This is a genomic window from Streptomyces sp. NPDC002490 (assembly GCF_040296045.1).
Lineage (GTDB): Bacteria > Actinomycetota > Actinomycetes > Streptomycetales > Streptomycetaceae > Streptomyces.
Genome location: NZ_JBEOWM010000026.1, coordinates 1 through 56,896 on the forward strand (window position 1 = coordinate 1; position 56,896 = coordinate 56,896).

Consider the following 56,896-nt stretch of genomic DNA (forward strand, 5'->3'; position numbering starts at 1 on the left):
GCGGCGCCCCCGGGGGCCCGGCCCGCCCCGCGGCACTTCTTCGGCCCGCCCCGCACCGGGGGCCGGGGCCCGGCACCCCCCGGGGCCCCGCCCCGCTCCCGCGTGTGCGGCCGTTCGGTCCGGGCGCGCCGAACGGCCGACGGCCCCCCAAGAGCCGTCGGCCGTCCGACGCGGTCAGTCCCTCACCGTCAGCCGGTGACCCGGGACTTGAGCTCGACCAGCGACTCCATCAGCGCCTCCTCGTCGACGCCCACCAGGCGCCCCTCCTCCTTGCGGACGACCCCGTTCACCAGGACCGTCTCGACGTCGGCGGAGGTACCGAAGATCACCGCGTAGGCCGCCGGGTCCCCGACCAGCGGGCTGAAGCGACCGCTGTTCATGACGACCAGGTCCGCCAGCTTGCCCGGGGCGAGCGTGCCCAGGCTGTCCCCGAGGCCGAAGGCGTACGCCGGGTTCACCGTCGTGGTGGCCAGCAGCTCGCCCGGCTTGAGGGTCGCCAGGTTCTCCCGCGGGTTCAGCGGCAGCCGGCCGCCGTCCCGCGCCTGGAGGGCGTCCTGGGCCTGCATCAGGGTGTTGCTGATCCGCAGCTGCGAGAACAGGTCCAGCGGCACCCGGGCGGGGGTGTCGGTGCCGATGCAGAGCTTGACGCCCTGCTTGATCGCCCGGTTGAGGACGGTCAGCGAGCGCCCCACCGACACCTCGACCTCGGGCGTCACCGAGATCGCGATGTCCGCCTCGGCGACCATGGCGAGTTCCTCGTCCGAGGCGGCGTTCACGTGCACCGGGATGAGGTCGCTGCCCAGCAGCCCCTCGTCCCGCATGTCGCGCAGCTGGTGCGGGGCGTTCTGGTGCAGCGTGGAGCGCAGCCCCAGCGAACGGGCGAACTCGACCTCGCGCTTGAAGCGCTCCATGCCGACGGCCTCGATCTCCGAGAGGCCGACCCCGAGCTGGACCAGGGCGTCCTCGCCGGTCACCACGGTCTTGCTCAACTCCGCGATGTGCTCGAACTTCTCGTCGAGGTCGCGCTCGGGGTAGCGCTGGCCGTCCAGCGCGTAGCCGAGGGTGAGTCCGTACCCCATGAGCACCCGCTGCCCGGTGCGGTGGTGCGCGGCGAACACCGACTCGGCGTGCTCCCGGGTGAGCAGCCCGTGCGCGAAGTCGACCGCACCGGTGATGCCCCGGTCGATCATCTCGACGCCGCAGGCGTACACCGCGGTCTCGTAGTCCTTCGGGCTGAAGTCCTCCCGGGCGCGCGAGACCACGTTCTTGTAGATGTCGTGGGTCCACAGCTCCGAGGCGATGCCGCGCAGCGGCTGCTGCCACATGTGGATGTGGGTGTCCACCATGCCCGGGATGACGATCTTCCCGGTGGCGTCGATGGTCTTGTCCGCCGGGCCCGCCAGCCCGGTGCCGATGGCCTCGATCCGGTTGTCGCGGACCAGCACGTCCGCGTTCTCCAGGGTGCCGATCTGCGGGTCCATCGTGACGACGGTCGCGTTCTTGATGAGGATGCTCGACGGCATCGTGTCAACTCCTGTGGGTGAAGAGCGGGGTGGGACGGAACGGGCGGGGACTACCGCTTGGATTCGAGCTCCCAGTACCGGATCACGGAGGGGAGCGTCGGGGTGCCCTGCACGTTGTCCACGGTCTTGCCGTTGTAGGCCCAGAACGACTGCGCCTCGTGGAAACCGCAGTCGAGCGCCTGGTCGTTGATGGTCTTCGTCATGTCCTGCCACGCCTTGTCCGCGGCCTTCGCGTCCGGCGCCGCGAGGGCGCGCTCCACGGCGCTGTCCAGCTCGGGGTACGCGTTCTTCTTGGGGTTGCCCGCGCCGCTGGGACCGAACTTGTACAGGTAGTAGTCGTAGACGCTGGCGTCACCGAAGTCCGCCATGATGGCGGCCGGGTACTTGCCGTTGTTGTAGACCGTGTAGTACTGGCCCCACGTCATCATGTCGAGCTTGACGTCCACGCCGATCTGCTTCATCTGGTCGCGGAACAGCTCGGCCACGGTGCGCTGGATGTCGTAGGTCGGCAGGGTGAAGCTGACCTTGGGGTTGCCCGCCTCGGCCATCAGCTTCTTCGCCGCCTCGACGTCGTGCGGGTAGCCCTTGACCGAGGGGTTGTAGCCCTGCTGCCCCTCGCCCATGCGCTGCTGGTGGACCTTGGACATGCCGTTGAACTGGGCGTCCACGATCTCCTGCGGGTCCATCGCGGTGCAGATGGCCTGCCGCACCTTCGGCTCGGCGAACACGCCCTCCGTGTCGTACATCAGCAGGTGGAAGATGGACTGCTTGTACGTCAGCAGGGACAGGTCGTTCTGCTTGGCCCGCTCGACGTAGGGCGCCGTGGTGTAGGCGATGTCCAGCTGACCGCTGCGCAGTCCGTTCATCAGCGAGTCGGGGTCGTTGATGAAGTGCACCTCGACCCCGCCCACCTTGAGGTCCTTGGCGTCGCGGTACTTGTCGAACGCCTTCGCCACCACCTTGGAACCCGCGACGGAGGCCCCCGCGTCGTACACGAACGGCCCGGTGCCGGAGGGCTTCTTCGCCCAGTCGCCGGCGTCCAGCGCCTTCGGCGAGATCATGTAGCCCTGGCTCCGGGCCAGGTTGGGCACCAGGTTGGGCGCCGGGGACTTGAGGCTGATCTTGACCTGGTCGGTGCCCACCGCCTCGATGGCGGTGACCGGGGCCATCACCGAGGTCCACTGGCCCTTGCTGGCCTTCATGCGTTCGAGGTTCTTCACCGCCGCGGCGGCGTCGAAGGGGGTGCCGTCCTGGAACACGACGCCCTTCTCCAACTGGAAGGTGATCTCCTTCGCCGTCTCCTTCCAGGACTTGGCGAGCTTCGGCTCGATGGTGACGCCGTCCTTCGCGAGCCCCACCAGTCCCTCGTAGACGAGGGCGGTGTAGGTGCTGTTCGCGCGGTCGATGGTCTCCCAGTCGTTGAGCGGGACGGCCACGCCGAAGCGGGCCATGCCCTTGCCGCCGGTGCCCTTCGCGCCGCCACCGCTGCTGCTGCTGTCGCCCGAACCGCAGGCGGAGACGACGGCGATGGCGAGGGCGACCCCGACGGCGGGGTAGACCTGACGGCTCCTGCGGCGTGATGACCGCCCCGTGAAGGAGACGGGCGTGGTCTTGCTCATGGTGCTCTCCGATTTTCGAGGGTCCGAGGGCCCTAGGTGGGTGAGCTGCGCGGCGGGGAGCGGCCCGCCGCGCAGGAGGTGCGGGGGGAGAGGGGGTCAGGCAGCGGTCCGCGATCCGCGGACCTCTTCGGCGTGGTGGCAGGCCACCAGTCGCTCCCCGGAGCCGGCGGCGGGAACCTGCGGCAGGGGGAGGGAGACCGGCCGTGGGGTCTCGGTGCGGCAGAGGTCCGTGGCCCAGCGGCACCGGTTCTGGTAGGGGCAGCCCGGCTTGTCATCCAGGGGGCTCGGCGGTTCCGCCTTGCCGCCGGTCAACTCGCGGCGCAGCCGCGACCGCTCGGCCTGCTCGTCCGGGTCGGTGACCAGCGAGGAGGCCATCAACATGTGGGTGTAGGGGTGCCCGGGATCGCCGTGCACCGCCTCCGCCGGACCGCTCTCCGCCATCCGCCCCAGGTACAGGACTGCGATGTCGTGGCTGACGTGACGGACCACGTCGAGGTCGTGGGCGATGAAGAGGTAGCTGATGCCGTACTCGCGCTGGAGCTCCATCAGCAGGTTGATGACCTGGCTCTGGGTGCTCACGTCCAGCGCGCTGACCGGCTCGTCGCACACGATGAGCTTCGGCCGCACGGACAGGGCCCGGGCGATCGCCACCCGCTGGCGCTGTCCGCCGGACAACTCGCTCGCCATCCGGTCGCCGTGGAACGCGGAGAGTCCCACGTCGTCCAGCGCCCGGGCGACCTCCTTGTCCAGGGCGGCCCGGGAGAGGGGGCGGTGCCGGGCGATGGTCTGACCGATGATGGTCGCGACCGTCTGCCGGGGGTTCAGGGACGACAGCGGGTCCTGGAAGACGACCTGCACGTCCTTGCGGTACGACAGCGGGGTCTGTCGGCCGAACCCCGAGATGTCCTGGCCGTCGAAGACGACCGTGCCCTCGGAGACGGGCGCCAGCCGCAGGATCGCCCGGCCGATGGTGCTCTTGCCCGAGCCGGACTCGCCCACCAGTCCCAGCGTGCGTCCGCTGCCGATGGTGAAGCTGACGTCGCGCACCGCGGTGAACGAGCGCCGTCGGCCCGTCATGCCCCGCCCCAGGCCGTACCGGACGCTGAGGTTGTCCACGGACAACAGTGGTTCGTTGGCGCTCATTTCGTTCCCACCAGACGCAGTTCCCCGGCCCGCACGCAACGGACCCCGTCAGTGATCGGCACCGGCCCCGAAGTGCAGGCGGCGGTCGCGTACTCGCAGCGCGGGTTGAAGCGACAGCCCTGCGGCCACTCCCAGGCCGCCGGAACCCGGCCCGGGATCGTCGCCAGCTCGGCGCCCCCCACGCTGCCCTGCGGCATCGCGCTCAGCAGGGCTTCCGTGTAGGGGTGCTTGGGCTTGCCCAGCGCCCCGCGCACGTCGCGGACCTCCACCACCTGGCCGGCGTACATCACGCCCACCCGGTCGCAGACGTCGGCGACCACGCCCAGGTCGTGGGTGATGATCAGCAGCGACATGTTCAGCCGCTCCCGCAGGTCGGACAGGAGCTCCAGCACCTGCGCCTGGATGGTGACGTCCAGCGCGGTCGTCGGCTCGTCCGCCACCAGCAGTTCGGGCTCGCTGGCCAGCGCCGCGGCGATCACCACGCGCTGGGCCATGCCGCCGGAGAACTGGTGCGGGTAGTCGGCCAGCCGGCGCTGCGGGTCGGGCACGCCGACCAGCGAGAGCAGTTCGGCCGCCCGTTCCCTGGCCTGGCCGCGCGACATGTCGCTGTGTGCGCGGATGCCGTCCACGAGCTGGTCCCCGATGGTGTGCACGGGGGAGAGCGCGGACATGGGGTCCTGGAACACCATGCCGATCCGCTTGCCGCGGATCGCCCCCCACTCCCGCTCGCTCAGCCCGACCAGTTCGGTGCCGTCCAGGGTCACCGAGCCGGCGGAGACCTCCACCCCCCGCGGCAGCAGGCCGAGGAGCGTGGACGCGGTGATCGACTTGCCCGAGCCGGACTCGCCGACCAGGCCGAACGCCTCGCCGCGGGCGATGTCGAAGCTGACCTCGGAGACCAGGTCCGCGGGGCCGCCGGGGGTCTGGATGGCGGTGACGGTCAGTCCCTCGATCCGCAGCAGCGGAGCTTCCGCGCCGACCGCCTTCACCGCGGTGAGCGGAGCGGTCGCCTTCGCCTCGGCGGCCTGGGCCGCCCGGGTCGCCTTGAGCGCGGCGAACGCCTTGCGGTGCTTGCGGGTGAAGGGCGTGCGCCGGGCCGTGGCGTCCCGCAGGCAGTCGCCCAGCAGGTTGTACATCAGCACGCTCAGGGTGATCGCCACACCCGGGTACACCGCGAGCATGGGCTCGTCGGCGAAGTGGGCGCGGGAGGCGTCCAGCATGCCGCCCCAGCTCACCTGGGTGGTGTCGATGCCGACGCCGAGGAAGCTCAGCATCGCCTCGATCAACAGGGCGGTGCCCAGGGCGATCGACGCCTGGACGATCACCGGGGCGGCGATGTTGGGCAGGATCTGCCGCAGCATGATCGCCGGCGTGCGCAGCCCCGAGACCCGGGCGGCGTCCACGTAGAGCCGCTCGCGTTCGGCGAGCACCACGGCCCGGGTGATCCGCATGAAGCTCACCGCGAACACCAGGCCCACCGCGAACATGGCCTTGACCAGGCCGTTGCCGATGATCGCGACCAGCGCCAGGGCCATCAGCAGCGCCGGGATGGCCTGCATGACGTCCGCGATGCGCATCCCGATCCGGTCCCACCAGCCGCCGAGGTAGCCGACGAGCAGGCCGAGGCCGACGCCGAGGACCACACCGATGCCGACGCTCTGGAAGGCGGCGATCAGGGCCGTGCGGGTGCCGTAGATCAGCCGGGAGAGGATGTCGCGTCCCAGGTCGTCGGTGCCGAGGAGGTGCTCGGCGCTCGGGCCCTGGAAGCGGTTGGAGACATCGGGCTGGATGGGGTCGTGCGGGGCGACGAAGCCAGCGGTCAGGGCCACCAGCACCTGGATCAGCAACAGCGCGAGACAGATGACGGCGATCGGCTGTCGGACGGTCCGGCTGAGGACGCCGGCCTGCTTGCGGCGCGCCCGACCCGGTGCGGCACCCTCGGTGCCCGGGGGCTTCTCGCCGATGGTTGCGGCGGTCACTGCGGCCTCACCTTCGGGTTGACGATGCCGTAGAGGATGTCCACGGCGAGGTTGACGCCCAGCACGATCAGGGCGACGACGACGATCGAGCCCTGAAGGACCGGGTAGTCGGCGCGGACCACGCTGTCGATGAGCAGGGTCCCCAGGCCGGGGATGGCGAAGATGCGCTCGATCACGAAGCTCGCCGCGACCAGGACGGACATCTGCACCGCGAGCACCGCGAGCACCGGGACCATGGCGTTCTTGGTGGCGTACTTGAGGACGATGCGCCGCCGGCTCACCCCGCGGGCGCGCAGCGACTGGACGTAGGGCGACTCCAGCGCCTCGATGGTGGCGCTACGGGTCTGCCGGGCCACCACGGAGGCGGTGCTCAGTCCGAGCGCCAGCGCCGGTAGCACCAGGCTCTGCACCCACATCCCGGGATCCTCGCCGAGCGGGGTGTATCCGACCGCGGGCAGCCACTCCAACTCGACCGCGAAGGTCAGCGCCAGCAGCAGCGCCACCCAGAAGCTCGGCAGGGCCAGGCCCAGGGCGACGAGCACGGTCAGCAGCCGGTCGGGGACCGAACCGGGACGCAGGGCGCCCAGCAGCCCGAGCGGGATGCCGGCGAGCAGGGCCACCGCCATGCCGGCCAGGGAGAGCGAGAGGGTGATGCCGAGGCGCTGCGAGATGGACTCGGCCACCGGGACCCCGGTGTACAGCGAGGCTCCCAGGTCGCCCTGGAGGGCGGCGGCGAGCCAGTCGGTGAACTGCTGCCAGAGGGGCTCCTGGAGACCCAGCTGGCGCGAGAGCTCGTCCCGTTGGTCCTGTCCGGCTCCCTCGCCCAGGATCTGGGCGACGGGGTCGGTGCCCGTCAGCCGGACCAGCATGAACACCAGGAGCGACACCAGGAACAGCGTGGGCAGCGCAGAAACGATTCTTCCGAGAACGAACTTGGTCATCGTTCCGCCCCGCCCCGCCCCGCCGTCCACGGCCGTGCGCCACCGCGCACGATCCGTCCCGGGCTCCTGCGCGCATCGACTGCGTCGCCGCGCTCGCATGCCACTTCCACGATGGCCACTCCTTTGTGTCAGTCCGCGAGGAGCTCGGCTCTTTTGCGGAATGACCACATGTGTAACCGTTTCACATTCGAGGAGTCAACGATGTTTCGAAACTTTGAGACCTCTTCGTATCCAACGCGAGGTCTCGACCGCCCTCGCGGAGGCTCCGGCCGAGGTGGTGGCGTGCGCCCCGGAGGCCCTTCCGGACGCCGGGGTCCTGGGCTAGCCTCGTGTGACGGGGACGTCGCGACGGCACCCCCGGACGGAGGGAGGCGGGCGATGGGTACGCGGACGGCCCGCCGGACCTTACTGGTCGGTAGCGCCAGGGGAGTTGCCCGCCGCACCCGGGCGTGAGCACCGAACCGCTCCTGCGCACCCGCAGCGGGTGCGTGCGCACCGGGCCTGGGCGCCCGCTCAGGGACGCCGGGCCCGGACGACCACCAACTCCTCGTGCACCGCGGCGGGCTCCAGCAGACCGCGGGCGCACAGCCACTCCCGTCGACGGCGCAACACCGGGCCGAAGGGCACCCGGGCCCGTTCGCTGACGCCCGCGTGCAGACCGGCGGCCCGCAACCGGCACAGCGTCTCGTCCGTTCCGCAGAGCCCGGAGTGCACCACCAGCAACAGCCCGCCCGGGGACAGGAGGCGCGGCGCGTCGGCACAGATCCGGTCCAGCAGGCTCCGCCCGTGCGTCCCCGCGTCCCAGGCCCGGGCCGCCCCGTGGGACGCGGTCACCTCGCACGGGGCGGGAACGTACGGCGGGTTGCTGATGACCAGCCCGAACCGCTCGGCCCCGAGCCCGGTGCCCAGGTCGCCGCGCACCACCCGGATGCGCCGCCCGGCCACCAGGGCGTTGAACCGGGCGTTCCACACCGCTCGGCGGGAGAGGTCGACCGCCGTCACCCGGGCACCTCGGCGAGCCGCCGCCACGGCCAGCGCACCACTGCCGGTGCACAGGTCCAGGGCCCGGACGCCCGGGGGAACGTCCTCCCGGGCCATGGCGGCGGCCAACAACCTGGTGTCGTGCTGCGGGGCGTAGACGCCGGGCAGGACGACGACGGAGGGCAGCGCCCCGGTCGTGCCGCTCGTGGAGGGGGCCGTCATGCGGGTCCTCCCGACTCGATGCGTCGCCCCGGACCCCGCGCGCCTGGCCGCCGGCCCGGTGCCGGGCGGCTCAGACCGTGCCCGCCCGTGCGAACTCCTCGGTGAAGGCGCGGGTGAACTCCGGGAGGTCGTCGGGCTTGCGGCTGGTGACCAGGGTGTTCGGGCCGGCGCGGCTCACGTGGACGGGCTCGTCGACCCAGGTGCCGCCGGCGTTGCGGACGTCGGTGCGCAGGCTGGGCCAGGAGGTCAGGGTGCGTCTGGTGACCACGCCGGCCTCGATGAGGGTCCACGGCGCGTGGCAGATGGCCGCCACCGGCTTGCCCGAATCGAAGAACGAGCGCACGAACGCGACCGCGGTGTCGTCCGTGCGCAAGACGTCCGGGTTGGCCACCCCGCCGGGCAGGACCAGCGCCCCGAACTCCCTCGGGTCGGCCCCGTCCACCACCTGGTCGACGGGGAAGGTGTCGCCCCGGTCGAGGTGGTGGAACGCCTGGACCCGGCCCGGTGCGGTCGAGATCAGCGACGGGACGTCCCCCGCGTCGATCACGGCCTGCCAGGGCTCCGTCAACTCGACCTGCTCGATGCCCTCGGGGGCGACCAGGAAGGCGATCCTCACGTCTCCTCACTCCTCTCCGCGACGGGGCCGCCGGACGGGTGCTGCCGCCTACCCGGTCCGGGGGGAGGCGGGGCGGCCCCGACCGGACGGGTACCCGGGCCGGGGCGGGCCAGTGCCGCGGAACGGGGCGTCGCCGTCCGTGGACCGTCGAGTACCGGGGGTGCCCGTCCCCGCCCCGGTGCGGATGCCGGGAAGGGGCCTTTCGTCCGGACGATGCGGGGTACTCGGGCGGCATGAACGGCATGAACGATGCGAACGGCAGGAATCCCGGCGAGCCCGTCCCGGGTGCGCGCCCCGATCCCCGAGGAGGAGTGCCGCCGGGGGAGACCCCCCCCGCCGAGTCCGGCACCGGCCCGGCCACCGGGCCCCGGGAGGACACCGAACGGGGATGGGCGGCTCTCCCCCTGACGCTGATCCTGATCGTGGCGCTGGTCTTCGCCGCGTTCTTCCTCGTCTACGCCCTTACCCTCGCGCTCTGACGCCCGCGGAGCGCGGTGCGGGGGCGGCACGTCGTGGGGCCGCCCCCGGCGCCCGTCGCTCACCCCGGTGGCTCCGGGTCGAGCAGCGGCATCAGCCCGTGCGGGAGCCGACTGCGGAAGACCGCCCGCTCGGCGGGGGAGAGGACCCCGGCGACCGTGGACAGGACGGCGTGGATGTCCCACTGGGGGGTGCGCGGCCGGACCCCGGTGTGCCCGGCCACCCGACCGCAGAACTCCTCCGCCCCCAGCCCTTCGGCCTTCGCCGCGCCGGACGCGCTCACCGTCTTGGCCAGCCGGTCGGGGAGCCACGAGACGATCCGTCCGGCCCCTTCGCGTCCGAGGTGCTGCGCGAGCACGGCGAGCACCGCGTGGCTGACCACCGCAGCCTCCTCGCGGCTGGTGTACTCACCCCGCTCCCGCACACGGGTGAGAAATGCGTCGTCGGACATGGCGAACGCGCCTCCTCTGGGACGGGCCCCGGGCCCTACTGCGTTGCGGACGGGAACAACGTCGCAGAAACGCAGGCGTCCCGCATGCCGTGGTCCGGGTCCGGAGGCGAACGCGCGGGCCGGCAGTTGCTCGGGTGACGTGTGTGAGCAGGGAGGCTGAAAACACTTCGATGAACACCCTTCCGGGTGATCTGATCGATGAAGGGACGCCACTAGGATCCTTGCATCTGAAGAATTCCATCGCTTGCAGATGGGATTCGCCATCACGTGCTCGTGCACATTCCGCGCCGTGGAAGAGGGCCGGAGGAGGGCGGGCACCTTCCGGGAGGGGACCGCATGGAGTTCGTCAACGGTGTCGACGCGACCGAGATCGAGGGCGTCACCTGGGTCAAGAGCAGCGACAGCCAGGGCATCGGCAACTGCGTGGAGGTCGCGTCCCTACCGGGCGGCGGGATCGCGGTGCGCAACTCCCGTGACGCCTCGGGCCCGGCGCTGATCTACACCGCCGCCGAGGCCCGTGCCTTCCTCGCCGGGGTGAAGCGGGGCGAGTTCGACGGATTGGTGTCCTGAACTGCATCCGAGAGAAGGTTAGTTCGGCGGACGTGTGGACTCGGGCGCTGGAATACTGTGTGTCGATGGCTCGTGACGTCGAGGAGTCCCATGCCCGCCGAACCGTACGATCGTTCGCCTTCGACAGCTCGTGTCCTCCCGCTGCACCGGGACCGGCGGGACGATCCGCCGGCCCTGCTGCTGGGCGCCCAGTTGCGGCGGATGCGGGAGGAACGGCGTCTCACGCTGGAGGCGGCCGCCGCCTTCATCCGGGGCTCCGCGTCGAAGGTCAGCAGGATGGAGCGGGCCGAGAGCGCCGTCTCCGAACGCGATGTGTGGGACCTGGTCGAGGGGTACGGGTCCCCGGCCGACGAGCGCGCCGAGATCAACGAACTGCTTCGACGGGTGCGCAGGGACCAGGGCAAGAAGGAGTACAGCGACGTCACCCCGGGCTTCCTGCGCCGGCTGGTGAGGTTGGAACAGCGGGCCGTGCGCGTGTTCTCCTACGAGCCCTACGCCGTCCCCGGGCTGTTGCAGACCCCTGAGTACGCCCGGGCCATGATCCTGTCGGAACTGGCCGACGAGGACGGGCGGGCGGACGAGGCGCTCGTGGAGCGACACGTGTTCGCACGCCGGAACCGGTGGGCCGACTTCCGCGACGCGGGAGGGGCCGAACTCCTGGTGATCATGGACGAGAGGGCGCTGCACTGGTCCGTGGCCGACGACGCCGTGATGGCCGGGCAACTGCGCCGTCTCCTCGACCTCGCGGAGACCGACGGGATCTCCATCCGGGTCATCCCCCGCGACGGGGGCTTGCGGGCGCCGGCTCCCCTCGCGTTCACCCACCTGGTCCTGCCCGACCGGCCGCAGCAGGTCCAGGTGGTCTACGTGGAGAAGATCGACGGCGCCGACTACTGCACCGACGAGACCAGGCTGGAGAAGTACCGGGCCCGCATGGAGCGGGCCATGGGCCTGGCGCTGTCCTGGGAGGACAGCGCGCACCTGATGCGGCGACTCGTACGGGAGAAGGAGGCGGGGGAGCGCTGAACTCCCCCGCCCGGTTCAGGGCAGCAGGGCGATGCCGCCCCACTCCTCCCAGTCGTCGGTGCGCTGCCGGGGGACGACCTCGGTGTCCGCACGCCAGGTGGTGACGTTGACCAGTCCGGGCTCCCGCACCGTCACGCCGAGGTCGTCGAAGTAGGCCGCCACCTCGGCCTTGGCGCGCACCCGGCCCCAGGAGCCGTGGGTGGCGTCCGCCATCAGCCCGGTGACCCGGTCGCGGATGTCGGCCCGCTCGCTGACGAGCTGACAGATGACGAAGATGCTGCCGGGCGCCAGTTCGCGCTTCACCCGGTGGAGCATGGGGAGCACCTGCTCGTCCTTCAGGCAGTGCAGGACCGAGACGAAGAGCGCGGCGGTGGGCTCGTCGGGGCGGATGAGCCGGCGCACCTCGTCGTGGGCGAAGATCGCCGCCGTGTCGGTCATGTCGGCCTGGACCACGGCCGTTTGTCGGTTCTGCTCCAGTCGGGTCCGGCCGTGGGCGGACACGATCGGGTCGTTGTCGATGTAGACGACCCGGGAGGCGGGATCCACCCGCTGGGCGATCTCGTGGACGTTGTCCAGGGTAGGCAGCCCGGAGCCGTGGTCGAGGAACTGTCGGATGCCGGTCTCCTCGGCGAGGAACCGCACCACCCGGCGCAGGAAGGCGCGGTTGTTCAGCGCCAGGGCCTGCGAGTCCGGCACGATCTCCAGCAACTCCGCGCAGGCGTCGCGATCGGACCGGTAGTTGTCGACACCCCCCAACAGCCAGTCGTACATGCGGGCGACACTCGGCGTGTGCGTGTCCACCCGAGGAGCACCGGACTGCTCTCCCTGACCCATGCGACCCCCAGAACTCCTCGTGCAACAGGGCGTGAGATGTGAAGTGCCCATGCTAGTAGGAGGGTTGGGGCCTGTCAGCGAGGTCGGAGGGGCGCGCCGGGCGCACGCAGTGGCGGTACCGGAGCGCCGGGCGTCCCGGGGCGCCCCTGGATGGGCTCCCGCCCCGGGGGCACTGCCTGGTGCGACGGGACGGGGGCCGTCACCTGTCGTCGTCCTTCTTGTCGTGGTGCGCTTCGGCGAAGCCGAAGACGGTCAGGAAGAAGGCCGAGATGCCCAGCAGGCCGGCGAGGGGATTCACGTAGCCGGGCACGGCCGCGTCGTAGGTCCTGCCGTTGTCGGCCACGCATCCGAACGCGAGGGGAACGTAGGTCGGTTCGTAGCCGACGAGTGCCCTGCCCAGTGCCTCGTGGCAGGCGTCGGCCTGGGCGCTCTCGTCGAGCATGGCCAGATGCAGCATGCCCCATGTGTACGCGCCCACCGCGCCGGTGAAGGCCAGGCTGCCGGCCGTCCGTAACCTCGCCGCCAGCCCGCGGTGTTCGCCGCGCACGGTGCGCACGAGGCCCAAGACGCCCAGACTCGCGGGGGTGACCAGCCCGACGAAGGCCAGGAGGAGGACCGCGACCGGGTCGTGCCCGACGAAGGGGGCGTCCGTTGCCGTGGCTCCTGCTCTGCTCGCGTGTTCCGGGAGGCGGATGGGGATGCCTCCCCGCACCTCAGTGAAACCGATGGACCGGGGCACGCCGGTGGGGCGAACTCCTTGTCACGTCGTGGGCCTTCTTCCGGATGCCGGACTCACGAGGGGATCAGTAGGGCGGTCGTGAGCGCTCCGCATGGGCGATCAGCGCGCGGACGGCCGAGGGGGACGTGCCCGTGATCTGCGCGATCTTCGAGGGCGTCATCCGCAGGTCGCGGGAGAGGAGCACCGCATCGGCGTGGGCCGGCGGGAGCAGCCGGTAGAGCGGGGAGTCCTTGCACTGACGGCGGGCGGCCTCACCGGTGACCGTGTGGCGCAGCATCTGCCAGGCGGAGGCGAAGGTGTTGGGGCTGCTGAGCAGAGCGGTCCAGCGCACGGCGATCGAGGTGAGCGCCTCCTCCGCGACCGCGACGGCCTCCTGGCCCAGCCGGGCCTGGGCGTAGCGGAGGTAGACGGGGCGGGCCAGCGTGCGGAACGCCTGGTAGTCGTGTCGACGGGTGGAGGGCGGCGGGCGGTCCCCGGGGTCCGGGGACGGCAGGGCGTCGGGCACGGTGCGCGGGCTACGCGGGCCAGCCGTCAGCTCTGCCTCGACCGGGGCCGGCGGCAGCCGTTCGGTTCGGGTCGGCCGGGTAGCGGCCCGGTGTCGTCCCGGCGTCCTCCGCGCACCGCGCGGACCGTGGGGACGGAAGGCGCGGCTGCTTCGCGGAACGAATGGCGCACGGTGGTGGATCTCCTCGTGGATCGGGCGGCGGGGCGCCGTACCGGGCCTTCCGGTACCGGGCGGGCCGCGGGCTGATGTGCCGATGACCGTACCGCCCTTCGTAGGGCTGCCCTTCGCTTTGCTGACCTCGGAGCAAACGTCGAAGAGGAAACGGAAATATCGATGCATGGAAAGCGTTTGTTTGTCAAGTTCGAATGTCTGGCTCCTCTTGATGGGTCATGATGAGAGTTGATTGAATGTAAGCGCTTGTTCATTTGGATTCGCATGGAATCTGGGCGGTTATCGACTCTCTTGCATATGCACCTCGGGTGTCCCGCAATATGGCAAGCGCTCGACGGGCCGCGTTGAGGAAAAAGAAGGTAGTTAAATTAATCCTTAAGAGTGAACTTGGCCTGGACGGAGGGAGGGTGTGGTATGTCGTCAGTGGACATGCGCCATTCGGGCATTTTGCGAGATGTGCGGATGCGAACGGTTCGGCGGGGTGGTATGGAGGGGTGCGTGCCGGGATCCGCGGCCACTGCCCCGCTCGCGGCGGCCGCGGATCCCGGCCCGCGGAGCGCTGACGGACGCCGTCTTGACCGTGCCTCCGACCGGTCAGCCGGCCCGCAGCGCGGTGCGCCCCCGTTGCCAGGAGTCGAGCAGCCGGGCGCCGAGCCGGTCCTCCAAGAAGGTCGTGGCGTGCACGCCGAAGACCAGGTCCGCTTCCCGTTCGGGTTCGTCGGCCAAGAGCCCCTGGACGACCTCGCGGCGCACCAACTGCTCGTGCACCGCGTCGGCTTCCACGTGCTCGTCGTAGAAGCGCTGGGCCGCGGGCCCCGCCCCGCACCGGCGCAGGGCGTCGGCCATCCGGGCCGCGCCGGGGGAGGAGGTGACCTCCACCGCGGCGAAGTGCCCGACGAGGGCGCCGCGCCGGGCCCGGTGCAGACCGAACAGGGACATCATGGTCACCACCGCCAGCACGTCGGCCGGTGCCGCGTCCAGATAGGTGCCGTAGGCGGGGTCCAGACCGAGGTCGACCATGAGGTCCGCGAACAATCGGGCGTGGACGTCCTCGGCCCGTCCCGCACCGAACTCGTCGTACTCGATGGCGACCATGCCCGCCTTCGCCCGGCCGTGCAGTCGCGGCACCACCCAGAGGTGGGGGTCGGCCTCCTTCAAGTGGTACAGCGAACGCAGGGCGACGTACTCCTTCACCTGCCAGGGCTCACCCGCGCGCAGCAGGAAGTGGCTGACGCTGCCCCGTCCGCCGGGCGGCTCGACCAGCAGGTCCGCCAGGGCCTCCGCCGCGGTTCCGCCGGACGGGGCGTCGGCGGTCAGCGCGGCGAGGAACCCGTCCTCGACGTCGGCGCGCAGACGCAGCAGCTCCGGATCCCACTCCAAACGGTCGTCCACCCCCTCGAACCCCCGGTAGTGCAGTTCGTACAGCGCGTAGAGCGCGAGCTGGAGGTCCTCCCCGTACGGATCGCCGCCCGTCAGCGCGGTCCGGCCCGGGAGCGGGACCGGCTTCCCCGCGAGCCGGTCGAGGACCGCCGCCGACACCTCGCCGCGGGCCCGGGGGAGTCGAGGGCCCCTCATCGACGGTCCCGCCGCGCGGGGCGGCGCCGGTGGCTGGTGTCGCACCAGGGAAGGATCCCGCTGCGTCCGCAGGTGCAGACGGCCACCACGGGGCGGTGCGAGACGACCCTGCGGCCGTCGTCCGTGCACACCTCCACCGGCCCTTCCACCAGCAGCGGCCCCTCGGGGTCCAGCTGGACGCGGCGGGGAGCGGGCTCACCTCGACGGGACACGGGGATCGTCGTCTCCTCACCGTTGCTCGGGTCCGGTGGACACCGGGTGCCCACCGGACCGGCGCCCACACCTCTTCGTCCGGGTCATCCGGGCCGCTCGCGGCGGCGGGGCCCGAGGACCGTCCGGACCAGGAGCCCGGCGAGACCGCTCGTCAGCGAACTGGTGACGAGGTCCCGGACCACCAGCAGCAGCACCGAGAGCAGGAGACCCGCCGCCAGCAAGGCCGCGACCCCGAGGGCGACGCGAGCACCGCGACCCCAGCCCCCGCGCGCGGTGGGCAACGCCGGTTGCGGGGCTTGCGCCCGGTCCGCCGCGAGGTCGAGGGTCCGTCCGTGGGCGTCCCTGACCAGGTGCGACCCGGCGGTCATGGCCCACCCTTCCGTCGCCCGTCCCGTTCGGGCCCGCTACCAGTAGTGGCGTCGGCCGCCCACCGCATGGCCCACCGCCCCGAGGAGCCAGAGGACGACACCGATCACCACGAGGGCGACGCCGATGCTCCAGAGGACGCTCACCTGGGTGAGCAGCCCCACGACCAGCAGGGCGACACCGAGAACGATCATGATTACTCCAGGTACGAGTAGACGAATCGATTCACCTCGTCGTGTTCCCGGTGCGCGCCCCGGGCCCGCGCGGACCGAGCGCCGGGGTCCCTCGGGACACCGGCGCGGCCACGTGCCCCGGGCGCGCCCGCACCCGTCCGGTACGTGACCCGGGCGGGTGCGGAGGGGATCGGACGGCCGTCAGGGCTTGAAGGCGTCCTTGGTCTTCTCCTTGGCGGCCCGGACGTCGCCTTCGGCCTCCTTCGCCCGCCCTTCGGCGGCGGTGCGTTCACTGCCCACCGCACGCCCTGCCGCCTTCTGCACCTTTCCCTTGACCTGCTGCGCTTTCGCGCGGGCCTTCTCGCTCTTCGCCATCGCCGGCACCTTTCGCCTTCTCGCTCGATCGCCGTGCACCACACGGGGCACAACGGCGCGTCCCGTCCCGGGTACCCCCGGGACGCCGTCCATACGGAACGCACGCGCACGACCCGGGCGGCGCGCCGCGAGCCCGTCCGTGGCGGGAGGCCCGTCGCCGGGGCGGGCGAGCAGGTGCGAACCGGTGTTCAGGGTCCGGCGGTGAGGGCCACCGCCCGCGCGTGGAGTCCTTCCAGGGCGTCCAACACGACCGTGCGGTGGTGCCACGTCAACCACGCCCCCGTCCCGCGACCGAGTGCGCACAGCCCCCGGGCGGCCGGGGCCGCGAGCACCCCGTGGGGCCCGGGACGGAACACCGAGACGTCTCCCAGGAACCGTCCGCCCCCGTCCACCAGGGCCACCCCGTGCCGGGTGCGTCCCCAGGGCGCCTCGGCCCCCGGAAGGGCGGTGTCCAGCACGGTCACGGGCACCCCCGGCCGAGCGGCCCGCACCCCGTCCTCCCCCGGCGGTCGGCGGATCTCCAGGGCTGCGGACTCGTCACCCAGGTGCGCCTCCACCACGAGGCCGCCGGTGAGCGGGTCGACCAGCCGGACCAGGCCGGTGGGGGCGTCGGTGAGCTCCGCCGCCCGGCGCAGCGAGGCGCTGAGGACCTCGGTGTGGTTGGTGAGGGCCACCGCCCTCCGTTCCCCGAGCGGGACCGGGGGCGTCGGCCGTCGGCCCCGCCCGGGGAACCACGGACCGTGCGGGGGCGGGGCCTTGACGACGACGACCGCCGATGCCAGGTGGCGCAGCTTCAGGTTGTGCCGCTGCGCCACGGTCTTGAGCAGTTCCAGGGCGTCCGCCGCCCCGATCGCGTAACGGCCCTGGAGGACGCCCTGCGCCTGGGCGACCGCGGTGCGCGCCCGCATCTTCCGCACCAGGTGGTGGAGCGGCCCGTCGACCGCACCGGACTCCAGGGGCGCCGGTGCGCCCGGAGACCCGGGCGGGGGGCGGTGGGTGCACCTCGGCCGTCGGCAACGGTCGACCGCGTCCGCCACCGACGCCGCGGTCGACACCGTGCCGGCGGGCCGCCATCCGTCCGGCCGCGCCCCGATGACGATGAGGCGCCCGGGGAAGCGGTCCAGGGCCGTCGCCACGACGGGCGGCACCCCGGCTGCACCGGGTCCCGCCGCCGTGCCGCCCAGGTCGAGGACCACCGCGACGCAGTCCCCGGGCCGGCTCGCGGCCACGGCTTCCCACTCGGGCGCGGACACCGGGCCGGCGAGGTGCAGGACCCAGAGCGCACCGGCCCCTTCGGGCAGGAGCACCACCTGGGCGCAGGGAAGGGGGATGCGGTGGGGGGACATGACGAGCGGCCTCCGGACGAACGGGGGGCCAGGGGCCCCGGGGACGGCTCCCACCCTCTCCGGCGCCCGGCGGGCCCACGAGTACCGAGCGCGAAGACCTTTCGCCACTCGGGTCGAAAAACGAAGGCCCGCACGTGGCGGGTGGTGCTCCGGTCGCGCAGCCACCTCCCGGGCACCGCGCTCCCACCGGCCGGGAGACGCGTCGGGTCCGGGAAGTGACACGCGTAGCGTGAGCCTCGGCACGCGCCCTCCCGGCGCACACGAGCGTGAGGGTGGGGAGCCGGTCAGCATGGGCGCGCTGATGTTCGAAAGTGATGACCTGGAGCGAACGGAGGAGTTCCTGAGCCGGGCGTACGCCGCGATGAGGATCGGCAGCAGCACGCCCGCCGAGAGCCACGCACGGATCTCGCGCCACGCCTCGGCGTCGGTCAGCGTGGACCTGGTGCAGATGAACTTCGAGATGAGCTACGAGGTGGGGCCGCTGGGCCGGATCGGTCTGTGCAGCATGCACACCGGCTTCATCCGGGACCACGCCGCCTCGGCCCCCGCCGACACCTACGGCCCCGGAGACGTCTTCTCCCTGGCCCCACCGGACGAGCCCTACCGCGGTCGGGTGGACCGGGCCCGCTACCACGTCACGCTCATCGCCCCCGAACTGCTGGCCCAGGTCGCCTCGGCGGCCTCGGACCGGGAGCCCGACGCGGTGCGGTTGACCGGTCACCGTCCCCGCTGCGAGGAGGCCGCCCGCAGGCTCCAGGGGATCATCACCCACCTCCGGGACCACGTCCTGGACGCACCCGATCTCCACGACCAGCCGTTGGTCCTGTCCACGGCGGCCCAGTACCTGGCCGCGAGCGTGCTGAGCGCCTTCCCCCACACCGCCCCCACCGAGGAGACGGCCCGGGACCGCCGGGACGCGCACCCCCTGACGGTGCGTCGTGCCGTCGCCCACATCGAGGCGCACGCCGACCGCGAACTGACCGTCGCGGACATCGCCGCCGCGGCGCACGTGACCACCCGCGCCCTCCAGTACGCCTTCCGCCGGCACCTGGGCACCACGCCGATGAGGTACCTGCGCCGGGTGCGGCTGGCCGCCGCGCACGAGGAGTTACTGCGGGCCGGCCCGGGTCGGGGCGTCACGGTCACCACCGTGGCCGCGCGGTGGGGCTTCGCCCACCCGGGTCGGTTCGCCCGGGAGTACCGGGCCGCCTACGGTCGTCGTCCGTCCCACACCCTACGGGCCTGAACCGGACGGTACGGATGAGGCGGATGGTTTGAAGCATTGCTTCCGGGGCACACGTGAGCCGTGCTTGGGAACGCAGGCACACTCCTGGAACCGGTTCCGGCCGCCCGGTGTGTGCGGCGCGACCGGGACCGCTCTCCCCCCGAGGCGAAGAACCCCGTGCAAGGAGCGAGATCCCATGAGCACCCCCCTGTCCGCCCCCCGGGGCGGCCGTTCCCCCGGGCCCGCCCCGGTCACCGCGACGGCGGCCTGCCGCGTCCGTCGAGCACCCGGCGGTGCTCCGTGACGGTGGCGTTCGGCTACTCCGCCGTCTTCACGGGAAGCCCCGCCGACGGCGACGAGCACGTGGTCCTCCGACTCTCCGGCGACCTGGACGTCAGCTGCCGGGAGGACCTGGAAGCGGCGTTCGCCCTCTGCCGCTGGTGCCGACCCGAGGCGATCGCCGTCGACCTCACCGCCGTCACCTTCCTGGACAGCGCGGGGTTCGGCCTGTTGGAGGCCGCCCGGGCCGCCGGGGCGCGCCAGGGCGTGCCGGTGGAGTTCACCGGTGTCCTGCGGCCACCGGTCGCGCGGTTCCTGTCCCTGACCGGAACGCCCGTCGCCCGGACCGTCCCCCGTGCCGCCGGGGCGCCGTCCGGCCGCCGCCCGGGGTCGCGGGCGGTCCGGCCGGCTCCCCGGGGCGACGGCCGGGGCCGTCACCGGGCGGTGTCCTGGCGGGCGGTGGTCACCGCCGCGGGCTTCGCGGGGCTGGCGTCCCTGCTCTGCGCGGCGGTGCAGCGCACGGTCCCGTGAACGGGCCGGGGCCGTCCGCCGCGACCGGGGCCCGGAGCGGTGCCATGGCCGGCGGGTTCACGGGTACCCGCTCCCCATGACCCCGTCGAACGTTCCTGTCCTGCCGCTCGCCGCCACGGACGGCGTCGCGGGCACCCTCGGGCTCCTGTTGGCGGGCGCGGCGGTCGTGACCCTGCTGATCGTGATGGTGCAGCGCGGCATCCGTCGGCGCCGCCGCGAGGGTCCGCCGCCCCGTCCCGAGGAACAGCCCCGACCGCCGAGCCACCGGCGGGCGGACCCGGGCCGGGAGGAGCCGCCGCCCCCGCCGCGCGCCTGAGGTCCCGCCTGTGTCCCCCGGCAACCAATCCCGGTGCGGGCCCGGAGCTTCGGCTCCGGGCCCGCACCGGGGCCAGCGGCGGCCCGCGCCCGCCCGTCTCCGACTACGCCGGTGCGTCCGTCAGGGACGATCGCACCCATGTCACCAGGTCGGGGTCGTCGAGGCCATCCACCCACCAGTCCGCGGTGGTGCCCCGGTGCGCCGGCGCCGGTTCCCCGACCCCGATGACCTTGAGTCCCGCCCGGTGCGCGGCCTCGATGCCGGTGAGGGAGTCCTCCACGGCGAGGGCGGCCGGGCCCTCGGCGCCGCAGAGCTCGGCGGCCTTGGCGTAGAGGTCCGGTTCGGGCTTGGGGCGGAGGTCCTCGTCGGGCACCACCAGGTGGTCGAAGTGCTTCAGCAGCCCGGTCCGTCCCAGGCTGGCCTCCACCACGGCCGCCGGGCAGTTGCTCGCGACGGCGAGCGGGACCCGCCCCGAGAGCAGCCGGACCAGCTCGGCCGCACCCGGCAGGACGACCGGCACCGCGTCGGCCAGCGCGGTGAAGTGCGACAGCAGGGCCTGCGTCAACTCCTCGGCGAGTTCCGGCTTCCCGACCTCCTCGGCCATGAGGAGTCCGCATTCCACGTAGTGCACCCCGGCGGCCTTGGCGGCGAAGTCGGGGGGAGCCTTCAGCCCGAAGTCGGCGAACGCGTGGACGCGCGCCAACTGCCAGTGGGACTCGTTGTCCACCAGGGTTCCGTCACAGTCGAACACCACGGCCGCGGGGGCTGTGGAAAGGACAGCAGAAACGGTCATGCGGGGTTCCCTTTCATGAGGATCGCATGCGCGAACAGCCGTGACGGGCATGCGAAGACAGGGGTATTCCCTGTTCAGGAGGGGTGGGGGTGGGATGATTCGCCGCTCCGGAAGGATGTTCCTCTCGGGCGTCCCGCTTGACGGTACGGAGACAAAAACGAGGGGGCAATGTGGCATTGAATGTGGATCTTCCATGAAAAATCAAGGAGAAATGATTCTTCAAGTCGGGCGGGGTGTGAGGTTCCCGTGTGATGCCACGTCAGAACTGTTGCTCCTCAGGGGAATTGTGAAGCCAGTTACGGAAGGTGAAGGTGGGTAGTAGTGGTTGGGGTGTGCCTACTGATCCGCCGGTGTGATTCACTCCCACGTGGGCGTGTTGCGGAATGACGGTCGGTCCATCCGATGAAGTGCGCGGGAGGGGCGCCCCGGGGGTGGGGGGCGAATCGTGCATCCCGGCGCGAGTCGCCGCCTCGGATCGGCCCGCATTCCCGCCGGTCCCTCCAATGGCCGTCTGTTTTGTCGCCTTCTAGGGGATTCGGCTTAGGATCTTCCCTGTGGAGGTGCCGCGCGGCAGCCGTCCTCGTGGCCGCGGCAGCCGGTGCGGCACGGACGCGGATCCGACCCCGTCGCCTCACCCGTACGGAGGCACGATGAGCTACTTCCTGCCCGACGACGAGGCGGTCCTGGCTGCCTGCCAGGGACTCGCGCTCGCCCACCCCGGCATCGGCCTGTGCGTCGAACCGCTGTACCTCCTGGCGTCGAGACCGGCTCCACAGCGCCGCATCGCCCTGGTGGCCGGCGGCGGAGCCGGTCACGAACCCCTGCACACCGGCCTCCTCGGGCGCGGCGGACTCGACGCGGTGGTCCCCGGACCGGTCTTCACCTCACCGGGCAACGCGCAGATCGTGGCGGCCTCGCACGCCGCGGCCTCGCTGGGGCAACGCGACGGCGTCGTGCACATCGTGAAGAACTACACCGGCGACCGCATCAACTTCGCGCTCGCCGCCGACCAGATCCGGGCCGCGGGCATCCCGGTCGCCGAGGTCGTCGTCGACGACGACCTCGCCACCGAGCACACCGCGGTCGGGCGGCGCGGCACCGGTGCCACCGTGGTGGTGGAGAAGCTCCTCGGGGCCCTGGCCGACCAAGGGGCCGACCTGGACGGCCTCGCCGAACTCGGCACCCGGGTGGCCGGTGCCTCCCGCAGCCTCGCCGTCTGCGCACGGGCCCACACCTCGCCCGGGGACCGCTCGCCCTCCTTCCGCCTCGACCCCCGTCACTTCGACTTCGGGATCGGCATCCACGGCGAACGAGCGGCCCGCACCATCGCCGAGGTCGGCACCGACGAACTCGTCGCCCGCATGCTCGACGAGTTGCTGGAGCACGTGCGTCCCGGTACCCACGGGGTCGTCGTCGTGGTGTCCGGACTCGGCGGCACCAGCGAGCTGGAACTCCGGGCCGTCGGCGCCCTGGCCCACCGCCACCTGGTGAACCGGGGCGCCCGGGTGCACGCCCTGGCCGTGGGGACGTACATCTCGGCCCTCGACATGGCCGGCTTCACCCTCACCCTGACCGCCCTGGCACCCGGCTGGGCCGGACTGTGGGACCTGCCCACCGACACGCCCCTGCGCCTCCCCGGCGCGGCCGCCTTCCGCACCACCGCGCTCCCCCCGGCCCACGGCACCTCCGTCACCTCCCGGTGGGACGCGCCCGCCCCGCCCCGCGCGGAGCGGGGGGCGCGCGCCTTCCTGGACGAACTCCACCGCATCAGCCGGCTCTCCCACGCCGAACTCACCGAACTCGACCGGGCGACCGGGGACGGCGACTTCGGCGACAACTTCTGCGGCGGTGTCACGGCGGCGGTGGGCCTCGCCGACCGCAGCGGCGCGGCGGGCACCGAGGCCCTCGCCGACACCTTCCGCAACCACGTCGGCGGCACCAGCGGCCCCCTGTTCGGCGTGCTCTTCACCGCGCTGGCCCCCGTCGCCGATCGCACCCCGCCCGACGTGCCGGCACTGGCCACCGCCCTGCGCCGGTCGCTGTCCCGGATCACCACGATCGGCGGCGCCGCGCCGGGGGACTGCACGCTGGTCGACGCCCTCGCCCCGGCGGCCGACGCCCTGGCCGCGACACCGCTCGCCGGCCCGGAGCGGGCCCTGACCGCAGCCGCCCGCGCCGCCATCGCCGGGGCACACGCCACCGCGGCCCTGACCGCACGCCGGGGCAGGGCCAGCTACGCGGACGGGTACAGCGAGGGCCGTCCGGACCCCGGCGCGGTCGCCGTCGCCCTCGTCCTCACCGCTCTGGCCCGCGTCCACGAGCCCCTCCCCGCCGGCGACCTGCCGTCCCTGCCCCGCATCGCCCGGGGCGGTGCGGAGGACGTCAGCTGACCTCCCTCAGGGCGTCCCGGCGCAGCTTCGCGCAGGTGGTGGAGAGGATGCGGGAGACGTGCACCTGCGAGAGGCCGAACTCGGCGGCGATCCGGTCCTGGGTCTGATCGCGGAAGTACCGCAGGTAGAGCATCCGCCGCTCGCGCTCCGGCAGCCGGGACAGCAGCGGCCGGACCGCCTCCCGGTCCACCACCGTGTCCAGCCCGGGGTCGGGCTCCCCGTAGGTGTCCGCCAGCACCGATCCGCCGGCGGGGGCGTCGCCGCTCCCGTTCACCGGTGCGTCCAGGGACAGCGTGCTGTGCGCGTGCAGGGCGAGGAGCCCCTCGCGGACCTCGTCCTCGGCCAGCCCGGTGCGTTCCGCGAGGGCGGCGACGGCGGGTTCGTCGCCGTCCCCGCCGAGTTCCTGACGGGCGGTGCGCACCCGGTTGCGGAGTTCCTGGACCCGGCGCGGAACCCGCAGGGTCCAGGAGTGGTCGCGGAAGTGGCGGCGGACCTCGCCGGTGATGGTGGGCACGGCGAAGCTCTCGAAGGCGCACCCCCGGTCCGGGTCGTACCGGTCCACGGCCTTGACCAGGGCGAGCGCGGCCACCTGACGCAGATCGTCGAGGGGCTCGCCCTTGCTGCGGTACTTGGCGGCGATCCGGTGCGCCATCGGCAGCCAGGCCCGGGTCACCTCCTCGCGCACCCGGGAGCGTTCGGTGCCGGTGGGGAGGGACGCGAGCAGGCGGAAGGCCGCGGCGGTGTCCGGGGCGTCGTCATGGGGATGGGCACGGCGAACCGTCGGGGAAAGGGGCGTGCTCATGGGACCTACTCCTTGACAGGGCGTGTCACGCTCGGTCCGGGGGCGCACCAGCAGGTGGTGCCGGCGGGAGCGGATGCGGTGCGCACCCGCCGCTGCCCGGCCCCGGCTCGGTGCCTGGGTGTCGAAGCACGTGCTTGCGCGCTTGCCCTCCTTCCACCCTGGCAAACTCCCGTCACCCCCGCATCCGCGCACGCACGGGGTGACCGTCCGTGGCCGAGTCGTCGCCGGCGGAGCGGACCGGCCGCCCGCGGCAGGCGCCACCGGATGCCCGTCCGGGTGGCGGTACCCCCCACCCGGAGTCCCCGCGGTTGCGGCCGGCGGGACGCCCGCCCTCCATGGGGATGACGGCGGGAACGAGGAGGAGGCACCGTGCCGCGAGGACCGAGCCCGGACCGGGAGCAGCGGCGCCAGCCGGCGGGGAGCCGGCGGGGCGGCACGGTCCGGGGCCCCGGACCGCTCCCGCACGGACGGACCGCTGCTCCGGCGGGTCCGCCGCCGTGAGCGGCAACGGCCCGGGGAACCCGGGGACCGTCACCACCCGGGTGCCCGCCCGGCTCGACCGGCTGCCCTGGTCGCGCTGGCACTGGATGATCGTCATCGGGCTGGGCACGGTCTGGATCCTCGACGGTCTCGAAGTGACCGTGGTCGGCGCCATCGCCAGCCGCATCTCCGAGGACGGCAGCGGGCTGTCCATCACCGACGCGCAGGTCACCGGGGTCGCCGCGGCCCTCTACGTGGCCGGGGCCTGTTCCGGCGCCCTGTTCTTCGGCCGGCTCACCGACCGGTACGGCCGCAAGCGCCTCTTCCTCGTCACCCTGTCCGTCTACCTGGCCGCCACCGCCCTGACGGCCGTCTCCTTCTCCGCCTGGTGGTTCTTCCTCTTCCGCTTCCTCACCGGCTTCGGGATCGGCGGGGAGTACGCGGCCATCAACTCCGCCATCGACGAGTTGATCCCCCGCACGTACCGCGGCCGGGTCGACCTGATCATCAACGGCAGCTACTGGCTGGGCGCCGTGGGCGGGGCGCTGCTGTCCGTGCTGGCCCTCGACACGAACCTGTTCCCCAAGGACCTGGGCTGGCGGCTCACCTTCGCCCTCGGGGTGGTGCTCGGACTGGTGATCCTGCTGGTCCGCCGGCACGTTCCGGAGAGCCCGCGGTGGATGCTCGTCCACGGCCACGCCGACGGCGCCGAACGCCTGGTCGACGAGGTGGAACGGGAGGTCGAGCGGGAGACCGGACGACCGCTGCCCGAGGCCGAGGGCGAGCTGACCGTCCACCAACGCGGCGTCATCGGCTTCGGGGAGATCGCCCGCACCGTCTTCGGGGTCTACCCCCGCCGGGCCACCCTCGGCTTCGCCCTCTTCGTCGGACAGGCGTTCCTCTACAACGCCATCACCTTCGGCTTCGGCTCCATCCTGGTCACTTTCTTCGACGTCCCCACCGGGGCCACCGGCTCCTACTTCGCGGTCATCGCGCTCGGCAACTTCCTGGGCCCGTTGCTGCTCGGGCGGCTCTTCGACACCTGGGGGCGACGGCCGATGATCGCCGGCACCTATCTGCTGTCGGGGGTGCTGCTCTTCGCCACCGCCGCGCTCTTCGGCGCCGGGGTCCTCACCGCCACCACGATGACCGCGTGCTGGTGCGTGGTCCTCTTCTTCGCCTCCGCAGGGGCCAGCTCCGCCTACCTGACCGTCAGCGAGGTCTTCCCGATGGAGACCCGGGCGATGTCCATCGCCTTCTTCTACGCCATCGGCACCGCGGCGGGCGGAATCTCCGGTCCCCTGGTGTTCGCCGGGCTCACCGAGAGCGGCGTGGTCGCGGAGGCGGCGCTCGCCTTCTGCATCGGCGCGGCCCTGATGGTCGCCGCCGGCCTGGTCGCCCTCTTCTTCGCCGTCGCGGCCGAGGGGCGTTCGCTGGAGGACATCGCCACCCCCCTCTCCGTCCGGAGCCCCGACGGGCCGGACGGACCGGCGGTCACCGGATCGGCGCGGCGGCCGGACGGAGGGGGCCGCCGAGCCGGACCGGGACGCCGGGGGAGTACAGGACGCTGACCGGTGCGGCCCGGGGCGCCGGCACCCCGGCGGCCGTGAGCAGGTCCTCCTCGCACGCCACCAACTCGGCGCGGTGCAGCGGCCAGCGCGGGTGGTGGTTGGCCAAGTAGGACGCCCTGCCGAAGAACGCGTTGTGCAGGCCCCAACGCGCGGTGAGGAAGTGCTCCAACTCGGTGGGTTCCGGGATGCGCGCGCCGGTGCGCACCACCAGGCGGCTGGACGCGTGCCGGGGCCCGGGCCAGCGGCGGGTGCTGGTGTAGGTGACGGTGTCCCCGCTGGTGCGCACGCCCATCCGGGACCACAGGTACGGCAGCCGGAAGCCGATGCGCCCGAGCAGTACGGGGACCAGCCGCGCCGCGTCCATGGACCGGAAGACCACCCCGCGCCGTCCCCGGGCGTCGACCGAGTACAGCCGGACGTTGGTCTCCGGGAAGGAGCCGAAGTACGGCACCGCGGGGAGTCCCAGCCAGCCGACCCGGTGCATCCGGAAGGCGATCAGCCCGACGTACGTCAGCCCCTCGTGCGTGTCGGGAACGGTGCCCGCGGGCAGCAGGTGCGCCACCTCCTCGGGGGGCACGGCCCAGTGGACGAAACACAGGTCGAGCCACTGCTGGGTGAGCAGCGGCCGCGGTATCGGCACCGGGGCGTCGGGGGTGACGGGGGTTGGCTCCTGCACGGCGTCAGCATGGCAGAGGCGCGGTGCGGGCGGGAGGGGCGCCCACCGCGATCGCGGTGGGCGCGGGCCGGTCAGCCGGGCAGCACGGGGAAGTTGGCGCCGAAGACGTTGTCGGGGTCGTAGGCGGCCTTGACCCGACGCAGCCGGTCGAGGGTGGCGGGCGGGTACACCCGGGGCAGGGCGGCGTCGTGGTCGTGCGTCTCGAAGCTCAGGTACAGCCCGGTGGCGCCCAACGCGTCCCAGGCGGTGTCCCCGGGGCCGCCGGGTGCCCCCCGCAGCATCGCGGAGAGGGCGAAGTTCTGGGTGCGGTGGGCGTAGGCGGTGGCGTCCGCCGGGACGTCGTTGACGGCGCCGCCGACCGACCGGATCTGGAAGTAACCGGTGTCCCCGCTCTCGAACATGCCGGCCACCGTGGTGGTGACCCGCTCGTCGAGGTGGCCGACGAGGGCCGAGCGCATCCGGTAGCCGCCCTCGCCGCGGTGCACGTTGCGGCCCTCGGTCACCACCCCCGAGTACGGCACCAGGTGCGCCTGCTGCTGGAGCAGCGGCGCGACCGCGAGGAGGGGTTCGAGCGCCGCGACCGCCGCGTTCGGTTCGTCGTCCGCCCACATCGCGTACGTCTGGCCGATCATGCGCCCGCCTTGCCGGACCACCGTGAGGAACGGGGTCAGCTCGCGCGGGCTGGCCTCGACCACCTGCCCCCAGGCGCTCAGGAACCCGGCCAGGTCGGAGGCGTCGTGGGTGAGGACCGCGAGGACGACGTCACCGAGTTCGGTCGCCTCGACGTCCAAGGAGGTGATCACGCCCATGTTGGCTCCGGCCCCGCGCACCGCCCAGAACAGGTCGGGCTCGTGCTCGGCGTCGGCGACCACCGTCCGCCCGTCCGCGAGGACCACCTCGGCGGCCCGGACGTGGTCGATGGTGAGCCCGTAGGAACGGGCGAGGAAACCGATCCCGCCGGCCGCCGCGAGGCCGCCCACCCCGACGCCGCCGGAGTCCCCGGAGCTGATGGCCAGTCCGTGCGGGGCGAGCTGCCCCGCGACCCGGCCCCAGCGGGCGCCCGCCCCGACCCGGACCAGACGCCGCTCCCGGTCCAGCAGGGTGACCCCGTCGAGGGAACCGAGGCCGATGACGATCCCGCCGTCGTTGGTGGCGCGGGAGCTGATGCCGTGGCCGCCGCTGCGCACGGAGAGCGGCACGGACTGGGCGCGGGCGTAGCGCACCGCCTCGGCCACCTGCACGGTGGTGGAGGGGCGCAGGACCAGGCCCGGGGCACCGGGCCACAGGTAGGTGGAGCGCACGGAGCCGTAGGCCCGGTCGCCGGGCTCGACGGCCCGGTCCGCCAGGGAGTCGGGCACCGCCTCGTAGTCGATGCCCGGGCGGCGGGCGGCGAGGGCCGCGGCGGGGCGGACCCGGTGGCCGGTGGCGGTGCCGGCGGTCCTCCGCTCGGCCTCGACCGCCTCGCGCAGGGCCGGGGCCACCTCGCGGCCGAACACGGAGAGGGCGCGGGGGTCGTCCGAGCCGAGGATGAAGGTGCTGAAGCCCTCGTCGAGGACGAACGGCAGCAGTTCCTCCACCCACTGGTCCGGCGGGCCCTGGAGCTGGCCGGTGGAGGGGCCGAAGCTGCCCGAGACGTTCAACAGGCGCCGGATCTCGCGGGGGTCGCGGCCGACGCGCTCCGCCTCCCGGTCGATGAGGGCGTTGCTCTCGGTCACCGTGGGGGAGCCCAGGTAGCTCAGGCTCGGCAGCCAGCCGTCGCCCTTGGCCCCGACCAGGCGCAGCATGCGCGGCTTGTACGCGCCCAGCCACAGGGGGATGTCGTGGGCGGGTGCCGGTCCCCGCTTGGCGCCGCTCACCGAGTGGAACTCTCCCGCGATGCGCAGCGGGCCGCGCTCGTCGGCGTCCCAGATGCCGCGGATGATGTCGATGGCCTCGCTGAGCGCGGTGATGCGCTGGCCGGGGGTGAGCGGGGGCACGCCCATGGCGCTGATGGCGTCCCAGAAGGCGCCGGCGCCCACGCCGAGGCTGAGCCGGCCGCCGGAGAGCAGGTCCAGGCTGGTGGCGGCGCGGGCGAGGACGGCGGGGTTGCGCAGCGGCACGCTGGTGACGTTGCTGGCGATCCGGATGCCGTCGGTCCGGGCGGCCACCCAGGTCATCAGGGTCCAGTTGTCCAGCAGACCCGGGTTGTAGGGGTGGTCCTGGAAGGTGACCAGGTCGAGGCCGACCTCTTCGGAGAGCACGGCGAGGTCGACGACCCCCTCGGGATCGCCGCTGCCGGGCGTGAGGAAGGAGCCGAATTCCAGTTCGTGCCCGTAGTCGGCCATGGTGCTGTCTCCCCTGGAGGTCTCTGCGCGTCAACCAACAATCTAGTTGATTGATAAACCAAGCAGGGGGGCGGCTTATGCCCGACCGTCCGCGGGGCGCGGCCCGCCGTCGCCGCCGCGTCGGGTTCAGCCCGCCGCCACGGCCGCCCGGACCGCCGGCACGACCTCCGCCGCGAACCTCCGGACGACATCGGCCCCGTCGTCGCCGGAGGCGTCCACGACATGGGTGTTGAACCCGCCCGCGCCGTGTTCCAGGACCGCGCCGGTCAGCTCCTCGACCCACTGCCGCACCGAACCGCCCGTCCACCGGCCCTCCGGATCGCGGGGCGAGAGGACGTCCCGGTCGGTGAGGACCCCGCCGAAGTTGAAGTACGAGATCACCTCGGCCGGGTCCCGGCCGGCCTCGCGGGCCGCGCGGTCGATGCGCGGCCGGGCGGCCCGGTAGCTCTCCGCCAACCAGTCCGCACCGAAGCTGGGGATCCAGCCGTCGGCGAGCCGCCCGGTGATCGCGAGGGCCCGGGGGCCGTTGGAGCCCGTCCAGATCGGCGGGGTGGGGACCGGGGCCGGCAACACCCCGCTCACCCGGTAGAAGCGTCCGTCGAAGTCCACGGGGCCCGCGCCGCCACCGGTGAGCAGCCTGATCAGCACGATGGCCTCCTCGAAGGCGCTGACCGCGTCCTTGGGGGCCAGCGTCTGCGCGCCGAAGGCCGCGATGCGCTTCCAGATGCCGCCCGAGCCGAGCCCCAGCACGAACCGTCCTCCCGAGAGGGCGGAGAGGGTGGCGACCGTCCGCGCGAGCACCGGCGCCGGCCGCAGCGGCAGATTGGTCACGCCCACGTAGCCCGAGATCCGTCGGGTGCGGCCGAGGGCGAAGCCGAGGGCGGCGTACGCCTCGTGGTGGTCACCCGCATAGGGGTGGTCCATCAGGGAGAAGAGGTCGAACCCGGCCTCCTCCGCGACCAGGACGCGCTCGGAGAGCGCGGCCGATTGCGGGAACGGGACGTTGGCGTCCAGTCCGAAGTACGGGGGGCGTTCGAGGGGCATTGGTTCCGCTCCTTCTCCGTGCGCGGGACGGCTCTCCGACAGCTTCCCCCACCTCGCCGCGGTGCGCCCGGTGTGCGGATCCCGCCGGGTGGGCCGGGTCGGGGAGAATGACCGCCATGTCCGCACGCCCCGCCCGCACCCGTCGCACGCCCCGACTCACCGCCGCGACCGTGGTCGACACGGCCCTGCGGGTGGCGCGGGCCGAGGGGCTGCCGGCGGTGAGCATGCGCCGGCTGGCCGAGGAGTGCGGCGTCTCCGCCATGGCCCTGTACCGGCACGTGGCGGACCGGGAGGACCTGCTGATCCGGATGTTGGACGTGGTCGCGGACGGGGTGGCGCCGCCCCCCGCCACCGGGACCCCCCGGGAACGGCTGACCGCGGTGCTGCACGGCATGTACGACGCCTTCCGGCGTGATCCGTGGGTGGTGCAGGTGCTGGCGACCGAGGGGCTGGCGAGCACCCGCGTCCTGCCGGTGCTGGAGGCCGTGTTCGCGGCGTTCGCCGATGCCGGCCTCCCGCCGCAGCGGGCGCGCGACTCGTACGCGATGCTCTTCAGCTTCCTCTTCGGCGAGACCCTGGTGACGCACAGCGACCACGAGGGCACCCGGGCACGGCGGATGATGCGGGAGCTCGACCCGGAGCGCTATCCCCGGCTGGCCGCCGCGATCGCCACGAGCGCCCCGCCCGGCAGCCGTGACCGCGAGCGCTTCGCCCTCAACCTGGAACGCCTCCTGGACGGGGTGCTCGGGGCGTAGCACCGCCCGGCCGGAAGTCCGTCGCCCCGTCGGGGAAACCTTGACACCGTCAAGCCACTTAGGGCAGCCTCACTTTTGTATACGCCGTATACTTGCGGAGGCGGGATGCCCACGACCCACGACGAGCCACGTCGACCGAACGACGGCCCGGTGACCCCCGCGGGGGCCCGGCCGCCGGCCCCGCCCCCCGAACCGGAACCCGCCCCCGAACCGGGCCGGGGGGCCGGGCTCGGTGACCTGCTCGCCCCCGTACGCGGACGCCTCGTCCTCGCCGTGTCCCTCCAGGCCCTCGCCGCCGTCGCCTCGGTGGTGCCCTTCGCGGCGGCCGCGGAACTGGGCCGGGTGCTCCTCGACACCGCACCGGACGGCGCCGTCGACCGGGAGCGCGCCTGGTGGGTCGCCGGCACCGGCGCCGCCGCCATGCTGCTGGGCCTGATGTGCACCCTCGCCGCCTCGGCCCTGGCCCACCTCGCCGACAACGACCTCAGCCTGGCGCTGCGCCGCCGCCTCGCCGCCCACCTGGGCCGGGTGCCGCTCGGCTGGTTCACCGAACGCAACTCCGGCCTCGTCCGCAAGTCCGTGCACGACGACGTCTCGGCCATGCACCACCTGGTCGGACACACCCTCACCGACCTCACCCGCGCGATCGTCGTCCCGCTCGCCTCCCTGGCGTACCTCTTCGCCGTCGACTGGCGCCTGACCCTGACCGTCCTCGTGCCCGTGGTGGTGGGGCTGGCGCTCTACGGCCGGATGACCGGCAGCGCCTCCGCCCGTGCCGCCTACACCCGCTACGACGAGGCCCTCGCCCGGGTCGGCTCGGCCTCGGTGGAGTTCGCGCACGGGATCGCCGTCGTCAAGACCTTCGGGCGCAGCCGCCGCGCGCACCACCGCTTCACCGAGGCCACCGACGACCTCGCCGCCTTCTTCCTCGGCTGGGTGCGGAACACGTTCCGCACCAGCGCCACCGTCGAACTGGTGCTCTCGCCGGTGTTCCTGCTGCTCTGGATCCTCGGCGCCGGCTGCCTCTTCGTCGGTCGGGGGTGGGCGCCCGCCGTCGACCTGCTGCCCTTCGCCCTCCTCGGCCTGGGACTGACGGCGCCCCTGCTCGGCCTCGGCTACTCGGTGGAGGACGTCCGCAAGGCCCGCCAAGCAGCCGGCCGGGTGGGCGCCGTCCTCGCGACCCCGCCCCTGCCCGACCCCGCCCCCCACGAACGCGCCGAACCCCGTGACACCACGGTGGAGTTCGACCGGGTCACCTTCGGCTACGACCGGCGCTCCCGCGCCGTCGAGGAGGTCTCCCTCACCCTGCGGCCCGGCACCGTGACCGCGCTGGTCGGCCCCTCCGGCTCCGGCAAGACCACCCTCGCCCGGTTGCTCCCCCGGTTCTTCGACGTCACCGGGGGAGCCGTCCGGATCGGCGGCGTCGACCTGCGCCACCTCCCCGCCGAACGCCTCTACCGACTGGTCTCCTTCGTCTTCCAGGACGTCCAACTCCTGCGCGCCACCGTCCGGGAGAACATCGCCCTCGCCCGCCCCGGCGCGAGCGACGCCGAGGTGGAGGCCGCGGCCCGCGCGGCCCGCATCCACGACCGCGTCCTACGGCTGCCCGCGGGCTACGACACCGTCGTCGGGACGGACGCCCACTTCTCCGGGGGCGAGGCCCAACGGATCTCCATCGCCCGGGCCCTGCTCGCCGACGCCCCCGTCCTCGTCCTGGACGAGGCGACGGCCTTCGCCGACCCGGAGTCCGAGGCCGCCATCCAGGAAGGACTCTCCGCACTCGTGGCCGGACGCACCCTGTTGGTCATCGCCCACCGGCTCTCCACCGTCGCCGGCGCCGACCGGATCGTCGTCCTCGACCGCGGACGGATCGCGGAACAGGGCACCCATGACGAACTGTTGGCCCTGAACGGTCGCTACGCCCGCTCCTGGGCGTTCGACGAGCACGCCGCGGCCCCGTCCGAGCGGCGCGGCCCGCTCGCCCCGGAGGTCACCCGATGATCCGCCGGTTGCTCGCCGTGCTCGACCCCGAGGGCGCCGCCCGGCTCCGCCGGATGCTGGTCGGGCTGGTGCTCTGCGCCGTCCTCCAGGGGGTCGCCTTCGCCCTGCTCGTCCCCCTGCTGCGGGAACTCCTCGACGGCGGCGGCGCCGGGAACGCCCTGCCGTGGTGGGGAGCCCTCGCGGTGGTGGGCGCCGGCTACGCGGTGGCCCACTGGGACAGCACGCTGTGCGGCTACCACGTCGGGGCCGGTCTGGCCCGTACCCTCCACCACCGGATCGGCGACCATGTGGCGAGCCTCCCGCTGGGGTGGTTCACCGCCGAACGCAGCGGCCGGCTCACCCAGTTGACTGCCAAGGGCGTCATCGACGTGATGGGCGTCCCGGCCCATCTGCTGCGGCCGATCGTCACCGCGTTCGTCACCCCGCTGGTGACCGTCGCGCTGATGTTCTTCTTCGATTGGCGGCTGGCCCTGGCCGCGCTCGTCGGACTGCCGCTGGCCGCGCTCGCCCATCGGATCACCGGGCGGGTGGTGGCCCGCAACGACCACGCCCACGACGCCGCGTCGGCCGAGGCCGGCGGCCGGGTGATCGAGTTCGCCCGTGCCCAGCCGGTGCTGAGGGCCTTCTCCCGCTCCGGCGAGGGGCACCGGGCGCTCGATGCCGCCCTGGTCGCCCACCGGGCCACCGGGCGCCGGCTGCTGCTGACCGCGGTTCCCGGGTTCGCCGCCTTCGTGATGTCCCTCCAACTCGCCTTCACCGTGGTGCTCCTGGCGGGCACCGTGCTGGCCCTCGACGGATCGGTGGGAGCCCCGGAACTGATCGCCCTGCTGGTGCTGGCAGCCCGGTTCGTGGAACCGCTCGTGGTCGCGGCCGACCTCGCGGCCTCGGTGCGGATCGCCGGGAACTCGCTGGACCGGGTCGAGGCGCTGCTCGCCACCGAGACGCTCCCGGAGCCCGGGGCGCCCGCCGTGCCGGCCGACCCGCAGGACACCTCCGTCGAACTGGACGGAGTGGTCTTCGGCTACGACCCGAAGACGCCGGTCCTCGACGGCTTCTCGCTCCGGGTGCCCCCGCGCACCCTGACGGCGCTGGTCGGCCCGTCCGGTTCCGGGAAGACCACCGTCACCCGGCTGCTGGCCCGGTTCTTCGACGCGACGCAGGGCAGGGTGCTGGTCTGCGGCACCGATGTGCGGGAGTGGACCACCGAGCAGTTGATGTCCCGGATCTCCCTGGTGTTCCAGGACGTCTACCTCTTCGACGCGACGATCGCCGAGAACATCCGGATGGCCCGCCCCGACGCGGACGAGGAGGAGTTCCACCGGGCGGCGCGACTGGCCGGAGCGGACGAGATCGCGGCCCGGTTGCCCGACGGGTGGGACAGTCGGGTCGGCGAGGGCGGGGCGGCCCTCTCGGGCGGGGAGCGCCAGCGGGTGTCGATCGCCCGGGCCCTGCTCAAGGACGCCCCCGTCGTCCTGCTGGACGAGGCCACCGCGGCGCTCGACCCGGAGAACGAGCACGTGGTCCACAGCGCGCTCACCGCGCTGGCCGAGGACCGCACCCTCCTGGTGATCGCCCACCGCCTCCAGACGATCGCGGCGGCCGACCGGATCGCGTTCCTGGACGAGGGACGGGTCGTCGAGTGCGGCACCCACGAGGAACTGCTGGCCCTCGGTGGTCGGTACGCCCGCTTCTGGGAGGAGCGCTCCCGGGCCCGCGGCTGGAGCCTGGCATCGCGGTCCGGGTGACCGGAGGGGAATGCGCGCAGGGGTGGACGCGGCGGTCGGCCGGGCACGTCGGTGCCCGGCCGACCGCCGTCGTGGCTCGGACGGCCGGGTGAAACGTGACATCGAACACCCCTTGTCAGCAGGGGTGTTGGGGTGATTTGCGGGCATCCGCCCGCAGTCCCGTTTCGAACAGTCGTAAACCTGAAGTGGATCAAGTTCACCGTATTGAAGGATCAAATACGGCTTCCCGTGGTTCAACGGGCACGGCACGACCTACGGTTCTCGCGGATCGGGGACGGACCTCGCGGACACCTCCTCCTCGGCACATCCGCCCCCCTTCCGTCCCTTCTCCCCATCCCTGACTTCCCGGACCTTCCGGCCTCCGCGGATCGTCCCGAAGTGCACCCGCCCGAAACCAAGTTCACCCGACGTGCGCGCACGCGCCGGACGTCGACCAGCAAGGAGAGCCCAGCCCGATGACCGTGGACTCCAGCCCGGAGCTGCACCAGGAACCGCGCCAGCAGAGCAGCCTCAGCACGGCGGCTGCCCGCAACCTCGCCACCACCACCAAGTCCGCTCCGCAGATGCAGGAGATCACCTCCCGCTGGCTGCTCAAGATGCTGCCCTGGGTAGAGGTGTCCGGCGGTGCCTACCGGGTGAACCGCCGACTGTCCTACACCGTGGGCGACGGCTCTATCGAGTTCGTGCAGGACGGTGCCGCGGTCCGGGTCATCCCCCGCGAACTCGGCGAACTCTCCCTGCTGCGCGGCTTCGACGAGGTGGACGTGCTGACCGCGCTCGCCGACCGCTGCGTGCAGCGCGACTTCCGGGCCGGCGAGACCCTGGTCGAGCGGGGCGCTCCGGCCGAGCAGATCCACCTGATCGCCCACGGCCGCGTCGAGCAGGTCTCCACCGGTCCGTACGGGGACGAGACCGTGACCGCGGTGCTCGCCGACGGCGACCGCTTCGGCCAGCAGGCGCTGTTGGACGCCGAGGCCAGCTGGGAGTACACCGCGGTCGCCCGGACCGCCGGCACCCTGCTCACCCTGTCCCGGGCCGACTTCGAGTCCGTGACGGCGGGTTCGCCCGCCCTCCAGGCGCACATCCGGGAGTTCACCGCCCTTCCCGAGAAGCGGCAGAACCGGCTCGGCGAGGCGGAGATCGCCATGTCCGCCGGGCACGAGGGGGAGTTCGCGCTCCCCGGCGCCTTCGTCGACTACGAGTTGAACCCGCGCGAGTACGAACTCTCCCTGGCGCAGACGGTGCTGCGGGTCCACACCCGCGTCGCCGACCTCTACAACAAGCCGATGAACCAGACCGAGCAGCAGCTCAGGCTCACCATCGAGGCGTTGCGCGAGCGCCAGGAGTACGAGCTGGTGAACAACCGGGAGTTCGGCCTGCTCCACAACGCGGCCTTCAACCAGCGCATCCAGCCCCGCTCCGGCCCGCCCACCCCGGACGACCTCGACGAGCTGCTGTGCCGCCGCCGCGGGTCCAAGTTCTTCTTCGCCCACCCGCGGACCATCGCCGCCATCGGTCGGGAGTTCAACGCCCGCGGTCTGTACCCGGACCACGTGGACGTGGGCGGTCAGCAGGTGCCGGCCTGGCGCGGGGTGCCGATCCTGCCCTGCAACAAGATCCCGATCACCAAGGAGAACACCAGCTCCATCCTGGTGATGCGCACCGGCGAGGACAACCAGGGCGTCATCGGCCTCAACCAGACCGGGCTGCCCGACGAGTACGAGCCGGGCGTGTCGGTGCGGTTCATGGGCATCGACGAGACGGCGATCATCTCCTACCTGGTCACCACGTACTACTCCGCCGCGGTCCTGGTGCCCGATGCGCTGGGCGTGCTGGAGAACGTGCAGATCGCGCGCACCAGCGGCTGAGCGCGCGGGCGCCCGGTCTGCCGGGCGCCCGCCCCACGCGTGCCGCCGGTCGGCCCCCGTGTCCCGACCGTTCGTCCCCGGTCGCCCCGACCCGACCGAGTGAACGATTCGGCGGTCGGCACGGTCCGGTTCCGGCGCCCCGGGGGCGCCGGAACCGGTGCGCCCGGAACAAGACCACCCCAGTCAAGGAGAAGTGGTGCGCCCATGAGCACCGAAGCACTGCAACGCGTCCTGCGCGGCCCGACCGGCCTGGGCACGGCGAGCCTCTACCCCGGGCGACGGGAGACCGCGCCCGTGTCCCCGGGCACCCCGATCCCGGGGCTCTACCACCATCCGGTGACGGAGTGCGACCCCACGCGGGTGGCGGAGGTGGACCGCCGGATCAAGACGTGGGCGATGGACGAGATCGAGCTGTACCCGCCGGAGTGGGAGGAGGAGTTCGACGGGTTCCGGGTGGGGGAGTACATGACGGTCTGCCACCCCGACGCCCCCACCGTCGACCACCTCATGATCGCCGCCCGGCTGATGGTCGCCGAGAACGCGGTCGACGACTGCTACTGCGAGGACCACGGCGGTTCGCCCGTCGGCCTCGGCGGACGGCTGCTGCTCGCGCACACGGCCCTCGACCCGCTGCACACCGTCGGCGAGTACCAACCGCCGTGGGCCGCCTCCCTGCACGCGGACGCCCCGCGGCGGGCCTACCACTCGGCGATGGAGCACTTCCTGGAGGCGGCGACTGCCTCCCAGGCGGATCGCTTCCGGCACGACATGGCCCGGTTGCACCTGGGGTACCTGGCGGAAGGCGCCTGGGACCACATGGACCACGTGCCCGAGGTCTGGGAGTACCTGGCCATGCGCCAGTTCAACAACTTCCGCCCGTGCCCCACCATCACCGACAGCGTCGGGGGCTACGAGCTCCCCGCGGACCTGCACGCCCAACCGGCCGTCCAGCGGGTGATCGCCCTCGCCTCCAACGCGACCACCGTCGTCAACGACCTGTACTCGTACACCAAGGAACTCGACAGCCCCGGCACCCACCTCAACCTGCCGGTGGTGATCGCCGAGCGGGAGGGGCGCACCGCCCGCGAGGCGTACCTCAAGGCGGTCGAGGTCCACAACGAACTCATGCACGCCTTCGAGGCCGAGTCCGCCGCGTTGGCCGCGGCCTGTCCCGTCCCCGTGCTGGCGCGCTTCCTGCGCGGGGTCGCCGCCTGGGTGGACGGCAACCACCACTGGCACCAGAGCAACACCTACCGCTACAGCCTGCCCGATTTCTGGTAGAGGAAAGAGAACGCCCGTGACCTCCGTGTCCATCCCTGAGACCACCGTCCGCGACGTCGTCAGCGGGCCGGCCCCGGCCACCCCGTACCAAGGGGACATCGCCCGCTACTGGGACCACGAGGCCCGTCCCGTGAACCTGGCACTCGGTGACGTGGACGGCCTGTACCACCACCACTACGGCATCGGGGACGTCGACCACGCAGCCCTGGAGGGCACCGACGACGCCGACCGCGCCCAGCGCCTGGTCGCCGAACTGCACCGGTTGGAGTCCGCGCAGACCGACGTGCTGCTGGACCACCTCGGCCCCATCCGACGGGACGACCTGCTGGTCGACGCCGGCTGCGGTCGGGGCGGTTCCCTGGTGATGGCGCACCAGCGCTTCGGCTGCCAGGTGGAGGGCGTCACCCTCTCGGCCAAGCAGGCCGACTTCGCCAACGGCCGCGCCCGTGAACTCGGCATCGACGACGCGGTCCAGGCCCGGGTGTGCAACATGCTCGACATGCCCTTCGGCACCGGTCGGGCGGCGGCCTCGTGGAACAACGAGTCCAGCATGTACGTCGACCTGCACGACCTGTTCGCCGAGCACTCCCGCATCCTGGCTCCCGGCGGTCGGTACGTGACCATCACCGGCTGCTGGAACCCGGTCTACGGCCAGCCCTCGAAGTGGGTCTCGCAGATCAACGCGCACTTCGAGTGCAACATCCACTCCCGCCGCGAGTACATGCGGGCCCTCGCCGACAACCGACTGGTGCCGCAGGCCGTGATCGACCTCACGCCCCGGACCCTGCCCTACTGGGAGCTGCGGGCGACCTCGTCCCTGGTCACGGGCATCGAGGAGGCGTTCCTCAACTCCTACAAGGACGGTTCCTTCCAGTACCTGCTGATCGCGGCCGACCGCGTCTGACGGTTCCGGCCCGCCCGCCCCCGTCCGCCCCGGAGCCTCCCGGGGCGGACGGGGGCGCCGTCGCGTGCCGGGATTCACCCGGGCGTGTGGACGGGTACCGGCCCGGCGTCCGGGTCCGCAGGGCCCGGACGTGGCGCGGAGCGCGGATCCGGTCACCTGATGGAGGCATGACGATCTGGTCATCGACCACCAGATGCGAACATTTCCCCGATCCTGAATGTCGTATGTGATGTTCAGTCAAGTTGGCGGGAAACTACGTAAGTTGACGGTCCTATGGGCGGACCGGGGCGGTATGGTGACCGACCGTGCGAGACAAACCGCGGGTCGTTAGCTTAGGCTCCCCTAAGTTCAGTCCGCGGTCGGGGATTCCTCGTGCGCCGTCATAGGAGAGTCGTGTCTCAATCGGACAGCACCGACACCGGGTCGGCGCCCGTGCCCACCCGGGCGCCGCGGCCGTCACCCGCCCCCTGCGGGTCCACCTTCCCCTGACACCGACGCGCCGCCACGCTGGACCTCCCACGGCGTCCTCGGGCGTCAGCTCCGCCGTGCCCCCTCTCGACCCAAGGCAGACTCGTGTCCATTCAGTTGCCACCCTCCTCCGCCCCCCTCTCCGCCCACCCGGTGGAGGTCCTCCCGCCGGGGGTCCGCACCCGCCTGACAGAGCTGGCGCGCCGGGAGGCCCCCGTCTCGACCTACCTCTACGACCCCGCGGTGGCGATCGGCCGGGCCCGACAACTGCGCGAAGCGCTCCCGGAATGGGCCGCCGTCTACTACGCGGTCAAGGCCAATGCGTTCCCTGCCCTGGTCGAAGCCCTCGCCCCGCACGTGGACGGCTTCGAGGTCGCCTCCCGCTCCGAAGTCGAGCTGGCCCTCGCCGCGACCGGGACGCCCGCGGGCGCGCCCGCCCCCCTGGTCGCCGCCGGCCCCGCGAAGTCGGTGCCCGTCCTCACCGCCCTGGTCCGGGCCGGCGTCGAGGCCGTCAACGCCGAGAGCCCCCTCGAACTGCACCGGATCAGCCGCATAGCCCGGGCCGAAGGGGTCACCGCCCGGGTGGCCCTGCGGGTCAACCCGGCCGAGATCCCCGTCTCCGGGTCGCTGCACATGGGCGGCGCCCCGTCCCAGTTCGGCGTGGCGGAGCCCGAGGTGCCCGCCGTGCTGCGCGAGGCCCGCACCCTCCCCGGGATCGACCTGGTCGGCTTCCACATCCACGCCGCCTCCAACAACCTCGACGCCGAAACCCACGCCGCCTACCTGCGCTGGTGCGTGGAGTGGAGCGTGCGCACCGCGCGGGAGAACGGCATCGACCTGCGGCACGTCGACATCGGCGGCGGCATCGGCGTCGCCTTCGAGGGCGAGCCGCCCTTCGACGTCGCCCGGTTCGGTGAACTGGCCGCCGCCGTGGAGGTCCCGCCCGGCGTCAAGGTCGTCCTGGAACCCGGCCGCTTCCTGGTCGCGGACTGCGGCTGGTACGCGGCCGAGGTGACCGACCTGAAGACCTCCTACGGCGAGACCTTCGTCATCCTGCGCGGCGGCATCAACCACTTCCAACTCCCCACCTCCTGGGAGATCGTGCACAACATCGCCGTGCTCCCGGTGAACGACTGGGCCGAGTCGTGTCCCCGCCCCGTCGCCGAGGACACCCGGGTGACCGTGGTCGGCGAACTCTGCACCCCCGAGGACACCCTGCTGCGCGACGTCCGGGTGGACCGGGTGCGCGCCGGTGACCTCGTCGTCTTCCCCTACGCGGGCTCCTACGGCTGGGAGTTCGCCATGCACCGGTTCCTCGGCCACCCGGTGGCGGAACGCCACCTGATCTGAGCCCACCCGCTCGACGCACGGACCTCCGACCGGGGCCGACGACGCGCCCGGTCGCGTCCCGTGCTGCCCGCTCCCTCCCCGAACCCCACACAGGAGCAGTGACCATGACCGTCCACCCCGCCGAGCGCACCACCACGGGCGCCGCCGAGATCCTGGAGCGCCAGCGCTCCCGGGAATCCTCGGCCCGCACCTACGCCCGCTCGTTCCCCATCGTCCCCGCCCGCGCCGAAGGCATGTGGGTGGAGGGCACCGACGGTCGCCGCTACCTCGACTGCCTCTCCGGCGCCGGCACCCTCGCCCTCGGGCACAACCACCCCGTGGTGCGCGAGGCCATCCAGCGCACCCTCGACTCCGGGGCCCCGCTGCACGTCCTGGACCTGGCGACCCCGGAGAAGGACCGCTTCACCGACGCCCTGTTCGCCACCCTGCCCCGCGGCTTCGCCGACAAGGCCCGCGTCCACTTCTGCGGGCCCGCCGGGACCGACGCGGTCGAGGCGGCCTTCAAACTGATGCAGACCGCCACCGGACGCCGGGGCCTGCTCTCCTTCGGCGGCGCCTACCACGGCATGACCGCCGGCGCCCTCGCCGCCTCCGGCGGGGTCGCCACCCGCACCCCCGTCCCCGGCATCGCCGCCGACGTGACCCGCTTCCCCTACCCGTACCCCTACCGCTGCCCGTTCGGCGTGGGCGGGGAACAGGGCGCACGCCTCTCCAGCACCTACATCCAGCGTCAACTGGACGACCCCAACGGCGGGATCGTCCAGCCGGCGGCGATGATCCTCGAAGCCGTCCAGGGCGAGGGCGGCGTGGTGCCCGCCCCCGACGACTGGCTGCGCGAGGTGCGCCGCATCACCGCGCAGCGGGACATCCCGCTCATCGTCGACGAGGTCCAGACCGGGGTCGGGCGCACCGGTGCCTTCTGGGCCGTCGAACACAGCGGCATCGTTCCGGACGCCATGGTGATGTCCAAGGCGATCGGCGGCAGCCTCCCGCTCGCCGTGCTCGTCTACCACCAGGACTACGACGGCTGGCTCCCCGGCGCGCACACCGGCACCTTCCGCGGCAACACCCTCGCCATGGCGGCCGGCGCCGCGACCCTGGAGTACGTGGCAGGGCAGGGGCTCGTCGAACGGGCGGCCACCGTGGGAGCCCTGATGACCGCTCGGCTGGAGGCCCTGCGCACGGCGCTGCCCGCCATCGGCGACGTCCGGGGCCGTGGCCTGATGCTCGGGGTCGAACTCGTCGACCCCGAGGCCGAGCCCGACGCCTGCGGCGCCCGCCCCGCCGACCCGCAGACCGCGGTGCAGGTGCGGGCCGCCTGCCTGGAACGCGGGCTGATCGTGGAACTGGGCGGACGCTACGACGCCACGGTCCGACTGCTGCCGCCGCTGATCATCTCCGACGAGGAGGTCGAAGCGGTGCTGGACCGGCTCACCGACGCCATCGCCACGGTCACCGCACTGCGCAGCCCGGGGGCCTCGGCATGACGCACGACCTCGCCGTCCCCCCGGGCAGCGGCTCCGCCACGGTGGACGCCCCGCCCGTCGACCCCCTCCTCGCCGCGCCGGTGACCCCTGCCGGCCCCACCGTCCGGGCCGCCGCCCTGTCCGGGAGCACCGCCGGGCCGGCCGCCCTGGAGCCCCTGGTCCGCACCGTGCTGGACGCCCTCGCCGCCGGGGCGGCCCGCCGCCGGGGCCCCCTGCCCGCCGGCGCCCCCGAGGAGGGGGCCGCCGAGGTCGTGGCGGCGCTCGCCGCCGCGCACGGGGACGGGGCCCTCGGCCTGCTCACCGAAGCGCTGGCGCACGGCAGCGCCGACCCGGCGGACCCGCGGTGCGCCGCGCACCTGCACTGCCCGCCGCTGGCCGTCGCGGTCGCCGCCGACCTCGCGGTGTCCGCGCTCAACCCCTCCCAGGACTCCTGGGACCAGGCCCCCGCCGCGACCGCCCTGGAAACCCAACTCCTCCAGGAGCTGGCCGCCCTGGTCGGCTACGACCCGACCACCGCGGCCGGGGTCCTCACCTCCGGCGGTACCGAGTCCAACCTGATGGGCCTCATGCTGGCCCGGGACCGGGTCATGGGCCGGGCGACCGACCGGCAGATCGAGCTGACCGGCGTGACGGGCAGCACGCTCCGCCCCCGGATCTTCGCCTCCGCCGCCGCCCACTTCTCGGTGGCCCGCTCGGCGGCCCTGCTCGGCCTCGGGGAGGACGCGGTCGTCGCCGTCCCGGTCGACCACGAGCTGCGGATGCGCCCCGAGGCGCTCGCCGCGGCCCTGCGCGAGAGCACCGCGCGCGGCGAGGTGCCCCTGGCCGTGGTGGCCACCGCCGGAACCACCGACACCGGCGCCGTCGACCCCCTCCACACCTGTGCCGACCTGGCCGCCGAACACGGGGCCTGGCTGCACGTCGACGCCGCCTACGGCGGCGGTGCGCTGCTGTCCGACGCCCTCGCCCCGCTGCTGGACGGCATCCACCGGGCCGACTCCGTCTCCCTGGACTGGCACAAGCTCGGTTGGCAACCGGTCGCGGCCGGCGTCTTCCTCGCCCGCGAGGCCCACACCTACGCCTCCCTCGCCCGCCGGGCCGTCTACCTCAACCCGCAGGACGACGAGGAAGCCGGCTACCCCAGCCTGCTCGGACTCTCCCTGCGCACCACCCGCCGCGCGGACGCCTTCGGCATCGCCGTCACCCTGCGCACCCTGGGGCGCAGCGGACTGGGCGCCCTGGTCGACACCTGCCACGCCCTGGCCCGGCACGGCGCCGCGGCCGTCCGGGCCGAACCCCGGCTGGAACTGCACGCCGACCCGGTGCTGACCGCCTTCCTCTTCCGCTACCTGCCCGAGGACCCCGACCCCGTGCACGCCGACCGGGTGAACGCGGCCCTGCGCCGCCGACTGCTGCGCGAAGGCCGGGCCGTCGTCGGCCGCACCGAGCTGCCCGGCGAAGGCCCCGGACGCGTCCGGCTCAAGCTGACCCTGCTCAACCCGCACACCACCCCCGAGGACCTGGAACACCTGCTGCGGACCGTGGTGGCCGCCGGCCGGACCGAGGAGGAGGACCGGTGAGCACCCGGCACCCCGTCACCCCCGACCCGCTCGACGACCCCGACCCGCTCCGGGCCGGCGACGCCGCGGCCACCGAAACCCTGGTCCGCGCCTACGTCCGCGAGACCGGCACCGAAGTCCCGCCGACCGGAGGGACGTTGACGCTCGACCTGCCGGCGAGCGGACTGACCCTGTCGGTCCCGGTGCGCCACCGCTCGACCACCGGCTGGCACCGCTTCGGCATTCCGCGGCCCAGCGGCGGCGGCCCCGAGGCCGACGCCGCCCTGGTCGCCGCCGCCCTGATCCGGGAGACCACCGCGGACCGCGGCGTCGGTCCGCACCTGGGCACCGACGCCGCCGCCCGGGTGCTGAACTCCGCCCGCCGCACCGCCACCCACCTCGCCCACCGGCGGGCCGAGGGCGAGGCGGGCCACGGCCCCACCCCGTTCCTCGACGCCGAACAGGCCCTGCTCCTGGGGCATCCCTTCCACCCCGCCCCCAAGAGCCGTGAGGAGGCGTCGGACGCCGAACTGCACGCCTACTCGCCCGAGTTGCGCGGATCCTTCCCCCTGCACTGGTTCGCCGCCCACCCCGATGCCGTGGTCGGCGACAGTGCGGACGCCCGCACCCCGCAGCAGCTGCTGGCCCCCTCGGCCGCCGGCCTCCCGGTGCCCGAGGGCTGGTCCGCCGTCCCCGCCCACCCCTGGCAGGCCCGGGACGTGCTGGCCCGGCCCGAGGTCGCCGCCCTGGTGGACGCCGGCCTGCTGCGCCCGCTCGGCCCCGGCGGCCCCGCCTGGTACCCGACCTCCTCGGTGCGCACCGTCCACCGGCCGGACGCCGAGGTGATGCTCAAGCTCTCCCTCGGCATGCGGATCACCAACTCCCGCCGCAACAACCTGCGTTCCGAAATGCACCTGGGGGTGCGGGCCAGCCGGCTGCTGGCCGCGGGGCCGAACGACTGGCTGCGCGCCGAACACCCCGAGTTCGGCGTCCTGCGCGAGTTCGCGTGGATCTCGGTCGGCCCCGACGGCCCGGAAACCGGACTGGAGACGGCCTTCCGCGACAACCCGTTCCGCGGCACCGGCGCCCCCGAGGGCCAGTGCGTCGCCGGACTCCTGGCCGAGCGCACCGGCCCCGGCGACGGCCGCCCGCCCCGCCACCGCGCCCTGCTCTGCGAGGCCGTCGAACGGGCCGCACGGGCCGCCGGCACCACCCCCGCCGAGGCGTCCCGGCACTGGCTGGAGCGGTACCTGCGGGTCCTGGTGGTCCCGCTGATCCGACTCCAGGCCCGCTACGGCATCGCCCTGGAACCCCACCACCAGAACGTCCTGGTCACCCTGGACGCCGACGGAGTGCCGTGCGCCGGCTGGTACCGGGACAGCCAGGGCTACTACCTCGCCGCCTCCCGGGCCGAGGACGCCGAACGCCTGCTGCCCGGCGCCACCGAGGGGGTGGAACTCGTCTTCGACGACGCCTTCGTCGACGAACGCGTCGCCTACTACCTCGGCGTCAACAACGTCCTCGGACTGGTCGGTGCCTTCGGCGCCCTCGGACTGGCCGACGAACGGGACCTGCTGGGCGTGGTGCGCGAGGTGCTGGAACGGCTGCGCGCCGCCGAACCCGCCGCCAAGGGCCTGCTGGACCTGCTGCTCGACGCCCCGGTGCTGCGCTGCAAGGGCAACTACCTGACCTGCGTCGACGGACTCGACGAACTCGTCGGGGACGTCCACACCCAGTCCGTCTACATCGATCTCCCCAACCCGCTCACGGAGGCCCCGCGGTGACCGCCCCCACCCCCGCCGACCAGCACGCCCCGTACGACCTCCTGGGCGTGGGCATCGGCCCCTTCAACCTGTCCCTGGCGGCGCTGGCCGACTCGGCCACCGACCTGAACGCCCTCTTCCTCGACTCCCGGCCCGGCTTCTCCTGGCACCCCGGCATGCTGATGACGGGCACCACGCTCCAGGTGCCCTTCCTCGCCGACCTGGTCACCATGGCCGATCCCACCAGCCGCTGGTCCTACCTCAACTACCTGCGCCACCACGACCGGATGTTCCGGTTCTTCTTCTCCGAACGCTTCCACATACCGCGCCGCGAGTACGACGCCTACCTCCGCTGGGTCGCCGAGGGCCTCGACTCCTGCCGCTTCGACTCCGAGGTCACCGCCCTGGAGTGGGACGAGCGGGCGGACGCCTTCGCCGTGACCTACCGCACCGGGGGCGCCGAACACCGGGTGCTGGCCCGCCAGGTCGTCCTGGGCGTGGGCACCGACCCGGTGCTGCCGAGCGCCCTCGCCGACCTGTCGACGGGCCCGCGCGCCGCCCGCGTCCTGCACAGCGCCGACTACCGCACCCACCGCGCGGCGCTGGCCACCGCCACCGACGTCACGGTGGTCGGCTCCGGCCAGTCCGGCGCCGAGGTCGTCCTCGACCTGCTGCGCCACCAGGACGGCGAGGGCCTCGGCGGCCCGTACGTCCGCTGGCTCGCCCGCACCCCGGCGTTCGCCCCCATGGAGTACTCCAAGCTCGGCCTGGAGCACTTCACCCCCGACTACGTCCGACACTTCCGGGCCCTGCCCGAGGCCACCCGGGAGCGCCTGGTGGGCGACCAGTGGCAGCTCTACAAGGGCGTCAGCGGGGACACCCTGGGCGAGATCTACGACGAACTCTACGAACGCACCATCGGCGGCGGACAGCCCCGGGCGTCCCTGCACCCCGACACCGCGGTCGTGGCCGCCGCCCCGGAGGACCGCGGCTACCGCCTCACCTGCCGGTCCGGCCAGCAGGGCGAGGAGTTCGAGGTGCACACCTCCGCCGTGGTCTGCGCCACCGGCTACCGGGCCTCCCGCCCCGCCTTCCTCAAGCCCCTCGCCGACCTCGTCCACTGGGACGCGCAGGGCCGCTACCGGGTCGACGGCGACTACCGGGTCGCCCTCGACGACCGGATCACCGGAACGCTGTACGTGCAGAACGCGGAGATGCACACCCACGGGGTCGGCGCCCCGGACCTCACCCTCGGCGCCTGGCGCTCCGCCACCATCCTGAACGCCGTCACCGGCCGCCCGGTCCTGCCCATGGCCGAGCGGCAGGCGTTCACCACCTTCGGCGTGCCCGCCCCGGAGTCCGAGGGCGGTCCACGGTGACCGTCGCCGGGCGCCCGCGACGCGACGGACGGCAGGCCCGCACGGTCCTGCTGTCCGTCATCGGCCTGCACCTCGTCGCCGAGACCGCCCTCACCCCCTTCCTGCCGCAACTCTTCGACCGGCTCTACGGCATCGAGGACCCGCAGGCGACGGGGGTCTACATCTGGATCTGCCGCATCGTCGGCCTGGCCGCCCTGCCCCTGTGGGGCCTGGCGGCCCGCCGCTGGGCGCTGCACCGCCTGGTGCTCGCCGGCCTCTGCGGCTCCGCGGTCTTCGACCTGCTGCTCGGCATGGCGCCCAGCTACACCGCCTACACCGTGCTGTCGACCCTCGTCGTCGCCACCAACAGCGCCCTGCTGCTGGCCTATCCGGCGTTCATCGCCGAACACGGCGACGAGTCCGCGGACGGCGAACGGGGCAGGCTCGCCGGGGTGTGCACCCTCGTCGTCGTCTTCCACCTCTCCGTGGTGGTGTCCACCCTGGTGGGCGCCGGGGTGCTGGCCCTGCCCGACCCCCGGTTCGGCATCTCCGCCTTCGCCGTGGTCGACCTGGTCCTGGCGGCCTGGACCTACCGCATCCTGGGCCGACGCCCCACCGCCCCGCTCCACCCGCCCGTGGCCGTGCCGGTGGGGGACGGAGCCGCTCCCCGCACCGCCCCGGTCCCGAAGCGGCGGACGAACCGCCGGGCCTGGTGCACCGCGCTCGCCTTCGTCGCCCTGATCGGCGTCGCCTTCGACTTCTCCGTCAACGTGTCGCGCCCCTTCCTCACCGCCTTCTCCGAGGACCTCGGCAGCGGTTCCGTCGGCTCCGCCGTGCTGTTCTTCCTGCCGAGCCTGTCGGCGCTCGCGGTGTTGCCGCTGGTGCGCCGCTGCCACGCCCGGTTCGGCGACCGCCTGCTGCCGGCGGCCCTCGCGGTGGGTGCCCTCGGGCTCGTCTGGTCGTTCCTCGCCGACTCGCTCCCCGCCCTGACCGCCGGCCGCCTCCTGTACGGGGTCGGCCTCGGCCTCGGCCAGGTCGCCGTCGAACTGTGGGTGTTCCGCGCCACCGGCACCGAAGGCCCCGCCTACACGGCGGTGGAGACCGTGCGCAACGCCGGTCTGCTGCTGGCCCCGCTGGCCGCCGCGGCGGCCGTCACCCACGACCTGGCCCTGCCCCTCGCGATCGCCGCGGCCGTGCAGTTCGGTGCCGTGCTGCTGGCCCTGCGGCCCCGCCGGCGCGCCGCCGCACCGCCGGCGGCCGAGGCCCGGCCGCACCCCCGACCCCCGGCGACCGCGAGCCCCGTGCCCGCCGTCGCAGAACCCGCCGCCTTCGCGGCCCTGGCCCGAACCGAGGAGAACCCCCTATGAACAGCGCAGTCCGCGAAGCCTGGGACGAGGCGGGCCGACGCCTGCTCGGCAAGGCGGTGGCGGAGTTCGCCTACGAGGAACTCCTCGTACCCGTCCCGGACCCGACCGCCGGCGCACCGGACGCGTACCGACTGGACTTCGCCGACGGGGTGTACTGGACCTTCCGCGCCGCCCGCGGCACCTTCGCCACCTGGCGGCCGGTGCCCGGCACCCTGCGCCGCCACCCCGAGCCCGCCGACGCCACCGAGCCCGGCCCCGAGCACCTGCTCCTGGACGCCCGGTCCGTGCTCGGCTGGGACGGCCCCACCACCGCGGAGGTGCTCCGCGAGTTGACGGCGACCCGGCGCGCCGAAGCCGAGGTGCTGGCCCGCGGGGTGCCCGCCGCCGACCTCGCCGACCTGGACCACCTGGACCTGGAGGCGCACCAGGACGGCCACCCCTGCATGCTGCTCAACAAGGGACGCCTCGGGTTCTCCGCCTCCGACGCCGCCGCCTACGCCCCGGAGGCCCGGGGCGCGGTGCGACTGCTGTGGTTGGCGGTGCACCGCACCCTCGCCTCCTACTCCGGGGTGCCCGGACTGGACGCGGACACCCTCCTCGGGGAGGAACTGGACGAGGGGACCCGGCGGACCTTCGACGGGGCCCTGCGCACCGCCTGCCACGACGGCGCCCTCGACCCGGCCGACTTCCACTGGCTGCCGGTGCACCCCTTCCACTGGGACGAGGCGGTCGCGCCGCTCTTCGCGCCCTACCTCGCCGAGGGCCGGATGGTCCTGCTGGGCGAGGGGCCCGACCGCTACCGGCCCCTCCAGTCCATCCGCACCCTGGCCAACCTCGACCACCCCGGGCGCCGCAACGTGAAGGTGCCGCTGCTGATCCGCAACACCCTGGTGTGGCGGGGGCTGTCCACCCGGCCGACCGAGGCCGCGCCGGACGTCAGCGCCTGGTTGCACGCCGTCCGCGAGGCCGATCCCTACCTCCGCGACGAGCTGCGCTTCCACCCGCTGGGCGAGGTGGCCGGGGTGGCCGTGAGCCATCCGCTGTACGAGTCCGTCCGGGACGCCCCGTACCGTTACCACGAGTTGCTGGGCGCGGTGTGGCGCGAGCCGGTGACCGGGCTGCTGCGCGGGGGCGAGCGCGCCCGGACCATGGCCGCCCTGCTGAAGGTCGGCTCCGACGGACGGTCCCTGGTGGCCGAACTGGTCGAGCGGTCGGGCCTGGCGCCCCGGGACTGGCTGGAACGATTCTTCGCGGCGTTGCTCCCCGGACTGCTCCACTACCTGTACCGCTACGGCGTGGCCTACTGCCCGCACGGCGAGAACACCGTCGTCCTCTACGACGCCCACGACCGCCCCCTGGGCATCGCGGTCAAGGACTTCGCCGAGGACGTCAACCTCCTGCCCGGCCACCACCCCGAGTACGAGGCCCTGTCCCCCCGCGCGGACGCCCTGCTGCTGCGCTGGCCCGCCGCCGAACTGGCCCACTCGCTGCTCAGCGCCGTGTTCGCCGGCCACTTCCGCTTCTTCGCCCCCCTGGTCGCCGAGCAACTCGACGTTCCCGAAGAGGAGTTCTGGGCGATGGTCCGCGCCGAGGTGGTCCGCTACCACGAGCGCTTCCCGGAACTGGCCGACCGCTTCGACGACTTCGGACTGCTCGCCCCCGCCTTCGACCGGGTCGCGCTCAACCGCGAACAACTGCTCGGCGGCGGATTCCACGACCGTGCCGAGAAGGACGAGGGCTTCGACGTCGTCCACGGCACGGTGCCCAACCCCCTGGCCCACCCGGCCGCCCCCGCCGAGGAGCGGATATGAGCGACGCACCCTACGCCCGGTTGCGCGAGGACGCGGCCCACGGACGCATCGAAGAGGTCATCGTCGGCGTCCCCGACCTCCAGGGCCGCATCCAGGGCAGCCGGCTGTCCGCGCCGTACTTCCTCGACGAGGCGGCCCGGAACGGATTCGGGGCCTGCGTCTACCTGCTGGCCGCCGACGTCGACATGAACACCGGACCCGGCTACGCCCTCGACGCCTGGCGCAGCGGCTTCGGGGACCTCGTGCTCCACCCCGACCCCGCCACCCTGCGCACCCTGCCCTGGGACGAGGGGACCGCACTGGTCCTCGCGGACGCGGTGGGGCAGGACGGCGAGCCGGTGGAGGTCGCCCCGCGACAGGTCCTGCGCACCCAGCTCGACCGGCTCGCCGCCCGCGGGCTCACCGCCTTCGCCGGGACCGAGCTGGAGTTCCTGGTCTTCGGCGAGTCGTACCGCACGGCCTGGGAACGCCGCTACGCGGGGCTGCGGCCCGCGACCGACTACAACGTGGACTACTCCCTCCAGGGGCTCTCGGCGATCGAACCGGTGACGCGCCGCATCCGCCGCGAGATGGTGCGCGCCGGCCTGAGCATGGAGACCGCGCGGGGCGAGTGCCACCCCGGCCAGTACGAGATCGTCTTCCGCTACGCGGAGGCGATGGCCACCTGCGACAACCACGTCTTCTTCAAGTACGGGGCGAAGCGGATCGCCGAGCAGGAGGGGGTCGCGCTCACCTTCATGCCCAAGTACGACGAGGGCGAGGGCAACTCGTGCCACGTCCACCTCTCGCTGCGCGGTACGGACGGCTCGGCCGTGTTCGCCGATCCCTCGGCGGCGGACGGGATGTCCGAACTGATGCGCCACTTCGTCGCGGGACAACTCGCCTGCCTGCCGGACTTCGCGCTGCTGATGGCGCCGAACGTCAACTCCTACAAGCGGCTGAAGCCCGGGGCGTTCGCCCCGACCGGGATCGCCTGGGGGCGGGACAACCGCACCTGCCCGATCCGGGTGGTCGGCACCGGCCACTCGCTGCGGATCGAGCACCGGGTGCCGGGCGGCGACGCCAACCCCTACCTGGCGGTGGCGGCGGCGGTCGCGGCCGGGCTGCACGGCATCGAGAACGCGTTGACCGCGCCGCCGCCGCACGCGGCCAACGCGCTCGCGGACGCCTCGGTGCCGCAGTTGCCGGGCACGCTCACCGAGGCGCTGCACCGCTGGGAGAACAGCGAACTCGTCGCGAAGGTCTTCGGCCCCGAGGTGGTGCGGCACTACGCGCAGGCCGCCCGCACCGAACTGGCCGCCTTCGAGACCGCGGTGACGGACTGGGAGCGGGTCCGCGGCTTCGAACGCCTCTGACCCCTGCCGTCGAAAACGGGTGGGCCCGGTCACGGAACTTCCGTGACCGGGCCCACCCGGTGGTGCCAGGGGAGGAGCCTAGGACAGCTTCTCGCCCATCTGGTCCAGGATCTGGCCGGCCCCGGTGTAGCCGATGCCCAGCATCCACAGGTTGTCGTCGACCTTGAAGGTCTTCCCGTCCTTCACCGCGCCCAGCTTCTTCCACAGCGCGCCTCCGGTGGTGGAGGTCTCCTTGGCCTTCGCCGGGTCGCCGTAGGTGGAGTAGAAGATGACGTCCGCCTCGGCCTCGTTGATCCGCTCGGGGCTGACGTCGAGGGAGAAGCCCGTCTTGTCGACGTTGTCGGGCCGCCCCACCTTGAGGTCCTTGAGGATGGAGCCGATGAACGTGTCGTTCATGTACAGACGGGTGTCGGTGCCCTCCAGGAAGCGGACGAAACCGACCGTGGTCCCGGCCGCCTCGTCGGCGCCGCCGAGGGCCTCGGTGACCTCCGCGATCGACTTCTCGTAGTCGGCGACGACCTTCTCGGCCTCCGCCTTCTTCCCCAGGACGTCGGCGTGCAGGGTGAAGTTCTTGCGCCAGTCGGGTCCGGTGGTCTCGGTGAAGACCGTCGGGGCGATCTTGGACAGCTCGTCGTAGTTCTTCTCGTCCCGCGCCTTGCTGCTGATGATCAGGTCCGGCTTGAGGCCGAGGATGGCCTCCAGGTTGGGCTCCGAGATCAGTCCGACCTTCTCGATGCCCTTCAGCTTCGCCTCGGGCAGGTAGGTGGAGAGCGGCGCTCCCCCCTCGGCGGTGACGGCGCCGACCGGGGTCACCCCCAGGGTGACGGCCGAGTCGAGGGCGTCGGTGTCGAGGACCACCACCCGCTTCGGGGTTCCGGGCACCTTCACGTCCCCCATGACGGTGGTCACGGTGCGCTGGTCGCCTCCGGCCTTCGGCTTCTTCTCCTCCTCCTTGTCGGAGCCGCAGGCGGACAGGGCGAGCGCGGCCACGGCGGCGAGGGCCGCGGCACGACGGGTACGGATGGTCGACATGGGTGGGGGCGCCTTTCGGGGCAGGGCCGTTGGCTCAACGGGACGAGTTAGGTAAAGCTCACCTTAGTATGATCGATGGGTGGGTGCGGTCCGATGTCCCGACTCGTTATGGAAGCGTGTGCGAGCCGGGGGAGGGCGGACTCGGTCCGCCGTCAGGACGAACGGCACCCGGCCGCGCGTGGTGGTCCGCCCGGTGGCGGGCCCCGCCCGGGCGCGCCTCCGGCGGGCGCACGCGACCGGGGCCCGCGAGGGGCCGAGCGGGCGTACCGGCCGGCGGGGTCAGGAGGTGAACAGCACCGACATGAAGGCGCTGTCCGCGCTCCACTGCCCGGGGTCGAGTTCCTCCGCCACCGTCTGGCGACAGTTCTTCTCGACGTACAACACCGCCCGACGATCAGTGTTGTTGACCACCTTCCCCCGGGCGTTGCGGCCCACCGGGTAGCAGTTGCCGTCCATCGGGTGGGTCAGGGTGCGGGCGACGTCACCGGGCTGGACGTGGTACACGAATTCTCCGGTGGCGGCGTGGGCGCTCTGGGGGACGGCGACACCCAGGGCGGCGACCGCACCGAGGGCGACCAGGGTCGTGCCGGTTCTGCTCCTCATGGATTCCTCTCCGACGACGCGTCCCGCCCCGTGCGGTGCGGGACCGACAGTGATGTCCTACCCGCCGCCGGCCGCGTCCAAGGCCGCCCGCGAGCCGCGCCCGCCGGGGACGTGCGGGACGGGTCCTCGGGTCGCTGCGGACGGGGTCGAAGTACCCCCGTGTCCCGGGAGCGCGAGGTGCCGACCGTCCTCGTCGCGGAGGGGCGGTGCCGGGTTGCGACATTCACCGAAGAAGTTCTCCGACAGCTCGCTGAACAAGGAATCGAAACGGTGGACCAAAAAGAGTAAAGCCGCTCAATCGAGGGCGACTTCAGGCGATCCGGTCATGATCATTCTGTGTCCCCGGAACTCTTTACTTTGCTTTGGCTCGATGGCAGGCTGACTTTCACTTCAGCCCCCCCACAGGTGAAACCCTCACAACGCCCTTTCCCTCAAAGGGAATTGATGCCTGGGCTGAGTTCTCTTCATGTTGAGATCTCGGATCGAGGAGTAAAAATGAACCGTCGTGTCCGCGGTGCGTCCGTTGTGGCCACCCTGGTGGCCGGTGTCTCCGTCGCGCTGTCGAGCGGCACCGCCCAGGCCCAGGGCTCGTCCGACGCCCCCGGCTCGTTCAGCCTGATCAACATCAACGCTCCGCTGATCAACGGCCCGCTGATCAGCAACACCGGCGACATCGACTTCCTGGAAGACATCCTGGAGCACATCAGCATCCCGATCCTGGGGCAGTCGGTGCACCAGATGTACGAGCAGGCCAAGTTCGAGGGCGGCCTGTTCGGCAGCAACAACAAGAGCAGCAACAACAAGAACGGCAGCAACGAGAGCAGCAACAACGAGAGTCGGAGCGAGGGCGGCGAGAAGCAGTAACCCGACCCCCGAGCAACGGCGCACTGAACGTCGACCCCGCGCACGCCCGCGCGGGGTCGACCCGTTGTCCGCGCCGTGCTGTTGGGAAATGTCCCGGGTCGTCAGGGCGGTTCTCGCCACGGCCGAACGCATTCTGTCGAAAAGAAGACTTAGCATCCGCGCGGGTGAACATCCTCCCTCCGTTCTCCCGAACTCCACGGGACGTGCCAGAGTTCCCCCGGTGCCTCTCCCCACGGCACCCCGATCGACTTCTCCGGCCGCCCCGACGCAAGCCGTCGGCGCACCTGCGGTCGGTGAAGTCCAGGGAGGAAGCGGTTGTCCACGCGGAATGCATCAGACCTCATCCAGGTGCTCGAAACGCGCAGCGCGGTACGGCAGTACACCGAACGACCCGTCGAGGACGCCGAACTGGAGCGCCTGCTCGACGCGATACTGGCCGCCCCCACCGGCGGCAACAAGCAGGCCTGGGCCTTCGTCGCGGTCCGCGACCCGAGGACCCTGCGGCTGCTGAGGGCCTTCTCGCCGGGGATCATCGAGCCCCCGCCCCTGGTCGTCGTCGCCTGCTTCGACCGTTCGCGGGCGGTCAAGGACGACGGGGAGTTCTGGGACGAGGGGCTGCTCTGCGTCGCCATGGCCGTGCAGAACCTCCTCCTCGCCGCACACGCCCTCGGGTTGGGAGGCTGCCCCGCGGCGAGCTTCCGCCGGCACGCAGCCCGCATGCTGCTGGGACTGCCGGACCACCTCGAACCCCTGCTCATGGTGCCCATCGGACAGCCGACGCGGGCCCTCGTGTCACCACCCCGTCGAGACCGCAGTGAGGTAGTCAGTTATGAGTTCTGGGGAAACCACAGCCTGGCCCGTCGATGAGGAACTCCTGCTGCTCGCGGCCTATCTGCTGAGCAGCGGGCGGGGACTGATCGACGAACCCCAGCAGTACGGCCCCTTCCGCTGCATCGACGCCGCCCGGCGCGTCCTCGTGCTGCTGCGCGGGCGCGGTGCCATCACCCACGAGGAACTGGAGCGCGTGCACGGACAGTTGGAGGACTTCATGTGCGGGCCGATGACCCCGAAGGACCTGCCCGCCTTCCTCGACGAGGTGTGCGGGAGGCTCACCGTGCTGCTCAGGGACTCCGACCTGATCCAGCGGGCCCCCGCCACCGTCGTCTGAGCACGGCGGCGAGGGCGCCGGTCGAAGAAGGACGACATCACCATGTTCGACGTCATGCCCGTCACGGGCACGTGCCGAAGGGTCCTGGAACGCGGTGACCACGCGCTCATCGGAGTCAGCACCGGCAACAGCTACTTCAGTCAGGACCGCCTCGGCTCCCTACTGGTCTGGGCCGAGCAGCGCTTCTCCCTGGTCGACGTGGTGTACGTCGACACCCACATCGACGCCATGCTCACGGCGACGGGGTTGGAGCCCGCGCAGGCCCGCAGCCGCACCAAGAGCATGCTCAAGGACGTGCGGCGCAGGATCCGCCGCGCCCTGGAGATGACTTCGGGGGCCGCACACGGTCGCATCCGGGCGCGGCCCCTCTCCGAGTACCTCCAACTGCCCCAGTACAAAACGGTGTTGGCGCGCCTGGAACCGACCCTGGAGGCGAACGGGCCCCTCGCGGAGTCCGCCGCGGCCCAGGTGCGTGAACTCCTGGTCTCCCATGTGCCGGACTCCGCCGAACCGGACCTGGCCGACGCCCAGATGCAGGCCGGCCTCGCCTATCTGCGTGCGGAACTGCCCTTCCTGCTGGACACGCCGGCCATCCTCGACGTCCCCTCCTCGGTCACCTGCTACCACAAGCTGATGCCCGTGGTCCAGGAGATGTTCGGGGGCCTCGGCTCCCTCCACCGCAACCCCCGCCAGGGGTTCCTCGTGGTGCGGCCCGCGCCACGGCGATCCCCGGACCGTCCCTGGTCACCGCCTTTCCCTACGAGGAGCAACGAGTTGACGCTCACCGAGCAGTACGACGAGATCTCCAGCGACTACACCGACGTGGAACGGGTGTTCAGCACCTACCGCACCCTCGTCGAGGAACCCTCCCTGCTGAAGGCCCTCGGACCCGTCGACGGTGCGACGGTGCTGGACATCGGATGCGGTTCGGGCGCCTACACCCGCCTGCTGAGCCGGCGCGGCGCCGAACGGGTGCTCGGCGTGGACGTGTCCCCCGGCATGGTGGACGTGGCGCGCCGGTGGGAGCAGCGCGACCCGCTGGGCGTGCGCTACGAGGTGCACGACGCGATCGACATGCCCGTGCTGGGCGCCTTCGACGCGGCGGTCGCGGTCGCCGTCCTGCACTACGCGGACGACCGCGAGGAGCTCACCCGGATGCTCGAACGGACCCGCGCCAACCTGGTGCCCGGCGGTCGCTTCGTCGCCTTCGTCGGCAACCCGCGGCTCCCCGCGGGCACCGCCCAGGTCAACGGACTGGTCGTGCACCGTCCCGACCGGGCCAGCGACGGCGACCCGTCCCCCCTCACCATCCCCACCACCCCGCCCACCACGCTGCCGGCGCGCTACTGGAGTTGCGGGACCATCGAGGAGACGCTGCGCGCCACCGGCTTCGACGACGTGGTGTGGGAGCCCCTCCAAGGGCTGCCGCCGGGCGTGGAACAGCCCGTCAACCTCCTGGTGAGCGCCCGAGCGGTGGCCGCCGGCACCTGACCGCACCGATCGGCCCCCGGTACCCCCCGGGGGCCGACGGGGCGATCAGGGTTCCCGCGGGCAGTGGACGTCGGTGGACGGGCGCACCCCGGTGGTCAGGAAGGCCGTCACCGTGCGGTCCGCGCAGCTGTTCCCCGTGGTGAGGTAGGCCCCGTGGCCTCCCGCGTCCACACTGACCAGCCGGGCCCGCTCGCCGAGCGCCCGGCGCATCCGCAGGGCACCGGCGTAGGGAGTGGCCGGGTCCCGCAGGTTCTGCACCATCAGGACCCGGGACGGGCCCCTGTCGGTGATCCTGGTGGGCGCGTCGACGGGTCGCTCCCGCCAGAAGGCGCACGCGACGATGTTCTCCGGCTGCCCCGCGGTGAGCGGACGGGCCGCCCGGTCGGCGGCCAC

The 56,896-nt window shown here is 72.8% G+C and carries 51 protein-coding genes (1 of these 51 cut by a window edge); 26 read left to right on the forward strand and 25 right to left on the reverse strand.

The genetic code is table 11. The features are described from left to right. Window positions 1-188: 188 nt before the first annotated feature. The 7 genes from ABT092_RS18205 to ABT092_RS18235 form a co-directional block, all read right to left on the reverse strand. The gene (locus ABT092_RS18205; RefSeq protein WP_351244960.1) at window positions 189-1,523 is read right to left on the reverse strand and encodes an amidohydrolase family protein; all 1,335 of its coding nucleotides are present in this window, start codon (window positions 1,521-1,523) and stop codon (window positions 189-191) included. Window positions 1,524-1,573: 50 nt separating this feature from the next. Then, on the reverse strand, window positions 1,574-3,142 hold the full coding sequence (locus tag ABT092_RS18210) for an ABC transporter substrate-binding protein (protein WP_351244962.1): 1,569 nt from the start codon (window positions 3,140-3,142) through the stop codon (window positions 1,574-1,576). 96 nt (window positions 3,143-3,238) lie between these two features. Continuing rightward, window positions 3,239-4,285 (reverse strand): ABC transporter ATP-binding protein, encoded by a 1,047-nt coding sequence (locus tag ABT092_RS18215; protein ID WP_351244964.1) that lies wholly within the window; start codon window positions 4,283-4,285, stop codon window positions 3,239-3,241. Continuing rightward, entirely contained in the window at window positions 4,282-6,264 is a 1,983-nt protein-coding gene (locus ABT092_RS18220; RefSeq protein WP_351244966.1) for a dipeptide/oligopeptide/nickel ABC transporter permease/ATP-binding protein, read from the reverse strand. The genes ABT092_RS18215 and ABT092_RS18220 overlap by 4 nt, the downstream gene beginning before the upstream one ends. Further along, the gene (locus tag ABT092_RS18225; protein ID WP_351244968.1) at window positions 6,261-7,205 is read right to left on the reverse strand and encodes an ABC transporter permease; all 945 of its coding nucleotides are present in this window, start codon (window positions 7,203-7,205) and stop codon (window positions 6,261-6,263) included. The genes ABT092_RS18220 and ABT092_RS18225 overlap by 4 nt, the downstream gene beginning before the upstream one ends. Before the next feature lie 513 nt (window positions 7,206-7,718). Beyond that, on the reverse strand, window positions 7,719-8,408 hold the full coding sequence (locus tag ABT092_RS18230) for a HemK2/MTQ2 family protein methyltransferase (RefSeq protein ID WP_351244970.1): 690 nt from the start codon (window positions 8,406-8,408) through the stop codon (window positions 7,719-7,721). Window positions 8,409-8,478: 70 nt separating this feature from the next. Continuing rightward, complete coding sequence (locus tag ABT092_RS18235) at window positions 8,479-9,024, reverse strand: type 1 glutamine amidotransferase domain-containing protein (RefSeq protein ID WP_351244972.1); 546 nt, start codon at window positions 9,022-9,024, stop codon at window positions 8,479-8,481. A 242-nt stretch (window positions 9,025-9,266) separates the two neighbouring features. On the opposite strand from ABT092_RS18235, the gene ABT092_RS18240 reads away from it, so the two are divergent. Further along, entirely contained in the window at window positions 9,267-9,503 is a 237-nt protein-coding gene (locus tag ABT092_RS18240; protein WP_351244974.1) for a DUF6480 family protein, read from the forward strand. Window positions 9,504-9,562: 59 nt separating this feature from the next. On the opposite strand, the gene ABT092_RS18245 is transcribed toward ABT092_RS18240, so the two are convergent. After that, on the reverse strand, window positions 9,563-9,952 hold the full coding sequence (locus ABT092_RS18245) for a DUF2267 domain-containing protein (RefSeq protein WP_351244976.1): 390 nt from the start codon (window positions 9,950-9,952) through the stop codon (window positions 9,563-9,565). A 336-nt stretch (window positions 9,953-10,288) separates the two neighbouring features. Between ABT092_RS18245 and ABT092_RS18250 the strand changes: the two genes are divergently transcribed. After that, entirely contained in the window at window positions 10,289-10,522 is a 234-nt protein-coding gene (locus tag ABT092_RS18250; protein ID WP_351244978.1) for a DUF397 domain-containing protein, read from the forward strand. A 90-nt stretch (window positions 10,523-10,612) separates the two neighbouring features. After that, window positions 10,613-11,548 (forward strand): DUF5753 domain-containing protein, encoded by a 936-nt coding sequence (locus ABT092_RS18255; protein ID WP_351244980.1) that lies wholly within the window; start codon window positions 10,613-10,615, stop codon window positions 11,546-11,548. Window positions 11,549-11,563: 15 nt separating this feature from the next. Here ABT092_RS18255 and ABT092_RS18260 read toward each other — a convergent pair whose 3' ends face one another. The 9 genes from ABT092_RS18260 to ABT092_RS18300 form a co-directional block, all read right to left on the reverse strand. Then, window positions 11,564-12,382, reverse strand: coding sequence for an SAM-dependent methyltransferase (locus ABT092_RS18260; RefSeq protein WP_351244982.1), 819 nt, complete (start codon window positions 12,380-12,382; stop codon window positions 11,564-11,566). A 199-nt stretch (window positions 12,383-12,581) separates the two neighbouring features. Beyond that, a complete protein-coding gene (locus ABT092_RS18265; protein ID WP_351244984.1) occupies window positions 12,582-13,121 on the reverse strand; it encodes a hypothetical protein in 540 nt (179 codons plus the stop codon). 64 nt (window positions 13,122-13,185) lie between these two features. Next, entirely contained in the window at window positions 13,186-13,626 is a 441-nt protein-coding gene (locus ABT092_RS18270; RefSeq protein ID WP_351244986.1) for an RNA polymerase sigma factor sigma-70 region 4 domain-containing protein, read from the reverse strand. Window positions 13,627-14,391: 765 nt separating this feature from the next. Next, on the reverse strand, window positions 14,392-15,372 hold the full coding sequence (locus ABT092_RS18275) for an iron-containing redox enzyme family protein (protein ID WP_351244988.1): 981 nt from the start codon (window positions 15,370-15,372) through the stop codon (window positions 14,392-14,394). Further along, complete coding sequence (locus ABT092_RS18280; RefSeq protein ID WP_351245116.1) at window positions 15,369-15,590, reverse strand: CDGSH iron-sulfur domain-containing protein; 222 nt, start codon at window positions 15,588-15,590, stop codon at window positions 15,369-15,371. Before ABT092_RS18280 ends, ABT092_RS18275 begins: the two co-directional genes overlap by 4 nt. A gap of 78 nt (window positions 15,591-15,668) precedes the next feature. After that, window positions 15,669-15,953, reverse strand: a complete 285-nt coding sequence (locus ABT092_RS18285) for a hypothetical protein (protein ID WP_351244990.1) — start codon at window positions 15,951-15,953, stop codon at window positions 15,669-15,671. A gap of 36 nt (window positions 15,954-15,989) precedes the next feature. Continuing rightward, the gene (locus ABT092_RS18290) at window positions 15,990-16,172 is read right to left on the reverse strand and encodes a DUF6131 family protein (protein ID WP_351245118.1); all 183 of its coding nucleotides are present in this window, start codon (window positions 16,170-16,172) and stop codon (window positions 15,990-15,992) included. Window positions 16,173-16,325: 153 nt separating this feature from the next. Continuing rightward, a complete protein-coding gene (locus tag ABT092_RS18295) occupies window positions 16,326-16,499 on the reverse strand; it encodes a CsbD family protein (RefSeq protein ID WP_351244992.1) in 174 nt (57 codons plus the stop codon). A 188-nt stretch (window positions 16,500-16,687) separates the two neighbouring features. Beyond that, entirely contained in the window at window positions 16,688-17,845 is a 1,158-nt protein-coding gene (locus tag ABT092_RS18300; RefSeq protein ID WP_351244994.1) for an ANTAR domain-containing protein, read from the reverse strand. A 301-nt stretch (window positions 17,846-18,146) separates the two neighbouring features. Here ABT092_RS18300 and ABT092_RS18305 point away from each other — a divergent pair, with 301 nt between their 5' ends. The 3 genes from ABT092_RS18305 to ABT092_RS18315 all read left to right on the forward strand — a co-directional run bounded on the left by ABT092_RS18305 (window position 18,147) and on the right by ABT092_RS18315 (window position 20,196). After that, window positions 18,147-19,091 carry a helix-turn-helix transcriptional regulator gene (locus tag ABT092_RS18305; RefSeq protein WP_351244996.1) on the forward strand — a complete coding sequence of 315 codons (945 nt, stop codon included), beginning with the start codon at window positions 18,147-18,149 and terminating at the stop codon, window positions 19,089-19,091. Between the two features lie 279 nt (window positions 19,092-19,370). After that, window positions 19,371-19,880, forward strand: a complete 510-nt coding sequence (locus ABT092_RS18310; protein ID WP_351244998.1) for an STAS domain-containing protein — start codon at window positions 19,371-19,373, stop codon at window positions 19,878-19,880. A 76-nt stretch (window positions 19,881-19,956) separates the two neighbouring features. Further along, window positions 19,957-20,196, forward strand: a complete 240-nt coding sequence (locus ABT092_RS18315) for a DUF6479 family protein (RefSeq protein WP_351245000.1) — start codon at window positions 19,957-19,959, stop codon at window positions 20,194-20,196. A 103-nt stretch (window positions 20,197-20,299) separates the two neighbouring features. Here the strand turns inward: ABT092_RS18315 and ABT092_RS18320 are convergent, their stop codons facing one another. Then, entirely contained in the window at window positions 20,300-20,989 is a 690-nt protein-coding gene (locus ABT092_RS18320) for an HAD family hydrolase (RefSeq protein ID WP_351245002.1), read from the reverse strand. Window positions 20,990-21,639: 650 nt separating this feature from the next. On the opposite strand from ABT092_RS18320, the gene ABT092_RS18325 reads away from it, so the two are divergent. After that, on the forward strand, window positions 21,640-23,379 hold the full coding sequence (locus ABT092_RS18325; protein ID WP_351245004.1) for a dihydroxyacetone kinase subunit DhaK: 1,740 nt from the start codon (window positions 21,640-21,642) through the stop codon (window positions 23,377-23,379). Here the strand turns inward: ABT092_RS18325 and ABT092_RS18330 are convergent. Next, a complete protein-coding gene (locus ABT092_RS18330) occupies window positions 23,372-24,181 on the reverse strand; it encodes a SigB/SigF/SigG family RNA polymerase sigma factor (protein ID WP_351245006.1) in 810 nt (269 codons plus the stop codon). The two genes, ABT092_RS18325 and ABT092_RS18330, sit on opposite strands and share 8 nt — an antisense overlap. Window positions 24,182-24,678: 497 nt before the next feature. On the opposite strand from ABT092_RS18330, the gene ABT092_RS18335 reads away from it, so the two are divergent. After that, a complete protein-coding gene (locus ABT092_RS18335; protein ID WP_351245008.1) occupies window positions 24,679-26,232 on the forward strand; it encodes an MFS transporter in 1,554 nt (517 codons plus the stop codon). On the opposite strand, the gene ABT092_RS18340 is transcribed toward ABT092_RS18335, so the two are convergent. The 3 genes from ABT092_RS18340 to ABT092_RS18350 form a co-directional block, all read right to left on the reverse strand. After that, a complete protein-coding gene (locus ABT092_RS18340) occupies window positions 26,156-26,908 on the reverse strand; it encodes a YqjF family protein (protein ID WP_351245010.1) in 753 nt (250 codons plus the stop codon). The two genes, ABT092_RS18335 and ABT092_RS18340, sit on opposite strands and share 77 nt — an antisense overlap. Window positions 26,909-26,979: 71 nt before the next feature. Next, a complete protein-coding gene (locus ABT092_RS18345; RefSeq protein WP_351245012.1) occupies window positions 26,980-29,232 on the reverse strand; it encodes an LLM class flavin-dependent oxidoreductase in 2,253 nt (750 codons plus the stop codon). 126 nt (window positions 29,233-29,358) lie between these two features. Further along, entirely contained in the window at window positions 29,359-30,276 is a 918-nt protein-coding gene (locus tag ABT092_RS18350; protein ID WP_351245014.1) for an LLM class flavin-dependent oxidoreductase, read from the reverse strand. A gap of 116 nt (window positions 30,277-30,392) precedes the next feature. Between ABT092_RS18350 and ABT092_RS18355 the strand changes: the two genes are divergently transcribed. From ABT092_RS18355 to ABT092_RS18420, 14 genes are all read left to right on the forward strand, one after another. Then, on the forward strand, window positions 30,393-31,031 hold the full coding sequence (locus tag ABT092_RS18355) for a TetR/AcrR family transcriptional regulator (protein ID WP_351245016.1): 639 nt from the start codon (window positions 30,393-30,395) through the stop codon (window positions 31,029-31,031). 105 nt (window positions 31,032-31,136) lie between these two features. Further along, window positions 31,137-33,032 (forward strand): ABC transporter ATP-binding protein, encoded by a 1,896-nt coding sequence (locus ABT092_RS18360; protein WP_351245019.1) that lies wholly within the window; start codon window positions 31,137-31,139, stop codon window positions 33,030-33,032. Next, on the forward strand, window positions 33,029-34,777 hold the full coding sequence (locus ABT092_RS18365; RefSeq protein ID WP_351245021.1) for an ABC transporter ATP-binding protein: 1,749 nt from the start codon (window positions 33,029-33,031) through the stop codon (window positions 34,775-34,777). Before ABT092_RS18360 ends, ABT092_RS18365 begins: the two co-directional genes overlap by 4 nt. A gap of 455 nt (window positions 34,778-35,232) precedes the next feature. Further along, window positions 35,233-36,645 (forward strand): family 2B encapsulin nanocompartment shell protein, encoded by a 1,413-nt coding sequence (locus tag ABT092_RS18370; protein WP_351245023.1) that lies wholly within the window; start codon window positions 35,233-35,235, stop codon window positions 36,643-36,645. A gap of 39 nt (window positions 36,646-36,684) precedes the next feature. Then, window positions 36,685-37,926 carry a family 2 encapsulin nanocompartment cargo protein terpene cyclase gene (locus ABT092_RS18375; RefSeq protein ID WP_351245025.1) on the forward strand — a complete coding sequence of 414 codons (1,242 nt, stop codon included), beginning with the start codon at window positions 36,685-36,687 and terminating at the stop codon, window positions 37,924-37,926. Window positions 37,927-37,942: 16 nt separating this feature from the next. Next, window positions 37,943-38,830 carry a geranyl diphosphate 2-C-methyltransferase gene (locus ABT092_RS18380; protein WP_502968459.1) on the forward strand — a complete coding sequence of 296 codons (888 nt, stop codon included), beginning with the start codon at window positions 37,943-37,945 and terminating at the stop codon, window positions 38,828-38,830. Between the two features lie 573 nt (window positions 38,831-39,403). Continuing rightward, window positions 39,404-40,648 (forward strand): alanine racemase, encoded by a 1,245-nt coding sequence (locus ABT092_RS18385; protein WP_351245027.1) that lies wholly within the window; start codon window positions 39,404-39,406, stop codon window positions 40,646-40,648. Between the two features lie 104 nt (window positions 40,649-40,752). Then, entirely contained in the window at window positions 40,753-42,135 is a 1,383-nt protein-coding gene (locus ABT092_RS18390) for a diaminobutyrate--2-oxoglutarate transaminase (protein ID WP_351245029.1), read from the forward strand. After that, the gene (locus tag ABT092_RS18395) at window positions 42,132-43,712 is read left to right on the forward strand and encodes a pyridoxal phosphate-dependent decarboxylase family protein (protein WP_351245031.1); all 1,581 of its coding nucleotides are present in this window, start codon (window positions 42,132-42,134) and stop codon (window positions 43,710-43,712) included. Before ABT092_RS18390 ends, ABT092_RS18395 begins: the two co-directional genes overlap by 4 nt. Then, window positions 43,709-45,475: an IucA/IucC family protein gene (locus ABT092_RS18400; protein ID WP_351245033.1), complete on the forward strand. Its 1,767-nt coding sequence runs from the start codon at window positions 43,709-43,711 to the stop codon at window positions 45,473-45,475. The genes ABT092_RS18395 and ABT092_RS18400 overlap by 4 nt, the downstream gene beginning before the upstream one ends. After that, window positions 45,472-46,833 (forward strand): lysine N(6)-hydroxylase/L-ornithine N(5)-oxygenase family protein, encoded by a 1,362-nt coding sequence (locus ABT092_RS18405; protein WP_351245035.1) that lies wholly within the window; start codon window positions 45,472-45,474, stop codon window positions 46,831-46,833. The genes ABT092_RS18400 and ABT092_RS18405 overlap by 4 nt, the downstream gene beginning before the upstream one ends. Continuing rightward, on the forward strand, window positions 46,830-48,179 hold the full coding sequence (locus ABT092_RS18410) for an MFS transporter (protein WP_351245037.1): 1,350 nt from the start codon (window positions 46,830-46,832) through the stop codon (window positions 48,177-48,179). Before ABT092_RS18405 ends, ABT092_RS18410 begins: the two co-directional genes overlap by 4 nt. Continuing rightward, window positions 48,176-49,990 (forward strand): IucA/IucC family protein, encoded by a 1,815-nt coding sequence (locus ABT092_RS18415; protein WP_351245039.1) that lies wholly within the window; start codon window positions 48,176-48,178, stop codon window positions 49,988-49,990. Before ABT092_RS18410 ends, ABT092_RS18415 begins: the two co-directional genes overlap by 4 nt. Further along, window positions 49,987-51,345 carry a glutamine synthetase family protein gene (locus ABT092_RS18420; protein WP_351245041.1) on the forward strand — a complete coding sequence of 453 codons (1,359 nt, stop codon included), beginning with the start codon at window positions 49,987-49,989 and terminating at the stop codon, window positions 51,343-51,345. Before ABT092_RS18415 ends, ABT092_RS18420 begins: the two co-directional genes overlap by 4 nt. 78 nt (window positions 51,346-51,423) lie before the next feature. On the opposite strand, the gene ABT092_RS18425 is transcribed toward ABT092_RS18420, so the two are convergent. Further along, the gene (locus tag ABT092_RS18425) at window positions 51,424-52,377 is read right to left on the reverse strand and encodes an ABC transporter substrate-binding protein (RefSeq protein WP_351245043.1); all 954 of its coding nucleotides are present in this window, start codon (window positions 52,375-52,377) and stop codon (window positions 51,424-51,426) included. A gap of 279 nt (window positions 52,378-52,656) precedes the next feature. Beyond that, a complete protein-coding gene (locus tag ABT092_RS18430) occupies window positions 52,657-52,980 on the reverse strand; it encodes a hypothetical protein (RefSeq protein ID WP_351245045.1) in 324 nt (107 codons plus the stop codon). Window positions 52,981-53,475: 495 nt separating this feature from the next. On the opposite strand from ABT092_RS18430, the gene ABT092_RS18435 reads away from it, so the two are divergent. The 4 genes from ABT092_RS18435 to ABT092_RS18450 all read left to right on the forward strand — a co-directional run bounded on the left by ABT092_RS18435 (window position 53,476) and on the right by ABT092_RS18450 (window position 56,503). Beyond that, complete coding sequence (locus ABT092_RS18435) at window positions 53,476-53,844, forward strand: hypothetical protein (protein WP_351245047.1); 369 nt, start codon at window positions 53,476-53,478, stop codon at window positions 53,842-53,844. Window positions 53,845-54,159: 315 nt separating this feature from the next. Continuing rightward, window positions 54,160-54,711, forward strand: a complete 552-nt coding sequence (locus ABT092_RS18440) for a nitroreductase family protein (protein ID WP_351245049.1) — start codon at window positions 54,160-54,162, stop codon at window positions 54,709-54,711. Next, window positions 54,674-55,012, forward strand: coding sequence for a DUF6092 family protein (locus ABT092_RS18445; protein ID WP_351245051.1), 339 nt, complete (start codon window positions 54,674-54,676; stop codon window positions 55,010-55,012). The genes ABT092_RS18440 and ABT092_RS18445 overlap by 38 nt, the downstream gene beginning before the upstream one ends. A 54-nt stretch (window positions 55,013-55,066) precedes the next feature. Continuing rightward, window positions 55,067-56,503, forward strand: a complete 1,437-nt coding sequence (locus ABT092_RS18450; RefSeq protein WP_351245053.1) for a tRNA-dependent cyclodipeptide synthase — start codon at window positions 55,067-55,069, stop codon at window positions 56,501-56,503. 45 nt (window positions 56,504-56,548) lie between these two features. On the opposite strand, the gene ABT092_RS18455 is transcribed toward ABT092_RS18450, so the two are convergent. Then, window positions 56,549-56,896 carry the 3' end of an alpha/beta hydrolase gene (locus ABT092_RS18455; protein WP_351245055.1) on the reverse strand. 1,173 nt of this gene lie beyond the right edge of the window, so the window shows 348 of its 1,521 coding nt (coding positions 1,174-1,521); its start codon lies off the right edge, out of view; it ends in the stop codon at window positions 56,549-56,551.

Bases quoted from the DNA above. Each gene is read 5' to 3' on its own strand.
- ABT092_RS18450 (WP_351245053.1), top strand. From the start codon at position 55,067: ATGCCCGTCACGGGCACGTGCCGAAGGGTCCTGGAACGCGGTGACCAC.
- ABT092_RS18430 (WP_351245045.1), bottom strand. From the start codon at position 52,980: ATGAGGAGCAGAACCGGCACGACCCTGGTCGCCCTCGGTGCGGTCGCC.
- ABT092_RS18425 (WP_351245043.1), bottom strand. From the start codon at position 52,377: ATGTCGACCATCCGTACCCGTCGTGCCGCGGCCCTCGCCGCCGTGGCC.
- ABT092_RS18240 (WP_351244974.1), top strand. From the start codon at position 9,267: ATGAACGATGCGAACGGCAGGAATCCCGGCGAGCCCGTCCCGGGTGCG.
- ABT092_RS18245 (WP_351244976.1), bottom strand. From the start codon at position 9,952: ATGTCCGACGACGCATTTCTCACCCGTGTGCGGGAGCGGGGTGAGTAC.
- ABT092_RS18205 (WP_351244960.1), bottom strand. From the start codon at position 1,523: ATGCCGTCGAGCATCCTCATCAAGAACGCGACCGTCGTCACGATGGAC.
- ABT092_RS18445 (WP_351245051.1), top strand. From the start codon at position 54,674: ATGAGTTCTGGGGAAACCACAGCCTGGCCCGTCGATGAGGAACTCCTG.
- ABT092_RS18325 (WP_351245004.1), top strand. From the start codon at position 21,640: ATGAGCTACTTCCTGCCCGACGACGAGGCGGTCCTGGCTGCCTGCCAG.
- ABT092_RS18390 (WP_351245029.1), top strand. From the start codon at position 40,753: ATGACCGTCCACCCCGCCGAGCGCACCACCACGGGCGCCGCCGAGATC.
- ABT092_RS18225 (WP_351244968.1), bottom strand. From the start codon at position 7,205: ATGACCAAGTTCGTTCTCGGAAGAATCGTTTCTGCGCTGCCCACGCTG.
- ABT092_RS18300 (WP_351244994.1), bottom strand. From the start codon at position 17,845: ATGTCCCCCCACCGCATCCCCCTTCCCTGCGCCCAGGTGGTGCTCCTG.
- ABT092_RS18315 (WP_351245000.1), top strand. From the start codon at position 19,957: ATGACCCCGTCGAACGTTCCTGTCCTGCCGCTCGCCGCCACGGACGGC.
- ABT092_RS18360 (WP_351245019.1), top strand. From the start codon at position 31,137: ATGCCCACGACCCACGACGAGCCACGTCGACCGAACGACGGCCCGGTG.
- ABT092_RS18370 (WP_351245023.1), top strand. From the start codon at position 35,233: ATGACCGTGGACTCCAGCCCGGAGCTGCACCAGGAACCGCGCCAGCAG.
- ABT092_RS18215 (WP_351244964.1), bottom strand. From the start codon at position 4,285: ATGAGCGCCAACGAACCACTGTTGTCCGTGGACAACCTCAGCGTCCGG.
- ABT092_RS18345 (WP_351245012.1), bottom strand. From the start codon at position 29,232: ATGGCCGACTACGGGCACGAACTGGAATTCGGCTCCTTCCTCACGCCC.
- ABT092_RS18420 (WP_351245041.1), top strand. From the start codon at position 49,987: ATGAGCGACGCACCCTACGCCCGGTTGCGCGAGGACGCGGCCCACGGA.
- ABT092_RS18295 (WP_351244992.1), bottom strand. From the start codon at position 16,499: ATGGCGAAGAGCGAGAAGGCCCGCGCGAAAGCGCAGCAGGTCAAGGGA.
- ABT092_RS18305 (WP_351244996.1), top strand. From the start codon at position 18,147: ATGTTCGAAAGTGATGACCTGGAGCGAACGGAGGAGTTCCTGAGCCGG.
- ABT092_RS18415 (WP_351245039.1), top strand. From the start codon at position 48,176: ATGAACAGCGCAGTCCGCGAAGCCTGGGACGAGGCGGGCCGACGCCTG.
- ABT092_RS18320 (WP_351245002.1), bottom strand. From the start codon at position 20,989: ATGACCGTTTCTGCTGTCCTTTCCACAGCCCCCGCGGCCGTGGTGTTC.
- ABT092_RS18330 (WP_351245006.1), bottom strand. From the start codon at position 24,181: ATGAGCACGCCCCTTTCCCCGACGGTTCGCCGTGCCCATCCCCATGAC.
- ABT092_RS18395 (WP_351245031.1), top strand. From the start codon at position 42,132: ATGACGCACGACCTCGCCGTCCCCCCGGGCAGCGGCTCCGCCACGGTG.
- ABT092_RS18210 (WP_351244962.1), bottom strand. From the start codon at position 3,142: ATGAGCAAGACCACGCCCGTCTCCTTCACGGGGCGGTCATCACGCCGC.
- ABT092_RS18365 (WP_351245021.1), top strand. From the start codon at position 33,029: ATGATCCGCCGGTTGCTCGCCGTGCTCGACCCCGAGGGCGCCGCCCGG.
- ABT092_RS18350 (WP_351245014.1), bottom strand. From the start codon at position 30,276: ATGCCCCTCGAACGCCCCCCGTACTTCGGACTGGACGCCAACGTCCCG.
- ABT092_RS18285 (WP_351244990.1), bottom strand. From the start codon at position 15,953: ATGACCGCCGGGTCGCACCTGGTCAGGGACGCCCACGGACGGACCCTC.
- ABT092_RS18275 (WP_351244988.1), bottom strand. From the start codon at position 15,372: ATGAGGGGCCCTCGACTCCCCCGGGCCCGCGGCGAGGTGTCGGCGGCG.
- ABT092_RS18260 (WP_351244982.1), bottom strand. From the start codon at position 12,382: ATGGGTCAGGGAGAGCAGTCCGGTGCTCCTCGGGTGGACACGCACACG.
- ABT092_RS18435 (WP_351245047.1), top strand. From the start codon at position 53,476: ATGAACCGTCGTGTCCGCGGTGCGTCCGTTGTGGCCACCCTGGTGGCC.
- ABT092_RS18250 (WP_351244978.1), top strand. From the start codon at position 10,289: ATGGAGTTCGTCAACGGTGTCGACGCGACCGAGATCGAGGGCGTCACC.
- ABT092_RS18230 (WP_351244970.1), bottom strand. From the start codon at position 8,408: ATGACGGCCCCCTCCACGAGCGGCACGACCGGGGCGCTGCCCTCCGTC.
- ABT092_RS18255 (WP_351244980.1), top strand. From the start codon at position 10,613: ATGCCCGCCGAACCGTACGATCGTTCGCCTTCGACAGCTCGTGTCCTC.
- ABT092_RS18355 (WP_351245016.1), top strand. From the start codon at position 30,393: ATGTCCGCACGCCCCGCCCGCACCCGTCGCACGCCCCGACTCACCGCC.